Below are 44,941 nucleotides of genomic sequence, written 5' to 3'. Positions count from 1 at the left end.
TATCTTCAATTGAATAATCCTCGATAGCTCAATGGTAGAGCATTCGGCTGTTAACCGAAGGGTTGTTGGTTCGAGCCCAACTCGGGGAGTGAATGCGACCTGTAAGAAACTCTTACAGGTCAGTTCTTTCAAAAAGTAAATATGGCTCCGTGGTCAAGCGGTTAAGACATCGCCCTTTCACGGCGGTAACACGGGTTCGATTCCCGTCGGAGTCACTGAATATAAAATATTTGTTATGTATGCCGATGTGGCTCAATTGGCAGAGCAGCTGATTTGTAATCAGCAGGTTATCGGTTCGAGTCCGATCATCGGCTCTTTGGACCTTTAGCTCAGTTGGTTAGAGCAACCGGCTCATAACCGGTCGGTCCCGGGTTCGAGTCCCTGAAGGTCCACTTTAGTTCCATATTTTATATTCTGTATATGTCTGGCCCGGTGGCTCAGCTGGTTAGAGCGCCGCCCTGTCACGGCGGAGGTCGTCGGTTCGATCCCGATCCGGGTCGCTTTAAAAAGTCTGCGGAAGCAGGCTTTTTTCGTGTATAAAATTTCTTCCAGCTATAAAAGATGCCGTATTCCAGACATAGAAAAAAGTCTGAAAGACGGCATCTTGCTTAACAGATAAATTAACGGATAAAGTTTGTGCCGATGCGCGGTTCCTTTTCCGGAAGACCAAAGGATTCTTTTCCGAGCTGGATGCTCTTCATCAGAAAACTCATATTCCGTGCAAGGGTACGCATGATCTGCAGGCCTTCGAGATCTTGCTGCGCCTCGTCCGCATTATTTCCATGGATACTGTTCCAATACTGGCCGGAAGCAACCGGCATGCCGGAGATGGTGAAGTATTTGTTCAGCTCATCAAAGGTAGCGGAAAGACCGCCGCGGCGTGCAGAGACAACCGAAGCGCCGACTTTCATGGTTTTGTCAAAGTGTGTGCTGTAGAACAGACGGTCAAGAAAAGCAATAAGTGTTGCATTTGCAGATGCATAATAAACCGGACTTCCGACAACAAGGCCGTCAGCCTCTTCAAATTTCGGAGCAACCTCATTTACCATATCGGAAAAAGCACATTTTCCGAGCTTGGAACAGGCACCGCAGGCAACACAGCCGCGGATATCTTTATTTCCGATATGTACGATTTCCGCCTCAATACCGTTTTCTGTAAAGACTTTTTCCATTTCGTGCAGGGCAGTATAAGTGCTGCCTTTTGCGTGAGGACTTCCGTTGATTAATAATACTTTCATTTGATGGTACCTCTCTTTCGTAATTTTCTTTATTATAACACCGGAAAAGATGCAAATAAAGACGCTTTTTTGGGCAAAAACTGATCTTAACAGAAATAGCTGCTGGACGGTATAATACAATCAGCAAAGAAGGCAAAACTTGCAATGGGAGGTTACCAAATGAAGATAGAGAGAATTCTGATTGAAGATCAGATGGCACCGATCGGGCTGGATGAGAAAAAACCGGCATTTTCCTGGCTGCTGACGGCAGAAGAAGGAGAACAGAATCTGATGCAGAGCGCATGCCGGATCGTTGTGCGCACCGGAGAAGATACTGTGTGGGACAGCGGAAAAATGGAAACCGGCGTATCAACAGGGATTGGTTATGAAGGAGAAGCACTGCAGCCCTGTACCAAATATGAGGTAAAAGCAGAGGTGTGGGATAACCACGGCGGAAAAGCAGAAGCAGAAAGTTCCTTCGAGACAGGCCTTATGGATTCTTTGTATGCAGCATGGGAGGGAGCTGAGTGGATCGGCGCACCGCATGCGACGGTATGCGCGGAAAACCGCGGTGTCTTTACGATCGAGAGTGAATTTCGGATGGAAGGCGGGAAGGGAGAAGCGGGTATCGTCTTTGGAGCCAATGACTTCCGTCTGAACGATCATACGAAAAATGAGCTTGGCATGGAAGGGGAGAACTATATCCGTTATGCTGTGTGCCTTGAGGAGGGAGATGCACGCCTCGAAATTTACCGCGTGGGCTATGCGCCGGAGGATACAGCGGAAAAACCGTTTGCCGTTACGAAACTGGTCAACTGGAAAGAGAAAACACAGGAAATCCTGACACCAGAGAATGCCAATGCCTTTCATAAGCTGACCGTAGAGGTTGACGGCAATGTGGCATACGCCTATGTCGACGGCATCCTCGTGGATGCCATTGAAGAGCATGGATTTTTTGGAACGAAAGTATCAGGCCGCCAGCTGAATCCGAGAGGAAATAACGATGTGCTGCCGTATCCGAGACTGAATGAGATCGGATTTTATGCAGGAAAAGGGACGACAGGATATTTTAAGAATCTGACCGTAAGAAACGTAAGAAAACCATCCGCGGAAATTGTTCGTGAGACGCCGGAAGGACGGCTGGATGGGGAAAAAAGTATCTTTGCGGATCAGATTCCGGTGGAAAACGGATACTTTAAAGTAGAAGACAGCCAGATTACGGCAGATCCGTCCCATCATTCAATTCCAATGCTGCGGTCGTGTATTTCCTGCCAGAAAGAGAAAAAACTGGCATCGGCACGCCTTTATATTACTGCGCGCGGTATCTACGACTGCCGGATCAACGGACAGGAGATCACGGAAGATCTGCTGCGTCCGGGTCTGACACAGTATGACCACAGAATGAACTATCAGACATACGATATCACAGGGCTGATGAAACCGGGCCGAAACGGAATCGGCGTGACGCTGGCATCGGGCTGGTGGAGCGAGGCACAGACCTTTGTGGTGAAGAACTTCAATTACTTTGGAGACAAGGAGAGTCTGCTTGCCAAGGTTGTCATGAAGTACGAGGACGGCAGCCGCGAGGTCTTTGGAACAAATACCGAGGATTGGAAGTATTTCGGAGAAGGTCCTTACCTGTTTTCCAGCTACTTTGCCGGAGAGCAGTACGATGCGCGCCGGGCAGAGGTTTACGGAACTTATTCTCTGCCGGAGTTTGATGACAGCACCTGGGAAAAGCCAGTTGTTGTGGATACCGTCATGATCGAAGAGTTCTGCACGATGCCGGGCTTTGGACGGTCCTGGCCAGCGGTTCATGAGCAGAAGCCGGAATATATCGGTGAGTACGATGCGCCGGTGCGGATTGTAGACCGGAGAACGGCAAAGACGAGAAAAGAGCTGTTCCCGGGTGTGTATCTCTACGATCTGGAACAGGAGATGGCCGGTGTACCGCGGATTACACTGCATGAGAAGGCGGGCACAAAGATCATCATCCGCTATGCGGAGGTGCTTTATCCGGATCTGCCGGAGTATGCCGGAAAAGAAGGCACGATGATGCTGGAAAATTACCGGGATGCGACGAGTACGGATGTTTATATCTGCCGCGGCGGGGAAGAGGTGTTCCAGCCGAAGTTTACCTTCCACGGCTACCGCTATATTGAGATCAGCGGTGTGGAGCATGCGCCGGAGCTGGAAGAAGTAGAGAGTCTTCAGTATTCTTCTGTGACGGAATTCCATGGAAGCCTTACGAGTAGCCATAAACTGCTGAATCGGTTTGCCGAGAATGTTTCCTGGTCACAGAAATGCAACTTTATCAACATTCCGACCGACTGCCCGCAGAGAAATGAGCGCATGGGCTGGGCGGGCGATACGCATATTTTCTGCCATACGGCGCTCAACAACAGCAGCCTGAAGAAATTCTATGAGCGGAACCTGCAGGCGATGCGTGATCTGCAGACACCGGAAGGCCAGTACCCGGAGATTGCACCGGTGGGCGGCGGATTCGGCGGCATTACGTATGAGTGTGCGAGTATTTTTATGGCGTGGGAACTGTATGAGCAGTATGGGGATATCCGCACACTGGAGAAATTTTATCCTGGCATGCAGAAATATATGGACTATATGAAGGATAAGGGTCTGCCGGGAACGAAGGTAAATCCGGCGATCGGACCGCTTGGCGACTGGCTGGCACCGGAAGAGACGGATCTGCTGCTTTTATGGAATGCATTCTATTATAAAGAAGCCGATCTGATGAGCCGGATTGCCGGTGCGCTCGGAAGAACAGAGGAGCAGCATCAGTATAAGGCGCTTGCTGCGAAGGTGAAGAAATTCTGGAATGAGACATTTGTACTTCCGGATTCCGGAAAGACCTGCAATGCGGACGGAACGCTGTGTGATACGCAGTGCTCGTATGCAATTGCACTGTCTTATGGTGTGGCAGAAGACAGAAAGAGAATAGGAGAGCATCTGATCCGAAAGACGAGAGCGATCGGCCATACGGTCGGAACGGGATTCTTTGGAACGGGTATTCTGAACCAGATGCTGACCGAGCAGGGCGCTGTGGAGGATGCCTGGAAGATGATGCTGCAGACGGCATTCCCGTCGTGGCTGTATCCGGTGACCCAGGGAGCGACGACGATCTGGGAGCACTGGGATTCCTACACGAAGGAAAAAGGCTTCGGCGGACAGAATGCGATGAACTCGTTCAATCATTATTCTCTCGGAAGCGTTCTTTCCTGGCTGTATCACACGGGACTTGGTATCCAGAGAGACGAGACAAAACCGGGTTATCAGCATATTCTGCTGAAACCGCAGCCGGGCCCGCTCGAGTTTATGAAAGGTTCCGTAGACAGCCCGTACGGCGTGATTTCTGCCGGATGGAAGCGGAAAGGTGACAAAATAGAGTATCAGGTTACGATTCCGGTCAATACAACGGCAACCCTGTTTAAAAACACGGAGGATCCGGCGGATACCGTGGAACTGGGAAGCGGAACGTATACTTTTATGCTGTAAAAAGAAAACCCGAAAGGCTCCGGCAAAGAAATGGGAGACTTTCGGGCGGAAAGTGAAACGCTGTCGGAGAGAAGAGAACTCCGGCAGCGTTTTTTTTGTCATGCTTATTTTTCGGCAGTCATGTGCAGATGACGTTTGATCGCTTCAAAGCTTTCCTGACTGATGACATGCTCGATGCGGCAGGCATCTTCCGTGGCGGTCTGCTCATCAACACCAAGGCTCATCAGGCCGCGGGAGAGGAGCTGGTGGCGCTCATAGATCATCTCTGCGATCGCGCGTCCGCTGTCGGTCAGGTAGATGTAGCCTTCCGGCGTTACGCGGATCTGCTCTTTTTCTCTTAAGTTTTTCATGGCAACGCTGACACTTGATTTTTTAAAGCCAAGTTCTTCTGCAATATCAACACCGCGTACAACGGGTTTTTTCTGACTTAAGACTAAAATAGTTTCCAAATAATTTTCTGCGGATTCGTTCGTTTTCAGCAAGATGTTCACCTCGTTTTTCTAAATAGCTGAAGATTCATAAATATATATACATATAGAATAGCATATTTTTCGGAATAGGGCAATGATGGTTTTTGATGGTTTTTCTTAATTTCAGAAAAGTTGTAAGATTTCAGAAAAAAAGACAATGAGGATAGAAGAAGAAAAGCAAGATAAAAGATGACAGGGGGCAAAAAGAGAGGTAAAATAGGAAAAAACAATGAAATTTAGATGGAGGTTAGAGCATACCATGGAACAGGTGATAAAGAAAAGACTGCAGCAGGTGATGGATGCATCCGTTGCAAAAGGAGAGACACCGGGCTGTCTTCTGATGGTGATCAAAGACGGAGAAGAGCAGGTTTATCTGGAGAGCGGATATGCGGATATCGAAGCGAAAAAGCCGGTTTCCCGCGATAATATTTTCCGTCTCTACTCCATGAGCAAGCCGATTACCGCGACGGCCATGATGATTCTGGTAGAGCGCGGAATCGTCGATCTGGCGGATCCGGTCAGCAAGTATCTGCCGGGCTTCCGGAACCCGGTTGTATGTACAGCGGATGGGAAGATAGAAAAAGCGGAGAGGGAGATCCTTCTGGAGGATATTATGAATATGACATCCGGGCTGACGTACGGCGGAACGGATGAGACGGGACGGCAGACCGATGCACTTTTTCAGGAGGTGATCCACGGACTTAAGGAAGAAAACGGCGGAACGATCAGTACAGTAGAATTTGCAAACCGTCTTGGAAAAGTCCCGCTTCTGTATCAGCCGGGCCAGTCCTGGAGTTATGGAACGTCGGCGGATGTCGTAGGTGCGGTGATTGAGGTGGCAAGCGGCATGCGCTTTGGGGATTTTCTGAAAAAAGAAATTTTCGAGCCGCTCGGCATGAACGATACCGATTTCTGGGTTCCGGCAGAAAAGCAGGATCGTCTGGCGAAGGTGTATGACTGCAGGGAGGGACAGCCGTCCGTCCGTTATCTGGACAATAACCTTGGCATTCAGAACGATATGGCGTACCGCCCGGCATATGAGGCAGGCGGAGCAGGCCTTGCATCTACCATCGACGATTATGCGAAATTTACGCAGATGCTGCTGAACGGCGGCACCTACAACGGTGTACAGATTCTCCGTCCGGCGACGGTAAAATTTCTGGGAGGCCACACATTAAGCGCAGTACAGCAGGCAGGCTTTGATAACTGGATCGGCCTGGAAGGATTTTCCTACGGAAATCTGATGCGTGTTCTGGTAGATCCGACGCGTGCGGTAACGCTGGGAAGCAAGGGCGAGTTCGGCTGGGACGGCTGGCTTGGATGCTACATGGAAGTCGTGCCGGAGCAGAATATGACATTTCTGATGATGACCCAGAAAAAAGATGCCGGAACGTACACCCTGTCCCGGAAGATCCGAAATATTATTTTCAGCGAATAACTTTTCATGAGAGTGATTCTCAAGTAAGGCCTTCCGGCCCGTCAGATCAGACGAAAAAAGTGCCGGAAAAGAAACAACTTAACGAATCAGACGGAACATATGAGCAAATTGCTGTAAAACTACGTCGAATTTTGTCTAAAACGGATATTTGCAGTGAGACAGATGTATGCTATTTTAGTGTCAGTCGAAAATGAAGGCGATTTCATTACTACTTTCAGAAAAAACAGCAAAAAAGGAATATCGTGTAAGCTTTTGACCGATTTTGAAGGAAATAAAAGAAAGAATTCAAAATCATGAAAAAAAGACCAAAAAGCAGAAAGGATGCAGAAAATATGATTTCGTTACCGTTAAAGTTTGATGAAGTAGAGAGTGTAGAAGAATTTGTAAATATGGTGAAACGCCTGGATTACGACGTTGACGTAAAAATAGGACGATGCGTCTTTGATGCGAAATCCCTGATGAGTGTCCTGATGATCGCCGGAAACCCGGATGCGGTTGTGGAAGCCCATACGAACGATATCGAAGCATTTAAAAAGAAATTTAAGGATTACCTTCAGTAAGAAAAAAAGTCGGAAAGGCACTGTGTGTAAGATGCATGGTGTCTTTTTTGATGCACGAAAAAGCGGGTGAAGTATCTTGCCGGGGAGACGTGTGCATGGTAAAATAAAGTCTATTGGGATGGAAATAAGAGAATCAAAAGAACGGGCTGATGTAGAAGAAGTTTTTCGTAAAAAAGGAGGTACAAAGTGGAAGAAGAGAAACTGGAAAGAAGCATCAGAAAATCAGAGATTCCCGGACTTACGAGGGAAGAGGAGGAAGCACAGCTTGCGAAGGTGATCGGGATTGCCGAGCAGAATCTGGAACAGGCGAAGGCGGATATCCGGCTGGCGAATGAGGATCTGGCGGATCTGATGGAGACGTACGACGCAAAAGAGGCGGAAGGCCTGGCGCTCTGGAACAACGCGACGGCGAAGCTGAATGCGTACCAGCACGGCATGGCGCGGCTGGAAAAAGCGAGAAAGAAGCCGTATTTCGGGCGGATTGATTTTCAGGATCCGCGGCTTTCGTTTTTAGAGTCCTATTACATCGGGCGCGTCGGCATTTCCGATGAGAAGGCGGAACCGGTTGTGCTGGACTGGCGGGCGCCGATTTCCTCCGTCTATTATGAGAACAGCACCGGGCCGTGCAGCTATACGGTGAGTTCAGAGGGTACTTTTTCGATTGATCTGAAAAGAAAGCGGACGTATGAGATTGAAAATGACCATCTGAAAGACTTTTTTGATTCCGATGTGGTAGCGAACGATGAGCTGCTGACAAAGTATCTGGCGAAGAACAAAAAAGCGGTGCTCGGTGAGATCATTGCGACGATCCAGCAGGAGCAGAACCTCATTATCCGCAGATCCCCGAAGACGAATCTGATCGTACAGGGCGTGGCTGGCTCCGGAAAGACGACGGTGGCGATGCACAGGATTTCGTACATCCTCTATAATTACGAGGAGGACTTCCGGCCGGAGGATTTCTATATCATTGGAAGCAACCGCATTCTGCTGAACTACATTACCAGCGTTCTGCCGGAACTCGATGTGTACGGCATCCGTCAGATGACGATGGAGCAGCTTTTCATCCGGCTTCTGTATGAGGAGTGGGACGAAGAAAAGTACATGGTACACACCATCGACCGCGCGGATGAGAAAAACAGCATAAAGGGCGGAAGCGGCTGGTTTTTCGATCTGGAAAATTTCTGCCGTACGTACGAGGCAGAGCAGATTCCGCGGGAGCCGGTGCGGCTGGAAAAAACGGGAACATTGCTTCTGGACGCCGAGTATATTGATAACTATTGCAGGGAGCAGTCCACACTTTCCATGGAAGGAAAGATGTGCATGCTGAACGAGATCCTGCTGGCAAAATTTGAGAATGAGGTTTCGGGAAAAGAAGTGACGTTTCCGGCGCGCGAAAAAAAGGCGCTGAAGCGGAAATACGAGAAATATTTTGGAGATGGAAAATGGCGGGGATCCATTTTTGATCTCTATTTACAGTTTCTGGAGCAGCAGGCGGAGAAAGGAAAAGCGGTGGAAGTGCCGGAAAACTCCTTTGATGTCTATGATCTGGCGGCGCTGGCATACCTCTATAAGCGGATCAAGGAAAACGATCCCGTGCGCGAGGCGAGCCATGTGGTCATCGACGAGGCGCAGGATTTCGGGATGATGGCGTACCAGGTGCTTCATTACTGTCTGCGTGACTGTACGTATACCATTATGGGAGATACGTCGCAGAATATCCATTTTTCCTACGGCCTGAACGACTGGGAGGAGCTGAAAAAGCTGATTCTGACCGGCACGTACGATGCGTTCGGCGTTCTGCGGAAGAGTTACCGGAATACGGTGGAGATCTCCGATTTTGCAAACGAGATTCTGCGGCATGGGGACTTTGCGATCTATCCGGTGGAGCCGGTGCTGCGGCACGGAACGGCGGTGCGGAAAGAAGCATTTGACGATGAAGCGGCGCTGCTCGCCGCGGGTGTTCAGACAATCAAGACATGGCAGGCGCAGGGATATGAGACGATTGCCGTTGTATGCCGGGATGAGGCAGAAGCGGCGGATACGGCGCGGAAGCTGAAACAATACGTGCCGGTTGTGGAGGAGGATCTCGAGACGGCAGAGTTCGGCGAGGGCGTGATGGTGCTCCCGGTGGCATATACGAAAGGTCTTGAGTTCGATGCGGTGCTGCTTCTTGATCCGACGGAAGAAAAATATCCTGAAAATGACGGACAGGTAAAGCTGCTTTACGTGGCGGCGACGCGTGCATTGCATGAGCTGGCCGTACTGTATACCGGAGAACTGACGGGAATTCTTGCAAAGGAAGCGCCGAAGGGCCGACACAATCAGGAATTTGCCATGGAGACGCTGACGAAGGCGAAAGAGTATGAGAAGGTTTCGCTGACGCAGAAGGAGGCGCGTGAGGAGAACCGCGCGATCGGCATTCAGGAGATGGACGAGCGGAACAGCCATGGACCGAAACGGATTGTGATCAAGCCGGAGCAGAGGCCGGGAATGGCGCCTGGAAATACAAGCACGACCGGAACAGCGGTGATGGCAAAAGGCAGTACGGCAACGCGGAGGGGTGCGGCAGAAACGGGAGAAGAAATTGCCGCAAAGACAATGCAGCAGCGTGCACCGGAAGGGGTGTCATCTATTTTTGCTGGTGCGGCTTATCATGGAAAGGCAGGCGGCAAAGCGCCGGGAAGCAGACGGAGTGCAGGAACACAGACAGAAATGCAATATGGAACGGGCACGGCCGGAGTGCAGAGTGCAAAAAGACCGGGCGGAGCAGGTATGGTACCAGGAGAAGCCGAGAAGACGGAGCGCCTGAATACCTCACCTTACGCTTTCGGTGCAATCCCGGAAAACGAGCTGCTGCGCATCAAGGGCCATTCGAAGATCAAGTGTGCGGTGAAATGGGCGAAGAAAGGAAAATCGGCGGTTGAGATTGCCAGCATGTACGGCATCTTACGCATCACCCCGATCACGCCGGAGGTGATCCGCATCAGTTTCGTAAAGGGTGTGACCGCAAAAGTGCAGGACACGTACTGGAAGCCGAAGGCAGATACCGCGTTTCCGTGGAGTGCGAAAGAATCGAAGACGGCGGTGCTGGTCGAGACGGAAAAGCTGCGCGTCATGGTAGAAAAAAAGGACGGCGCGGTGCAGTTCCTGACGCCGGACAACAAACCAATCCTTTCCGAGAAGCGTGACGAGCCGCGCATGATCGACGGCGGCATGACATGGATGTTCTTCGACTGGAGCGGTTCCGAAAAGCTGAAAGCAAAAGGCATTCTTTCGACCGAGTGGCTGGATCTGACCGCGAAGGCGCGCTACGTCTCTTTTGGCGGAAAGCAGGCGCGGATGCCGCTGCTTGTTTCGAACCGCGGCTACGGCATTGCGGCCGCCGCGTCCCGGACGGCACTGCTGTGCAATGTACGGACGTTTGGAACGTATCTTCACACCGCAGGGGACGGACAGATTGATTATTACTTCATTCTCGGAAAAGACCGGGAGGAAATTGTAAAACAGTATAAAGAGCTATAAAAGGAGCAGACATTTTATGAAAACTCTGGTAATTGCAGAAAAACCATCCGTGGCACGCGACATTGCGCGCGTACTGGGGTGCAGCAAAAAAGAAAACGGAGCGCTGGCGGGAAACAAGTATATCGTTACCTGGGCGCTCGGCCATCTGGTGACGTTAAAAGATCCGGAAGACTATGACAAAAAGTATAAGGAATGGAATATGGCAGTTCTGCCGATGATGCCGGAAAAACTGCAGATCAAGGTCATTCCGCAGACGGGAAAACAGTACCATGCGGTGGCGACACAGCTTGCGCGGAAGGACGTGAATGAGATTGTCATTGCAACCGATGCCGGACGCGAGGGTGAGCTGGTGGCGCGGTGGATTCTCGACAAGGCACATAACCAGAAGCCGTGTAAGCGTCTCTGGATTTCCTCTGTGACGGACAAGGCGATCCGTGAGGGTTTTGCCAATCTGAAGGATGCGAAAGAGTACGACAATCTCTACCGCGCTGCCGTTTCCCGTGCCGAGGCGGACTGGCTCGTCGGCATCAATGCGACGCGGGCGCTGACCTGTAAATACAATGCACAGCTTTCCTGCGGCCGTGTGCAGACGCCGACACTTGCCATGATCGCACAGCGCGAGCAGGAAATCCGTGAATTTGTCCCGAAACCGTATTACACGGTGACGGCCGCGGCGGGCGGTGTGGTCTACACCTGGAAAGATGAAAAATCGGGCGGTACAAGAATCTCTGATCCGGAAAAGGCAAAGCAGATCGCAGAGAAGGCAAAACGGTATCCGCTTGTCTTACAGAACGTAGAAAAGAAGAAAAAGCAGAAAGAAGCGCCATTGCTCTACGATCTGACGGAGCTGCAGCGCGATGCGAGCGCACGGTTCGGCTATTCGGCAAAACAGACGCTGAATCTGATGCAGAGCCTCTATGAGACCCATAAAGTCCTTACGTATCCGCGGACAGATTCACGGTATCTGACGAAAGATATCGTGCCGACGTTAAAAGAGCGGCTGGATGCGGTCAGCATCGGCCCGTACAAAGCACTGGCCCAGCAGGCGAAGCGCAGTCCGCTGAACGGAAAGCTCTCCTTTGTCAATGATGCGAAGGTTTCCGATCACCATGCCATTATCCCGACGGAGCAGTACGTGCAGTTATCCGCACTCTCGAACGAGGAGCGCCGCATTTATGATCTTGTTGTGCGCCGTTTTCTTGCGGTACTGCTGCCGCCGTGTGTATATGAAGAGACGGTGATCCAGGCTTCCATCGAAAAGGAATGCTTTACTGCGCGCGGAAAGCGCATGGTCGAGAAAGGCTGGCAGGAGGCGTACGAGGATAACCGGTACGACGAAGAGGATGAGGCGAAAGAAGAGGTGCGGGAGCAGAATCTGCCGCTTCTGGAGGCAGGCATGAAGATCGGGCAGCCGAAGATCAGTCTCCGCGAAGGAAAGACAAAACCTCCGGCACGCTTCACGGAAGGCACGCTGCTCTCCGCGATGGAAAATCCGGTCCGCTACATGGAAAACCGCGACAGCAGCCTGGTAAAAACGATCGGTGAGGCGGGCGGCCTTGGAACGGTTGCGACCCGTGCGGATATCATCGAGAAGCTGTTCCGCAGCTTTCTGCTGGAGAAAAAAGGCAATGAGATCTATCTGACCTCGAAAGCACGCCAGCTTCTGAAGCTGGTTCCGGCGGATTTGAAAAAGCCGGAGCTGACGGCAAGCTGGGAGATGCAGTTAAACGACATTGCAAAGGGAAAGAAGCGGCGCGATGTGTTTATGAAGGAGATCCGTAGCTACACGGTGGAACTGATCGATGAGATCAAGACGGAAGAGGGAACGTTCCGCCACGACAACCTGACGAACAAGAAGTGCCCGAACTGCGGAAAACGGCTGCTTGCGGTGAATGGAAAGAACGCAAAACTGCTCGTCTGCCAGGACAGAGAGTGAGGCTACCGCGAGACGGTTTCCCGCACGACGAATGCGAGATGCCCGGTCTGCCATAAGCGCATGGAGATGATCGGAAAGGGCGAGGATGCGACGTTTGTCTGCGCCTGCGGCCACAAAGAGCGCATGACAAAATTCCAAGAGCGCCGCAAAAAAGAGGGCGGCGGCGTGACGAAGCGCGATGTGGCAGCTTATATGAAGAAACAGAAAAAAGAGGCAGAAGAGCCGGTGAACAATGCGTTTGCCGCGGCATTAAAAGGAATTAAATTATAAAAAAGGGAGCGAGTTCTGCCGAAAATCAAAAAACGGCGGAACCCGCTTTTTTTGTTAAAATCGTTGAGGAAAAGGTCAAAAAAAGTGATTGTTTTATGCAGAGTTATGCCGTAAAATAGAAACAAATGATATAAGAAACAGGAAAATTCTGAAAATAACAACAGGGAGGTTTTTCAATGAAACAGACAGATCTGGAAAAACTGCTGGCGGATATGTCGCTGAAAGAGAAAGTAGATCAGATGCTTCAGTTAAGCGGAGCATTTTACCTCGGGGATGAAAACAGCGTCCTGACCGGCCCGGCAAATGACATGGGAATCGGAAAAGAGGACCTGGAGATGGCCGGTTCCATTCTCGGTGCAGCCGGTGCCGATACGATGAAAAAACTGCAGGATGACTACATGGCAAAACAGCCGCATCACATCCCGATGCTGTTCATGATGGATGTCATTCACGGCATGAAGACCATTTTCCCGGCGCCGCTGGCGCAGGGAGCCACTTTTGATCCGGAGCTCTCCGGCGAGTGCGCGTCTGCAGCCGCAAAAGAAGCATCCGCGGCCGGACTTCACGTTACCTTTTCTCCGATGGTTGACCTTGTGCGCGATGCGAGATGGGGCCGCGTTGTGGAATCCACAGGCGAAGATCCGTACCTGAACAGCCGCTTTTCCGAGGCGATCGTAAAAGGCTTCCAGGGCGATGATTTAAAAACACCGGGAAAAGTTGCCTCCTGCATCAAACACTTTGCAGGCTACGGCGGAGCAGTCGCAGGAAGAGATTACAACACCGTAGAGCTCTCAGAGCATACCTTCCGTGAATTCTATCTTCCGGCATACAAAGCAGGCATTGATGCGGGCGCAGCGATGGTGATGACATCATTTAACACGATCAACGGCGTTCCGGCGAGCACCAACAAATGGCTGATGCGCGATATCCTGCGCGGCGAGATGGGATTTGACGGCGTGCTGATTTCTGACTTTGCAGCCATTCTGGAAACCGTTGCCCACAGAAGCTCGAAAGATGCCGCCGATGCAGCGAAAAAAGCGCTGGAGGCAGGCGTGGATATTGATATGATGACATCCGTTTACGCCGCAAACCTCTGCCGTCTCGTAGAAGAAGGTGAAGTGGACGAGCATCTGATTGATGAGTGCTGCCTGCGGATTCTGGAGCTGAAAAACAAACTGGGACTGTTTGAAAATCCATATAAAGATGCGGATGCCGAGAAAGAGAAAGCATACAACCTCTGCCCGGAGCATCGTGCACTGGCGAAAAAAGCAGCGGAGGAATCCTTCGTCCTGCTGAAAAACGACGGTGTACTGCCGCTCGACACTGCGAAAAAGATCGCATTTATCGGCCCGTATACCAACAATCATGAAATCAAGAGCAGCTGGTCCTTCACCGGCGACAGCAAGGACTGCGTGACGATTCAGGAAGCAGCCGAGAAAGTATTCGACGCATCACGCACCACGTATGCAGAAGGATGCCCGGTTATCGGAAACGATGTGGAGCTGATCGGATTTACCGAGACGACACCGAAAAAATACAGCGGGGAGGAGCTTGCTGTCATGGAGCAGAGCGCACTTAAGGCTGCAAAAGAGGCAGATCTCGTGGTCATGCCGCTTGGCGAGCATTATCTGCAGAGCGGTGAAGCGACAAGCCGTGCCATGATCGATGTGCCGGAGATCCAGATGGAGCTGTTCCGAAAAGTGCTGGCCGTTAACCCGAATGTTGTCGTTGTTCTGTTCAATGGCCGTCCGCTCGATCTGCGTGAGATCAGTGCAAAAGCAAAAGCCATTCTCGAGGTATGGTTCCCGGGAACCGAGGGCGGAAGCGCTGTTGTGGATGTCCTGACCGGAAAGAAAAATCCATCCGGCCATCTGCCGATGAGCTTCCCGTACTGCGTGGGCCAGGCGCCGGTCAGCTACAACGAGTATTCCACCGGACGACCGAATCTGCCGGGCATGAAAGAGCGGTTCCGCTCCAAATATCTCGATATTCCGAACGCACCGCTGTATCCGTTTGGTTACGGACTTTCCTATACCACGTTTGATATTTCCGCGGTAACACTGGATCAGAACGAGATGGATAAAAACGGCAGAATTGCAGCGCATGTGACCGTGAAAAATACAGGTGATACGGCTGGCTGTGATGTTGTACAGCTGTACATCCGTGATGATTATTCCGATGTGGTTCGTCCGGTGCGAGAGCTGAAAGGCTTCCGAAGAGTAGAGCTTGCTCCGGGCAAAGAGCAGGAAGTGACCTTCTATATTACCGAAGAAGATCTGCGCTGCTACCGTCTCGACGGAACCTTTGGAAGCGAGCCTGGAACGTTTACCGTATTTGTCGGTGACAGCAGCACGACGGAAAACAGTGCGGTATTTACACTGAAATAAATGCAGCAGGAAAAAGGAGAAAACTTATGGAGAAAACAACGAAAAACGGAATCCACCGCATCACACAGGCAGGCGGAAAAACGATTGCCTGGGCGGAGGAGTCCGGTGTAAAGGTATTGGAAAAAGATGGATATTACTTTAAAGATCTTGCAAAAACCGGCGAACTGCTGCCGTACGAGGACTGGCGTCTTTCCGATGAGGAGAGAGCGGCAGACCTTGCGGGTCGTCTTTCGATTGAAGAGATTGCAGGCCTTATGCTGTACTCGCCGCACCAGGCGGTACCGCCGATGCCGGGCGGACCATTCCAGGGAACGTTTGACGGAAAAACGTATCTCGAATCCGGCAAAGAACCGTATGCGATTTCCGATCAGCAGAAAGAATTTCTGGAGGACGAGCACATCCGCCATATCCTGCTGACGAACGTGGAAAGCCCGGAGATTTCCGCAAAATGGAGCAATGAGCTGCAGAAACGGGCAGAGACATTGCCGTATGGTATTCCGATCAACCTCTCCTCTGATCCGCGGAACGGAGCAAAGGATTCCGGCGCAGAGTTCAAGAGCGGCGGAAGCGAGATCAGCAAATGGCCGGAGGGTGTCGGCTTTGCAGCATGCTTTGACCCGGAAGTAGCCGGACAGTTTGCAAAGGATGCCTCCCGTGAATACCGGGCACTCGGCATCACAACGGCACTCGGACCGCAGATCGACCTCTGCACCGAGCCGAGATGGATGCGCTTTGTCGATACGTTAGGCGAAGAAGTGGAGATGTCCAAAAAGCTTACCAAAGCGTACTGTGACGGTATGCAGACAACGGAAGGGGAAGCAGACGGCTGGGGAAAAGACAGCGTCAACACGATGGTCAAACACTGGCCGGGCGGCGGCACCGGAGAGGCCGGACGCGATGCACACTATGCATTCGGACAGTTTGCCGTTTATCCGACCGGAAATTTTGAGGAGCATTTAAAACCGTTTACCGAGGCAGCCTTCCACCTGGACGGACCGACCGACTGCGCATCCGCGGTTATGCCGTACTACACCGTATCCTACGGCGTGGACAAGAAAAACGGCAAGAACGTCGGAAACTCCTACAGCGAGTACCTGATCAAGGATCTGCTGCGCGGAAAATATGAATTTAAAGGCATTGTCTGCACCGACTGGGGCATCACCCAGGATCCGGAGAAGACGATTGAGGGATTTGGAAGCCGCTGCTACGGCGTGCAGGATATGACCGAGGCAGAACGGTGTCTGCTGGCGATCACAAACGGCGTTGACCAGTTCGGCGGAAACAGCGAGTCCGGTCCGATTGTCGAGGCATATAAGATCGGCTGTGAGAAATACGGCGAGAAAGCGATGCGTGAGCGCATGGAGCTGTCCGCCAAACGTCTTCTGATCAACATTTTCCACTGCGGCTTGTTTGAGGACCCGTATCTTGATCCGGAAGAATCCGCAAAGATTGTAGGATGCGAAGAGTTCTGCCGCCATGGCTATGAGGCACAGCAGAAATCCATCGTCCTGCTGAAAAACAGTGCGAAACGTGCACCGGAAGGACAGAAGGGTGTGCTGCCGCTGAAGAAAGGTTTGAAGGTTTATATTCCGGAGAGAAAGATCGGACCGTCCAAAGCGTTCTTCCGCATCGATCTGCCGGCAAAAACCGAAGATCCGCTGCCGGATGGACTGCCGTCCAAGTACGGTACACGCGTGGCATCACCGGAGGAGGCCGATGTGGCGCTGGTATTTATCGAAAGCCCGGCATGCAACCCGTATTCCACCGAAGATCTTGCGAACGGCGGCAACGGATATCTGCCGATTACACTGCAGTACCGCCCGTATACGGCGAAAAAAGCGCGTGAGGTGAGCATTGCCGGCGGTGATTTCCGCGAGAATTTCACGAACCGCAGCTATCTTGGAAAGACAAACACTGCCTACAACGAGGCTGATCTCGACAATATTCTCGAATGCCGCCGCGCGATGGGTGACAAGCCGGTGATCGTCTGCGCAACCGTCAACAACCCGATGGTGATGCATGAATTTGAAGCCGAAGCCGATGCGATCGTCGCAGAGTTCGGTGTTTCGAGAGCCGCTGTGCTCGACGTTGTCTTCGGCGGTTACAACCCGACCGGCCGTCTGCCGATCCAGATGCCGAAGGATATGGATGCGGTTGAGGAGCAGAGTGAGGACCGTGCGTTGGATATGGAAACCTATATTGACAGCGAAGGACATAACTATGACTACGGTTATGGCATGAATTACGAAGGCGTTCTTCCTGCATGGAAAAAGTAAAAGAATAACAGAAAACCTGATCGGCACCGGGACCGCGTGTGTTTCGGTGCCGATATTGGAAACAAAAGACAGAATAAGGAGGACTTAAAAAGAGATGATTGTTCCAAAATATTTCGAAGATTTCGATCACCTGCATGTGAATACCATGCCGAACCGTGCCTACTACATTCCGGCATCCCGCCGCATGGAGGATCTGGTGGAGAACCGGGAGGCGTCGGACCGCTTTTTCCTGCTTTCCGGCGACTGGAAATTCCGCTATTTTACCAGTGTTTACGATGTAAAAGAGGAGTTTTTCGCAGAAGGATACGACACTTCTGCATTCGAGACGATTCCGGTGCCGTCCGTCTGGCAGAATTATGGCCATGACCACCATCAGTATACGAATGTCCGCTACCCGTTCCCGGTGGATCCGCCGTATGTGCCGTATGAGAACCCGTGCGGTGCGTACGTGAGAACGTTCGAGTGGAAAAAACAGGAGGAAGCACCGAGGGAATTCCTGAATTTTGAGGGCGTGGATTCCTGTTTCTACGTGTGGATGAACGGCAGCTTCGTCGGCTACAGCCAGGTGTCTCATTCTACGAGTGAATTTGATGTAACAGACTTCTTAAAAGATGGCACCAACATCATCGCCGTACTGGTGCTGAAATGGTGCGATGGAAGCTATCTCGAGGATCAGGACAAATTCCGCATGAGCGGCATTTTCCGCGATGTTTATCTGCTTGCAAGACCAGAAAAAGGCATCCGCGATTACTTTGTAAAGGCAGCGCCGGACGCATCGTACCAGAATGGAGAAGTTTCGATTGCGATTACCTGGAATGACGGGGAACCGCAGGAAGGAACGGCAAAGCTGTTTGATGCAGAAAATCATCTTGTGGCAGAGGCAGCGTTTGGCGGCGATACGGTTCAGATGCATGTAAAAGATGCACATCTGTGGAATGCCGAGGAGCCGTATCTGTATACGCTGGTGCTGGAGACGGCGGGTGAGGTGATCACTGATCATGTCGGCATCCGTGAGATCCACGCGAAGGACGGTGTGCTGTACCTGAACGGCGTGAAGATCAAATTCCACGGAACAAACCGCCACGACAGCGATCCGGTGACGGGATTTGCAATCAGCCTTGCACAGATCAAAAAAGATCTGAAGGTAATGAAAGAGCACAACATCAATGCGATCCGGACCAGCCATTACCCGAATGCGCCGTACTGTTATCAGCTTTATGACCGTCTCGGTTTTTATGTCATCGATGAGGCGGACAATGAGAGCCACGGCACAGAGGCAATTTATGCGGATTACACGAGCTGGGAAGAGTATGCGAAGAACTGGAATAAACTAATTGCGAACAATCCGGTATTTACCGAGGCAACCGTAGACCGCACACAGCGTTGCGTGGAGCGCGATAAAAACCGCCCGAGCGTTGTCATCTGGTCGATGGGAAATGAGTGCGCATACGGCTGTACCTTCGAGGCGGCCTTAAAGTGGACGAAGGAATTTGATCCGACGCGTCTGACGCACTATGAGTCGGCACGGTATGTGGATGATCCGAAGAAATACGATTACAGCAACCTCGACCTCTACAGCCGCATGTATCCATCACTCGAGGAGATCAAAAAAGAGCTGGTGGAGTACGGGGATAAGCCGTATATCATGTGCGAATACTGCCATGCGATGGGCAACGGCCCGGGAGATCTTGAAGACTACTTTGAACTGATCCACAGCGAGGAGAAGATGTGCGGCGGCTTTATCTGGGAGTGGTGCGACCACGCGATTGATATGGGAAAAACGATCGAGGGAAAGAAGATGTACGCGTACGGCGGCGACCACAACGAGTATCCGCACGACGGCAACTTCTGCATGGACGGACTTGTTTATCCGGACCGCACACCGCATACGGGACTGATGGAATTTAAAAACGTGTATCGTCCGGTGCGCGTGACGGGATATGATGCCGAAAAGGGTACACTGACCATCAAAAACTATATGAATTTTGTGAATCTGAAAGATTACGCTGTGCTCGGCTATGAGGTGCTTGTGGACGGCGAAGTGACGGAGAGCGGCAAGATTACAGATGAAGCACTGCTGGAGCTTGCGGCAGGCTGTGAGAAGACGATTCCGCTTGCCATTTCCGTGCCGGAGCAGGGAAAATGTGCGCTGAAGGTTACCTGGTATCAGAAACAGGCCACTGAGGTGCTGCCGGAGCAGTTCGAACTGGGATTTGAAGAAGTTCCGGTGAAAACGAAAGACAATCAGAACCAGAAGGCAAAAGAGATGATGAAGCGCCCGGAGGGAACGGCTTCGTTTGGATGGAAAGAGGACGATCATTATCTGACGGTATCGACGGAACAGTTCAGCTATACCTATAATAAATTCACCGGCCTGTTCGAGGAAATGTGCTATGCCAACCAGAATCTGCTCGACCGCCCGATGGAGCTGAACATCTGGCGTGCGCCGACAGACAATGACCGCAATATCAAGAATACCTGGATGCGTGCTCAGTATGACCGCACCGTGACGCGGGCGTATGAGACAACGGCAAAAGAAGAAAACGGCTGCGTGGAGATCGAGACAAGCTATTCGATTTCGTCTCCGGCTCTGCAGCGGATCCTTGCAGGTGTGATCAAATGGACAATTTACAGCGACGGAACGACCGATGTCCATGTAGAAGCAAAGAAAGACCCGGTATTCCCGGTTCTGCCGCGTTTTGGCCTGCGCCTGTTCCTGCCGGAATCGTTTGCAAAACTGACCTACTGCGGCCTCGGCCCGGTGGAGAGCTACGTGGATAAGCACCAGGCAAGCTATCACGGCGTTTTCCACTGCACACCGGCAGAACAGCAGGAGGATTATATCCGCCCGCAGGAGAACGGCAGCCACTACGACTGCGATTATGCAAGTCTTGCCAGTGATCGTGCGGTATTGACGGCAGTGGGCGAGAAAACCTTCTCATTCCAGGCATCTATTTACACGCAGGAGGAGCTGACCGCGAAAGCCCACAACTATGAGCTTCGGCCGTGCGGAAGCACTGTTTTCTGCATCGACTACCGCCAGGCCGGGATCGGATCGGCAAGCTGCGGACCGATGCTGCTGGAAAAATATCAGCTGAAAGAAACCGAAATCAGCTTCGATGTGCGGCTGAAACCGGAACTTCTGTAAAGTGTAGAATTTGAAAAATAAGAAAAGCGCTGTGCCCTCTCTCTGAAAGGTGAGGGAACGGCGCCTTTTTAAATACAGGATTATAATGGACGAAATTATAATTCAAATCCAATCCAGGTGATTCTGGAAAGAGAAAAGGGAAGGAGAAAATTAAGCATGAGTGAAATTACAAGAGATGAGGCATTTACTTTATTAAAAAAATACAACAAAGATCCCTTCCATATTCAGCATGCGCTTACCGTAGAGGCCGTGATGAAATGGTATGCAAGAGAGCTTGGATATGGGGCAGAAGAGGAGCACTGGGGTATTGTCGGACTGCTGCATGACATTGATTTTGAGCTGTATCCGGCAGAGCACTGCCTGAAAGCACCGGAGCTTCTGCGGGAAGGCGGCGTGTCGGAAGATATCATTCATGGTGTCGTTTCCCATGGCTGCGGCATTACCATTGAGTGCGGCGTCACACTGGATGTGGAGCCGGTGCATGAGATGGAAAAAGTTCTGTTTGCAGCAGATGAGCTGACGGGACTGATCTGGGCAGCTGCGCTGATGCGGCCTTCGAAGAGCACAAAAGACATGGAACTGAAATCCTTAAAGAAGAAATATAAGAGCAAAGGCTTTGCAGCAGGATGTTCGAGAGAGGTCATTGAGAGGGGTGCCGATCAGCTTGGCTGGCCGCTGGAAAAATTACTGACTATGACCCTGCAGGCAATGGCCGACAGCGAGGATGAGATCAACCGGGAAGTGGAAGCGGAACAGAACGCATAAAAACAGTCTGAGTTTCGGTGTAAAAACGGGAACTCAGGCTGTTTTTTTGCATGGCGCATCTTTTCCCAGGCATTACCATTTCTTTTTTTGTTAGATCGCAAGAAGAAAATACGGAATCCGCACAGGGCAGGAAGAGGCGTTTTTTCAGCATTGGAGGAAGTGACGGACAGGGAATTTTGTGATATAGTAAAACAAAATCTGAGTGAAAAGGTGAAATACAAAATGATCAGTGAAAAAATTTTTGAATTAATTCTTCGAAACGGGGTGACCCAGAAAGAATTCTCTGAAGAAACCGGAATTTCACAGAGCACCATCAGCGACTGGAAAAGAAAGGGGACGAATCCGTCGGCGGATAAGATACTGAAAATCTGCGAAGTGCTGAAGGTTACGCCGTATGAGCTTTTAGGAGAAAATGAGATCGAACGGAAAGCAGTGGATCTCGAAATGTGCGCGGCAAACACAGAGGAGAAAATGATTCTGGAAGGCTTTCGTAATTTGCCCGACAGAAAAAAGGAACGAATTCTGGGATATCTGGCGGCATTGCAGGAGGAATAAAAGGATGCAGAAACCATCTGTGCATATCCTGGCCTCTCAGATGAGGAAAATATTTCAAAAATCTGAGATTTTCTATCGCGAATCTCTCTTAGGAGTGATAAAATAAACCATAATACGTTCGGCAGAAAGAGGGAATCGAGTATGAAATATGCCTACAAAAACGGAAAAATTTTAAACGGAACGAAAGAGATGCAGGTCCAGACCGGTCTTACGATCCTGACGGAGGGAGAAAACATCACGGCGATTGTCCCGGAAGAATCGACCATCCGCAGGTAAAACGTAATCCGGTCGTGACGGCGGAGCTGGATAAATTTCTGGTGGATTAAAAACAGGATGGAGAAGACAAACAAGATGGAAGAAACGAAAGAAACACAGGAAAGCTTACAGCGAAAAAGAGAACAGGCCCTGCAGCGGCTCCGCAAGGAGCGGACAGAAGAAGCCCTGTGGGACTGTGTTACTGCGTATCAGGATTTTGAGTTCCATACGTATTCCGGTCTGCCGTATTCCTACCATATGAAATACGGCAGAAGCGGCACCTATACAAAAGAGCTCTGGATCAACCGCAGAGAAAAAAGCAAAAGTCTTGTCTGGAGCTCCGTCCGGAGTGCATATCAGAAAGTGCTGGAATTACAGCAGGAGAGCGAAAGACCGGTTGTCGAGCGCCCGAAAGCGCTGGGCGATATCCGTGGAATCACGTATATTTACGGCATCTTTTACGAGTTTGCCCTGCTGGAAATGCCGGAAAAAGCAAAAGAAAAAATTGCTCTGCAGACAGCAGGACAAAAATCGCCGGAAAAATAAATTTTCTGCCCATGCAGGTCTTGACAACCACGCATTGGGTGATATAATCTAAAACTATCGGGAGCCAAAAAGCACCGAACACAAAAAACAAAGCGTAGAAGAGACGAGTAAATCACAGCGAATGTGACAGAGAGAAACCCCGTTTTGTGGTGCAAGGGTTTTAACAGGAACGTGATCGAAGACCAGCTCTGAGCGGCCCCAATCCGGCCCGGTGATTCCGTTATCGTCAAATGAAGTGGTTTGAAAAAACAAAATGGGTGGAACCGCGGTGAATGAAAATACATCGTCCCTTTTGACAGCATAAGCGTGTCAGAAGGGACTTTTTTGTTGCTGTAAAAAGTATAAAAATTCTGAAACACGCTTACGAAAAATATACAAAGAAAGAGGTAAAGCAAATGATCATCACACTGAAAGATGGAAGTACCAAAGAGTACTCCGAACCGAAATCCATCATTGAGATCGCAGCAGACATCAGCGAAGGCCTTGCAAGAATGGCCTGTGCAGGTGAAGTAAACGGAGAAGTAGAAGACCTTCGTACCGTGATCGACAAAGATTGCAATCTTTCCATTCTGACCTTCAACGATGAAGGTGGAAAAGCAGCATTCCGTCACACAACATCCCATATCATGGCACAGGCCATCAAGAGACTGTACCCGGATACCAAACTGGCCATCGGACCGTCCATCGCAGACGGATTCTACTATGATGTAGACAGAGAGACTCCGCTCACCAGCGAAGACCTTGAAAAAATCGAAGCAGAGATGAAGAAAATCGTAAAAGAGGATCTGAAACTGGAGCGCTTCGAACTGCCGAGAGCAGAAGCCATCGCCTTTATGAAAGAAAAAGAAGAGCCATATAAAGTAGAACTGATCGAAGATCTGCCGGAAGACGCAGTCATCAGCTTCTATCGCCAGGGCGAATTCACGGACCTGTGCGCAGGTCCTCATCTGATGAGCACAAAGCCGGTCAAAGCCTTCAAACTGACCAGCCTTGCAGGCGCATACTGGAGAGGCAGCGAGAAAAACAAGATGCTGCAGAGAATCTACGGAACTGCATTCACAAAGAAAGCAGAGCTTGAAGAGTACCTCCACATGATCGAGGAAGCAAAGAAGCGTGACCACAGAAAACTCGGAAAAGAGCTCGGCCTGTTTATGATGAGTGAGGACGGCCCGGGATTCCCGTTCTTCCTTCCAAAAGGAATGGATCTGAAAAATGCGCTGATGGATTACTGGCGTGAAATCCACAGAAAAGCAGGATACGTAGAAATCTCCACTCCGATCATCCTGAACCGTCGCCTGTGGGAGACCTCCGGTCATTGGGATCACTACAAAGAAAACATGTATACCACTGTCATCGACGAGGAAGATTATGCAATCAAACCTATGAACTGCCCAGGCGGCGTTCTCGTTTACAAGTCCGAACCTCGTTCCTACCGCGATCTGCCGTTGCGTCTGGCAGAGGTTGGTCTGGTACATCGTCATGAGAAATCCGGCCAGCTGCACGGCCTGATGCGTGTACGCTGCTTCAACCAGGACGATGCCCATATCTTCATGACACCGGAGCAGATCAAAGATGAAATCAAAGGCGTTGCAAACCTGATTGACCAGGTTTACAAACTGTTCGGATTCAAATATCACGTAGAGCTGTCCACCCGTCCGGAAAACAGCATGGGAAGCGATGAGGACTGGGAGGTAGCAACCGAAGGTCTCCGTGGCGCACTCGATGATCTTGGCCTTGACTATGTAGTCAACGAAGGCGACGGCGCATTCTATGGCCCGAAGATCGACTTCCATCTGGAAGACTCCATCGGAAGAACGTGGCAGTGCGGTACCATCCAGCTTGACTTCCAGCTGCCGCAGAGATTCGAACTGGAATACACAGGAGCAGACGGCGAGAAACATCGTCCGATTATGATCCACCGTGTTGTTTACGGTTCTGTTGAGCGTTTCATCGGTATCCTGATCGAGCACTTTGCAGGTGCATTCCCAACCTGGCTTGCACCGGTACAGGTAAAGGTTCTGCCAATCTCCGACAAATACGCAGATTACGGCAAGAAGGTTCTGGACGCCCTTCACGAGGCAGGCATCCGCGCAGAGATGGATACCCGTTCCGAAAAGATTGGATATAAGATCCGTGAGGCACAGGGACAGAAGATTCCATACATGCTGATCGCCGGAGCAAAAGAGGAAGAGGCAGGTCTTGTATCTGTCAGAAGCCGTTTTGCAGGTGATGAAGGCCAGAGAAGCCTGGAGCAGTTTATCGCAGATATCAAAGAAGAAATCGCAGGCCGCGTTAACCGCCCGGTTACTGTTGAAACAAAAGAAAATAAATAAGGTAGGTGTCAAAAAAATTGACACCTATGATACCAGATTGCTCCGTACTTCGTACTCCCGCAATCTTCAAAACATTCGTACTCCGCTCATTTTTCTTCGAAAAATGGCTACTTACTCATGTTTTGGCGTGTCCAAAATTTAAAAATCCTCGTGCAAGCTTTGCTTGCGTCGGATTTCCAAACTTTGGACACTGGTATTATCAAATAAATAAAGCATAAAAAATTACCTCCTGGAAATAATGGTTTCTATGCGGGCGAAACCGCAGAAAACTAAATTTCAGGAGGTAATTTATTATGCCAGCATTAAGTTGTTCCGCTATGACCTGTGTTTACAACCAGAACGAGCTCTGTTCCAAAGGAGATATCCGCGTAGGCGGAAGCGAAGCCAAAAGCTCCATGGAAACGTGCTGCGAGAGCTTCAAGGAGCGCGGTGAGGGCACGATGTTCAACTCTACCGGCTGCGGCTGTACGAAAATCGGTGTCGACTGCAAGGCGCAGAACTGTACCTTTAACGACAACTGTAAATGCGAAGCCGGAGACATCCATATCGCCGGAGACAGCGCATGCAGCTGCCAGGAAACCGAGTGCAGCTCCTTCCGCTGTGGCTGCGGGAGATAAATACGAAAAAATGCGAAAATCAGTATTGACAACAGGATGGGAGAGTGCTATACTGCAATAGTCTGAGAAAAAGAAAGTAGAGTATCCACTCTCACCCTAGCGCAAACACGCGACTACGGTCCAATATTGATCTTAAGTTCTCTTTGTGTAGAGATTTATGTACAATGTTAAGTGGATAGTCTGTCTATCCACTTTTCTTGCGTTATCAGTCAAATCCGGTCCGGTGAGCCGAGTTTGATTTCGTTACACCGCAAAAGCGGGAACACAGTCTTTTATAATGATGGAGGTGCACTACAATTAGCGAATTAATGATTAATGAGCAGATCAGAGACAGAGAAATTCGTCTGATCGGTCAGAACGGAGAACAGCTTGGAATTATGTCTGCCAGAGATGCGTACCTGAAAGCACAGGAAGCAGGTCTGGATCTTGTGAAAATTGCTCCGACAGCGAAACCGCCGGTTTGCAAAATTATCGACTACGGAAAGTACAGATATGAACTGGCCCGCAAGGAAAAAGAAGCAAAGAAAAAACAGAAAACAATTGAAATCAAGGAAGTTCGCCTTTCTCCAAACATTGACACCAATGATCTTAATACCAAAGTAGGTGCAGCCCGCAAGTTCATTACAAAGGGAGACAAAGTAAAAGTAACACTTCGTTTCCGCGGCCGTGAGATGGCACATATGAACAGTAGCAAATACATCCTCGATGAATTTGCAGAGAGTCTGTCCGATATTGCAACGGTTGACAAAGCGCCGAAGGTGGAAGGCAGAAGCATGACCATGTTTTTGACGGCTAAACGTTAAAATACATTTGAATCAATATCAAGGAGGAAATTAAAATGCCAAAGGTAAAAACAAGCAGAGCAGCTGCAAAGCGTTTTAAAACAACAGGAACAGGAAAATTAGTAAGAAATAAAGCTTACAAGAGCCATATCTTAACCAAGAAATCTCAGAAGAGAAAAAGAAACCTGAGAAAACAGACTACTGTTGATGCAACAAACGTAAAGAACATGAAGAAAATCTTACCTTACATGTAATTTTTGCAAGGTAGAGTTACGCCCAACAGATCAAGGAGGAAAATAAGAAATGGCAAGAATTAAAGGCGGCATGAACGCTAAGAAAAAACATAACAGAGTATTAAAACTGGCTAAAGGTTACAGAGGAGCCAGAAGCAAACAGTATAGAGTAGCAAAACAGTCCGTAATGCGCGCACTGACCAGCTCCTACGCAGGAAGAAAACAGAAAAAACGTCAGTTCCGTCAGCTGTGGATCGCTCGTATCAACGCAGCAGCAAGAATGAACGGTCTGTCCTACAGCAAATTTATGTATGGTCTGAAACTGGCAGGCGTTGAGCTGAACCGTAAAGTTCTGGCTGACATGGCAGTTAACGATGCAGAAGGATTTGCAACACTGGCTGAGCTTGCAAAAAGCAAAGTAGCATAAGTAAAAACATATTCTGTGTGAATATACGAAGAAGCTGTGAGAACCGGTAAGGGGATCGCAGCTTCTTTTGAAATATAGAAAAACATGAGGTGAATATGAAAAAAAGCAAAGTGGCAGTGGTTGCCTGTCCCGACTATGAGCCGGCGCACGTAAAGGAAAGCCTGCAAAAGGGATTGGAAGCAATTGGCGGCCTGGAATCTCTGATCGGAAAAGAAGAGAATATCTTATTAAAACCAAACCTCGTCCGCTCCGCAAAACGAGAACGCGCCGTCGTGACCGACCCGGAAGTTATGGATGCCCTGATCACGATTTTGCAGGAAAATGGCTATGAGAATATTTCCTGCGGCGATTCCTGCGGCCTTGGCACCCCGGAGGGCATTGCAAAGGAAGCCGGGCTGAAAGAGGTGCTGGAAAAACACAACGTTCCGCTGAAAGATTTCCTTACGAGCGAGCGCGTAGAAACCGCCGATGGTAAATTTCTGATGATTGCGAAAGATGCACTCGACTGCGACGCCCTCATCAGTGTCAGCAAAATGAAAACCCACGCGCTGGAACGCATCACCGGAGCTGTCAAGAACCAGTACGGCTGCATCAGCGGCGTCTACAAAAAACTCGGCCACACGCAGTATCCGAACGCTGAGAGCTTCGCGCACATGCTGATCGAGCTGAACCAGAAAGTCGCCCCGCGCCTCTATATCTGCGACGGCATCGTAGCAATGGAAGGCAATGGTCCGACTTCCGGCGACCCGGTTTCGATGGGAGTTCTTCTTATGTCCACCGATCCGATTGCACTGGATACCGTGTTCTGCCATCTGGTGAACCTCGATCCGTCGTATGTGCCGACAAATCTCTACGGGGAAACGCTCGGCCTTGGAACGTGGCACGACGACCGCATCGAAATCGTGACAGCGGATGGCACCATATCCGAGAAAGAACTGAAAAGAAAGTACGGAAATCCAAACTTCAACGTCGACCGCCGCAAAGCCCGCAAAAAAGGAGCCCTCGACCTGCTCGAGATCCTCGGGGTCTTCCAGAGCCGCCCCTATATCATAGAAGAAAAATGTAAAAAATGCGGCGTCTGCGTCGAGAGCTGCCCGGTGGAAGGGAAAGCCGTCCGCTTTGATAACGGCCGCAGAAATCCGCCGGTCTACGATTATAAAAAGTGCATCCGCTGTTTCTGCTGTCAGGAAATGTGCCCGCATCAGGCAATCCAGGTAAAGAAACACCGTCTGCCGTGGGAAAAATAAGGGAGCTATCCTACAAAGTGACTGGAAAAGCAAAAAGAGAAGTGTTATACTTGAAACCGGACAAAATTTAGTACAGGAGGAACAACACCATGGAATTAGAAACTTTAAGAAGTGATATGATAGCAGCAATGAAAGCCAAAGACAAAGCGAGAAAAGAGGCCATCTCTTCCCTGATCTCCGCAGCAAAGAAAGTAGCCATCGACGAGGGCTGCCGCGATGACATCAAACCGGAGCTGGTAGACCGCGTCATCTTAAAAGAGCTGAAGACCGTAAAAGAGCAGATCGATACCTGCCCGGCATCCCGTGAGGACTTAAAAGCAGAGTATCAGTTCCGCTATGACGTCATCAGCGAGTATGCACCGAAACAGATGAGTGCAGACGAAGTCAAAGCCTACATCAAGGAGAAATTCGCAGACGTTCTGGCAACCAAGAGCAAAGGTGCCATCATGAAGGCCGTTATGGCAGATATGAAAGGTAAAGCAGACGGAAAAGTCATCAACCAGACCGTTGCAGAACTGTGCAAATGAATATCATCAACATCGAACACATCAGCAAACTGTTCGGCGATAAACTGATTTTTGACGATGCTTCCTTCGGCCTGCAGGAGGGCGACAAGGTCGGCATCGTCGGAATCAACGGAACCGGAAAATCCACGCTGCTGCGCATAGTAGCAGGAGATGAGACCCCGGATTCCGGCCAGATTATCCGCCAGAACAACCTCAAAATGGCCTATCTTCCGCAGACACCGGAATTTCCAAAGGATGCCACCGTGCTGTCCTACGCCCTTTCCGGCGATGAGGAGGACTGGCAGGTGCAGAGCAACCTTGTACAGCTCGGTATCACCGAATACGACGCAAAAATCGACACCCTCTCGGGCGGCCAGCGCCGCAAGGTTGCCCTGGCAAAAGTGCTTGCGTCCGATTTTGACGTCCTGATCCTCGACGAGCCGACAAACCATCTCGACAATGCGATGCTCTCCTGGCTCGAGGATTACCTGAAAAATTACCGCGGAACCGTCTTTATGGTCACCCATGACCGTTATTTCCTGGATAAAGTGTCGAACCGCATCCTCGAAATCAGCCACGGAAAAATGTACAGCTACGATTCCAACTATTCCCGTTTTCTGGAACTGAAAGCTGAGCGCGAGGAGATGGAACTCGCCTCTGAACGGAAACGCCAGAGCATCCTGCGCATGGAACTCGAATGGGCGAAACGCGGCTGCCGCGCAAGAAGCACAAAACAGCGCGCAAGACTCGAACGTCTCGAAGTACTCAAAAATGGCACGGCACCGACCGCAGACGCTGTCGTGGAGATGGATGCTGTCGAGACCCGCATGGGAAAGAAAACGATTGAATTCCATAACGTCAGCAAAGCCTTCGGCGATAAAACGCTGATGAAAGATTTCGAATACATCTTCCTGCGGAACCAGAGTGTCGGCATCATTGGCCCGAACGGCTGCGGAAAATCCACAATGCTGCGGATGATCACCGGAGAAGTCCTGCCGGATGCGGGAACCATCGAAATCGGCGACACGATCCGCATCGGCTATCTGGCACAGGAAGAGCCGGACATGGATACGAATCAGCGCGTGATCGACTACGTGAAAGATATCGCTGAGTATGTCCAGACTCGTGACGGCCGCATCAGCGCATCGCAGATGCTCGAACGCTTCCTGTTCACACCGGATATGCAGTACACCCCGATTTCCAAACTCTCCGGAGGCGAAAAACGGAGACTGTATCTCTTATCTGTTCTGGTGAGCGGCGCCAATGTTCTGATCCTCGACGAGCCGTCCAACAACGTTGATATCCCGACCCTGACTGTGCTTGAGGATTTCCTGAACACGTTCGTCGGCATCGTCATCACCGTTTCCCACGACCGCTATTTCTTGGATAACGTCGTGGACCGCATCTTCGAATTTGACGGAAACGGAAATCTTCTGCAGTACGAGGGCGGCTACACCGATTACCTCGAAGCAAAAGAACGCCGTTTTGGCGGAAGTGCGGAAGAAACGGCAAAAGCAGCGCCGTCCAAAACGTCCGCGGACGAACCTGCAAAGCCAAAGAACAATGACTGGAAGCAGAACCGTCCGACCCGCCTGAAATTTACGTTCAAAGAACAGCGCGAGTACGAGACCATCGATGACGATATCGCCGCACTCGAGGAAAAGATTGCATCGCTTGACGATCAGATGCTCAAAAACGCCACCAACTCTGCAAAGCTCGCCGAACTGATGGCGGAAAAAGAGAAGACCGAAGCTGCTCTGGAAGAAAAAACCGAGAGATGGGTTTATCTCACCGACCTCGCAGAACAGATTGAGGCGCAGAATCAGAAATAAAAGAAGTAAAGGAACTGTCCGCAGAAGAGAAAAAATATGCGGGCCGTTCCTTCTTTTTTTTATCGAGAAATTCGACGCGGAATTACCAGAAGTTGTAAAAAACTTGTATTTTTCCCTGAACACCCACAGAAAATCTGGACAGAATGCCCAATCGGTGTTATAATTCAAATACTGGACATAGTGGCATTGCCATGCCCTTATCCGGGTTTTTCGAAGCGCGGAGGCAACCGAAACCCGGCAGAACACCAACCTGAGAAAAGCCAAAGTAATTTTTGGTCATCATTTTTTAAGGAGGATAAAATCAAATGGCTAGAAAGATGAAAACCATGGATGGTAACCAGGCTGCAGCACATGCGTCTTATGCGTATACCGACGTAGCAGCTATTTACCCAATTACCCCTTCATCCGTTATGGCGGAGCATACCGATGAGTGGGCAACCCAGGGAAGAAAGAACATTTTCGGACAGGAAGTTCAGGTAACTGAGATGCAGTCTGAGGCAGGAGCAGCAGGTGCAGTACACGGATCACTGGCAGCCGGAGCTCTTACCACAACCTACACCGCATCCCAGGGACTTCTTCTGATGATCCCGAACCTTTATAAAATTGCCGGCGAGCAGCTCCCGGGCGTATTCAACGTATCCGCTCGTGCCCTTGCAAGCCACGCACTTTCCATCTTCGGAGATCATTCAGACGTTTACGCCTGTCGTCAGACCGGAGTCGCAATGCTCTGCGAATCCAGCGTACAGGAGGTTATGGACCTGACACCGGTTGCACACTGTGCAGCACTGAAAGGCAAAGTTCCATTCATCAACTTCTTCGACGGATTCCGTACATCCCACGAGATCCAGAAAATCGAAACATGGGATTACGAAGATCTGAAAGATATGGTAGATATGGACGCTGTTGACGAATTCCGTAAACATGCCCTGAACCCGAACCATCCGTGCCAGAGAGGATCCGCACAGAACCCGGATATCTTCTTCCAGGCAAGAGAAGCATGTAACCCGTACTACGATGCTCTTCCGGCAATCGTACAGGAGTACATGGACAAAGTAAACGAGAAAATCGGAACCGATTACAAATTGTTCAACTACTATGGAGCAGCAGACGCTGAGCACGTAATCATCGCTATGGGTTCTGTCTGCGATACCATCGAGGAAACCATCGATTACCTCGTAGCAGCAGGCAAGAAAGTCGGCGTTGTAAAGGTACGTCTGTACCGTCCGTTCTCCGCAGAAGCACTCATCAATGCAATTCCGGAGACTGTAAAACAGATTTCCGTTCTGGACAGAACAAAAGAGCCGGGATCTCTTGGCGAGCCTCTGTACCTGGACGTAGTAGCAGCATTAAAAGGCAGCAGATTCGAGAGCACACCGGTATTCACAGGCCGTTACGGACTTGGTTCCAAGGACACCACACCGGCTCAGATCGTTGCTGTATATGAAAATACAGAGAAACAGAGATTTACCATTGGTATCGTAGACGATGTTACCAATCTGTCTCTGCCGGTTGGCGCTCCTCTGGTAACAACTCCGGAAGGAACCATCAACTGCAAATTCTGGGGACTTGGCGCAGACGGTACCGTAGGTGCAAACAAGAACTCCATCAAGATCATCGGTGACAACACAGACATGTACGCTCAGGCTTACTTCGATTATGACTCCAAGAAGTCCGGCGGTGTAACGATGTCTCACCTGCGTTTCGGAAAGAAACCGATCAAATCCACCTACCTGATCCACAAAGCAAACTTTGTTGCATGTCATAATCCTTCCTATGTGAACAAATATCACATGGTAGAGGAGCTGGTAGACGGAGGAACCTTCCTTCTGAACTGTCCATGGGATGAAGCAGGACTGGAAGAGCATCTGCCAGGTCAGGTAAAAGCATTCATCGCAAACCATAACATCAAATTCTATGTGATCGACGGCGTTAAGATCGGTATCGAGACCGGCATGGGACCGACCCGTATCAACACCATTCTTCAGTCTGCATTCTTCAAGCTTGCGAAGATCATTCCGGAAGAAAAAGCCATCGAACTCATGAAAGCAGCAGCAAAAGCTACCTATGGCCGTAAAGGTGATGATGTCGTAGCAAAGAACTGGGCAGCAATCGATGAGGGTGCAAAACAGATCAAAGAAGTTGCAGTTCCGGAAAGCTGGAAAAATGCAGCAGACGAAGGTCTGACCACAACTCATGCAGAGAGCGGCCGCGCTGACGCTGTTAAATTCGTAAATACCATCCAGGCAAAAGTAACTTCCCAGGAAGGAAACAACCTGCCTGTATCCGCATTTGCAGACTACGTAGACGGAACAACTCCGTCCGGCACATCCGCATACGAGAAACGTGGTATCGCCGTAAACGTACCTGTATGGAATCCGGAAAACTGTATCCAGTGTAACAGATGTTCCTTCGTCTGCCCGCACGCTGTTATCCGTCCGGTTGCCATGACCGCAGAAGAAGCAGCAGCAGCTCCGGAAGGCATCCAGACCATGCCGATGACCGGTATGCCGGACTACACCTTCACAATGGCTATTTCCCAGCTTGACTGTACCGGATGTGGTTCCTGTGCAAACGTATGCCCGGGCAAGAAGGGTGTGAAAGCACTGGCTATGGAAAGCCTTGCAGCACACGAAGCAGAGCAGAAATACTTCGATTATGCAGCAGCTCTTCCAGAGAAGACAGACGTTGTAGCAAAATTCAAAGAGAATACCGTAAAGGGCAGCCAGTTCAAGAAACCGCTGCTTGAGTTCTCCGGCGCATGCGCAGGCTGCGGCGAGACTCCTTACGCAAAACTGATCACCCAGCTGTTCGGTGACAGAATGTACATCGCAAACGCAACAGGATGCTCCTCTATCTGGGGTAACTCCTCACCGTCCACTCCTTACACTGTAAACGAGAAAGGACAGGGCCCGGCATGGTCCAACTCCCTGTTCGAGGACAACGCAGAGTTCGGTTATGGTATGCTTCTCGCTCAGAAAGCAATCCGCGGCGGCCTGAAAGCCAAAGTTGAGGATGTTATGAACTCCGAGAAAGCTCCGGAAGAAGTAAAAGCAGCATGCAAAGAGTATCTGGATACCTTTGACTGCGGCGCTACCAACGGAACTGCAACCGAGAAACTTGTAGAAGCAATCAAAGACGCTGACTGCGACGTTTGCAGAGACATCGTTAAGAACAAAGACTTCCTCGCTAAGAAATCCCAGTGGATCTTCGGTGGTGACGGATGGGCTTACGATATCGGATTCGGCGGCGTAGACCACGTACTTGCCAGCGGAAAAGATATCAACGTAATGGTATTCGATACCGAGGTTTACTCCAACACAGGCGGACAGTCCTCCAAAGCTACTCCGACCGGTGCAGTTGCACAGTTCGCAGCAGGCGGTAAAGAAACCAAGAAGAAAGATATGGCAAGCATCGCAATGAGCTATGGCTATGTATACGTAGCACAGATCGCTATGGGCGCTGATTACAATCAGGCAGTCAAAGCAATCGCAGAGGCAGAGGCATATCCGGGACCGTCCCTCATTATCGCTTACGCTCCATGTATCAACCATGGTATCAAGAAAGGTATGAGCAAAGCACAGACCGAGGAGCAGCTCGCTGTTCAGACCGGATACTGGCATTGCTTCCGCTTCAACCCGGCACTCGCTGCAGAAGGCAAGAGCGCATTCACACTGGATTCCAAGGCTCCGTCAGGAGATTATCAGGAATTCCTGAACGGCGAGGTACGTTACAACTCTCTGAAACGTGCAAACCCGGCGAAAGCAGAAAGACTGTTCGGCAAGAACGAGCAGGAAGCAAAAGACCGTTACACTTACCTGAACAAACTCGTAAAACTGTACGGCGCAGAAGAAGAGTAATTCTTTTTCCTTAAAAAGAATTTGAAAAAGGAGAGAAGTCATACTTGAGAGAGTATGGCTTCTTTCTTTTTGGGAGAAAAAATGAATTAGCGACATTTGGCAATAGTTTTGTATCGTTTGTCAACATTTTTATCCCGGAAAATGTTGACAAACGATACATTTTTGCGCAAGAAGGCTTTGAGATATGGTATAATGTGCGTATCACGATATAATGAGCGTTAGCGAGAGGAATTTTATTATGTTGAAAATATATCTTGGAGAAATGAAAGGTGCAATCTATCATCCGCCAACCTATTTTGATAATTGTTATGAAGATGAATGGCTGACCACGCCACTGGCAAAAGAAATGATCCGCGATGTGGATCGCTCGGAGGTAATCAGTGCGCATCTGATTGACAGCCCGGTGCTTGGTCCGATTCCACCGAAAGATTTATCCGGAGGAATCAAAACGTTGCTGCTGATGGCATACGATACAGACGGAAAGATCTTTAATGCCTCCGTATGTGGAGATAATTGTGCAAAATGGATTTTAAAATTAGGAGAGCAAAAGGATCTGACGATTAATCTGCGTCATGTGATGCGGTTTGGCAAAGATCCTTTTGAAATCCTGATTTTAAATACAGGGACTATTGTGCGGAATATGTCCGAATTTGTAGATGTTGCCGAGGCTTATGTATAGGTGGATGTATGAAGGGAAAGAAAAGAGTTATTATTCAAAATAACAGAGTTCATTATGAATTTGTGATAAAGCGTAATATTACAATCATCCAGGGGGATAGTGCATCAGGAAAAACAACACTGGTAAATATGATCCGGCAGGCAGAAAATTTAGGGGAGTCCAGCGGAATCAACGTTTCCTGTGAAGTACCGTGCAGAGTGCTGGAAGGTGTTAATTGGAAAATTATTTTGGAAAACAGCCGGGAAAGCATCTTTTTCATAGACGAGGAGAATTATTATTGCGGACGGTGCTGCAATTGGAGCAGAAATGAATCTTCTCAGCAATAAAATAGAGGAAAAACAGAACGTACATTTATATTTACCGGAGTCTTTTGAATGGCTGATTTTAAATTCAGATCTTTTACAGGACAAAGAGGTTCGTAAAATTCTGGAAAATCCAGAAGATTATATCGACAGCACAGAGTTTTTTAGCTGGGAACAATATTTTACAAAATTGCTGATTCAGAAAACAGAAGGAACATATTTGCAGTATAAAAAAGCAAAATTAAATCCATCTTATTTGCAGGATAAAAATAAAAACAAAATACTGGAGAGTATACAAGGGATTCAGTGGAAAATAAAATCCTTAAAATAGCAAAAATAATGAAAGAATAGAGAGAAGAACATGAACTATACAATTTATGACTATCTCGGCCTGTTTTTCTTTTACGCCTTCCTTGGATGGCTTCTGGAAACTTCTGTGGCCGCGATCCGGAAAAAACATATGGTAAACAGAGGATTCTTAAATGGTCCGCTCTGCGCCATCTATGGAATCACAGCTGTCTTTATGACACGTTATCTGTATGAACTGCAGTCAAGCCCCGTCTTTTTGTTCCTTGGCTGTATGATTATCGCTACCGCAGTCGAGTGGCTGGCCGGTCACGCACTGGAACGCATTGGCCATGGCAAATGGTGGGACTATTCCAATAAAAAATGGAACATGGACGGCTATATCTGCCTTCAGTATTCTGTACTATGGGGAATTTTAGGACTGCTTGCCATGAAAATCGGCAATCGCCTCTGCTTTACAGTTCTTCATTCAATTCCGGCCGGTTTCCTGCATATCACATCCTGGATTCTCTTTGGTATATTGATCGTAGATGCCGTCGGTTCCTATGCTGTTCTGCACCACATCACGAAAAAAATGCCGCGGATCAGCGCTATGAACGATCAGATCGACGCCTTCACCAGACGCCTTTCTGTCCGTGTTTACCGCTATCTGGAGCGTCGTGTGGAACGTGCCTATCCGGCCGTACAGCCAGTTCCGGAGAAAAAAGAGAAAACAGAAACCGGCGTATTTGCCGAAGGATGCAGCTTTTACAAAATCGTTCTTCTCTTCATCATCGGCGCATTTTTGGGCGATATTACAGAAACCATATTCTGCCGCATCACCGCCGGTGTCTGGATGAGCCGCAGCAGCCTTGTCTGGGGCCCGTTCAGCATCGTCTGGGGCCTGGCCATCGCCCTCGCTACCTGGTTCCTCTACAACTACCGCGACCGCTCCGATGGATTCCTGTTTGCCTTTGGTACCTTCCTCGGCGGAGCCTACGAATACATCTGCAGTGTGTTCACCGAAATCGTATTCGGAAAAGTCTTCTGGGACTACAGCGACATTCCCTTCAACCTCGGAGGCCGTATCAACCTCCTGTACTGTTTCTTCTGGGGAATAGCCGCCGTCGTCTGGCTCAAAAAATTCTATCCTGTCATTTCGCGCTGGATTGAAAAAATCCCGATGAAATTCGGAGAAATCATCACTTGGATCCTGATCGTGTTCATGGTGGCCAACATGCTCGTATCTACCCTTGCTCTCGCCCGATACGACGAACGCGCCCACCAAAAGCCCGCAGCTAATGCCATCGAGCAGACCATAGATGCCCATTTCCCGGACGCCCGAATGGAAAAAATCTACCCCAATGCCAAAGCGATTAACTAGAATGTGTTAAAAAACATTTCCGTAGTCTGCACGCCCCAATTACAGACTACAAAAAGCCCTCTCCCGCCGTCATGCAAAGTCAGGCCCCGTTTCGACAGCTTTGGTCTGCGCGGTCCGTCACCCCAAAAGAAAACCTTTGGCAACCCACCAAAAGTATGATATAATGTCACATAGATATTTTAGGGATACCATATCCTCTAAGAGCGAAGAAAGGACTCAACCACAAATGACAGTAGACAACAGCTTCACAATGAAGAAATTTCAAAGCATGGAAATCATCTATGTCACATTTTCCCAGATCACGAAACTCCCATACGTAGAGTGCGATCCGGAAACCTTTGACGATCAGGTATATATGTTTACCGAAGAAGAAGCAGCTAAAGAATTTGCAAAATCCTATGTAGAGAAGAATACCCCGCTGCTTACCGTAAAAGTACTGCGCAAGCAGATGCCGAACTTCTATATGGGCCTCTACGCAGAAGGTGTCAACATGGTCATCTTCCACGAAGGCGATCAGACCCGCCGCATCGAGCTGGAGCAGATCTTCCCGAAACCGGACATGGAAAAAATGAACAAACAGCATCTTCCAGTCCTCAACCCTGGCGTACAGCTCACTGTAGTCTATTTCCTGCAGGAGCTCCGCAAACCAAACCAGAGAAGAGACGATGCCGAGCGCATGCAGCACCTGCGTGAACTCGAAGAAGAAATGCTTGTCAACCTGATGCGAAGCAAATTCATCCTTGCCATCGACATCTCCCAGGTACAGGGCGAATTCGATCCGGCCAACCCGGGACCGGATGTGCGCATCCCGTACATCAAAAACCAGAACGAAGAAATCTTCCAGCCATTGTTCTCCGATATCGGTGAATTCCAGAAATTCCGTCCGGATCCGCAGGCAAAACTCCGGCTGGCAGCCATCCCGTTCCAGCACCTTCTGCCGTACCTGATGAAACAGGCCAAAGGCTTCGTCATCAACCCGTCCGGCTTCAACCTTCTGTTGACCAGAGAACAGCTCCAGAGAATCATGGGAGCCCAGGCGCAGAGCGTCCGCCCGAATCTCGAGGCGATGATGGCACAGGCTGCCGCAGCTCAGGCGCAGAGAAATGCGCAGAACAATGCTGCAAATGACGAAGTAAAAGATCATGTGGATGAGGCGGAAACTACCGACGCAGAAACAGACCACGAAGAATAAAAACCGACAGGGCCGCAGAAAATCCCAGTAAACGGGCACTGCGGTCCGTTTTTGACTGCATAAAACCGGAAATAACCGAGAAAAACAACAAGAAAGGACACTTTTAACATGAACGCAGAACATTGCAAAGCCTACACCCTGCTGCAGGAACAGCAGATTGATGATATCCACGCACATGGCTACCTCCTTCGCCACAACAAAAGCGGAGCCCGCGTGCTGCTTCTCGAGACGGAGGATGACAACAAAGTATTCAACATTGCCTTCCGTACCCCGCCGGCCGACAGCACCGGCGTAGCCCACATCCTCGAGCACAGCGTCCTCTGCGGCTCCCGCGAATTCCCGTTAAAGGATCCCTTCGTAGAACTCGTCAAAGGATCCCTGAACACCTTCTTAAATGCTATGACCTACCCGGATAAAACCATGTACCCGGTAGCCAGCACCAACGATGCCGACTTCCAGAACCTGATGCATGTCTACATGGACGCCGTATTCTACCCGAACATTTACAAACACGACGAAATCTTCCGGCAGGAAGGCTGGAGCTATCATCTGGAAAGCGAAGACGGCCCGCTGACCTACAACGGTGTTGTATACAACGAGATGAAAGGAGCCTTCTCCTCCGCAGACGATGTCCTGGAGCGTGAAACCTTCAACACCCTGTTCCCGGACACTCCGTACGGCGTAGAATCCGGCGGAGATCCGTCCTGCATCCCGAACCTGACCTACGAAAACTTCCTGAATTTCCATCAGACCTATTACCATCCGTCCAACAGCTATATCTACCTGTACGGAAACATGGATATGGAAGAAAAACTGGCATGGATGGATGAAAAATACCTGTCCCATTTTAATGCAAAAGAAGTAAAATCCGAAATTCCGTATCAGAAACCATTTGCAGAGACCCTCGACATTGTACACGAGTACCCGGTACTCGACGGCGATCCGCTTGAAAACAATGCGTACCTGTCCTACAACATGGTCATCGGCAGCGGTCTGGATGTAAAATTAAACGTGGCATTTTCTGTTCTGGAGTATGCACTCCTTGACGCACCGGGAGCCCCGGTCAAACAGGCACTCCTTGACGCACACATCGGAAAAGATGTTTACGGCTCCTACGAGGACGGCATCCTGCAGCCATTCTTCTCCATCGTAGCCAAGAACGCCGATGAAAATGAGAAAGAAAAATTCCTGTCCATCATCCGCGGCACCCTCGAGGATATCGTGAAAAACGGCATGGATCAGAAAGCCATCGAGGCAGGCATCAACTATTTCGAATTCCGTTTCCGTGAGGCGGACTTCTCCAGCTTCCCGAAGGGCCTGATGTACGGCATTGACGTCTTCGACAGCTGGCTGTACGACGAGAACAAACCGTTCGCCTACCTGCAGCAGCTTGCAATCTACGATGAGCTGAAAAAACTGGCAAAAGAAGGCTATTTCGAAAACCTGATCCAGACGTATCTGCTGGACAACACCCATGCCTCCATCGTGACCCTCATTCCAAAGACCGGTCTTGCCGCAGAAAATGATGCAAAGACCGCAGAAAAACTGCAGAAATACAAAGAGAGCCTGTCAAAAGAAGAGATCGAGAAAATCATTGCTGACACCAAAGAGCTGGCAGCATATCAGGAAGAAGAGGAGAGCGAGGAAGCACTCGAGACGATTCCGCTCCTGAAACGAAGCGATATCAAACGTGAGTCTATCAAACTTTACAATGACGAGCATGAAGTCGATGGAACGACAGTGCTTCATCACAACGTATTCACGAACGGCATCGGTTACTTAAGCTTGTTGTTTGATACGAAAAATGTGCCGAACGATCTGATCCCGTACATGGGCGTATTAAAATCCGTTCTCGGCTATGTGGACACCGAACACTACACCTACGGCGAACTGTTCAACGAGATCAATGCACAGACCGGCGGCATCAACTGCGGAATGCAGGTATTCCGCATTCCGGAAAATGATGACGACTGCCGCAGAATGTTCGGCATCCGCGCGAAATTCCTGTACGACAAACTGGATTTCGTCATGAAAATGATCGAGGAAATCCTGAACACCTCCCGCCTGGATGACGAGAAACGTCTTCACGAGATCATCTCCAGCATGAAATCCGGCCTGCAGAACCGCCTGTCTTCCGCCGGAAATGCAACGGCTGTGATGCGTGCAGCTTCCTATTACTCCCCGATGAGCAATTTCCAGGACCGCATCGCAGGCATCGGCTTCTACCAACTCTTAAAAGATCTGGACGAGAACTTCGATGAGAAAAAAGCAGAACTGATTAAAAATCTGCAGACCCTGATGAAATACATCTTCCGCAAAGAGAATCTGACCGTCTCCTATACAGCAGACGAGACAGGCTACGCACCGCTGGAAGAAAAAATCGCAGCATTCAAAGAGAATCTGTACACCGACGAAGTGGAGCCGGGCAGCATTGTGTATGACTTTGAACAGAAAAACGAAGCCTTCCAGACCTCCGGCCAGGTACAGTACGTGGCACTCTGTGGAAACTTCGAGCGCGAAGGCTACGACTACACAGGAGCCCTGCGCATCCTGCGTGTCATGCTGAGCTATGACTATCTGTGGATCAACATCCGTGTCAAAGGCGGCGCTTACGGCTGCGGCGGAGCTTTCGGAAGAGGCGGAAACGCGTGCATTTCTTCCTACCGTGACCCGAACGTCGGAAGAACCCTTGAAGTATACCGCGGTATCGGCGATTACGTGCGCAATTTCGAAGCAGACGAGCGCCAGATGACCAAATACATCATCGGAACGATCAGCGAACTCGACGTCCCGATGAACCCGTCCGCAAAAGGCCAGACCTCCGAGAGCGCATGGTTCAACGGCATCACCGAAGCAGACTTCCAGCAGGAGAGAGATCAGATCCTCGATGCAACCCTGGATGACATTCATGCACTGGCAGACCTTGTAGATGCAGCCTTAAAACAGAACAACATCTGCGTTGTCGGAAGCGAAGCAGCCATTCAGAAAGAGAAAGAACTGTTTAAGAACGTAGAGAACTTATAAATGAGGAGAAGAGACAGCAATGGAAAACAATGCAAATTATAAATCCGGCTTTGTAGCCCTGATCGGCCGTCCGAACGTGGGAAAATCCACGCTGATGAACCACCTGATCGGACAGAAGATTGCGATTACATCCAAGAAACCGCAGACCACCCGCAACCGCATCCAGACCGTTTATACGTGTGACGAGGGACAGATCGTGTTCCTCGACACACCGGGTATCCACAAGGCGAAAAATAAGCTCGGCGAGTACATGGTCGATGTAGCCGAGAAAACGTTAAAAGAAGTCGATGTGATTCTCTGGCTGGTAGAGCCGAGCAACTTCATCGGAGCAGGAGAGCGCCATATCGCAGAGATCCTGGAGAAAGTCAATGCGCCGGTCCTCCTCATTATCAACAAGACCGATACCGTGGAGAAAGACAAAATCCTGGAATTCATCGATACGTACCGCAAGCTGTTCCAGTTTGCCGAGATCATTCCGTGCTCGGCACTCCGCCATCAGAACACCGATGACATCATTCCGAGCATCTTCAAATATCTGCCGTACGGCCCGCAGTTCTACGATGAGGACACCATCACCGATCAGCCGATGCGCCAGATCGTGGCTGAGATCATCCGCGAGAAAGCACTGTACGCCTTAAACGAAGAGATCCCGCACGGCATCGCCGTTGTGATCGACCAGATGAAAGACCGCCCGAACGGAAAAATCGTTGATATTGATGCGACCATCATCTGCGAGCGCGATTCCCACAAGGGCATCATCATCGGAAAACAGGGCGCGATGCTCAAGAAGATCGGAAGCAACGCGCGGTATGAGCTGGAGCAGATGCTGGAGCAGAAAGTCAACCTGAAGCTCTGGGTCAAAGTCAAAAAAGACTGGCGCGACAGCGATTTCCTCGTGAAGAACTTCGGATATGATAAAAAGAAACTCGATTTATAATATTGCATTATAATAAGGAAGAAACATGCGAGAACCAATCAATGTAAGCGGAATGGTATTATCCGCCTCCCCGGTCGGAGAGTATGACAAGCGCGTCGTGATCCTGACCCGGGAGCTCGGCAAAATCACCGCCTTCGCGCGCGGCGCCCGCCGCATGAAAAGCCCGCTGATGGCCGTCTCCAATCCGTTCGTCTTCGGCGAGTTTCAGGTTTACGAGGGCCGTGACAGCTACACCCTCTCCGGCGCAAACATTAAAGAATACTTCCTCGACCTGGCGCAGATGCAGCCCGGCGTTTATTACGGCTTTTATTTTCTGGAACTGGCCGAATATTTCGGCCAGGAAGGAAACGATGAAACCCAGATGCTGAACCTTCTGTACGTGACGATGAACGCCATCCGCAGCGGAAAACAGGACCTCCGCCTGATCCGGTGCATCTTCGAACTGCGGACGATCACAATCAGCGGAGAAGCACCGCAGATGTTCTCCTGCATGGAGTGCGGCACGAAAGAGAATCTGACCGTTTTCTCCCTGCGCGACAGCGCCATCTACTGCCCAAACTGTGGAAAAACCATCAGAGATCCATGGCCGCTGCAGCCGGGCACCGTGCTGGCATGCCGCTATATCATTGCGGCACCGCTCGCGAAGCTGTATGGTTTTACCGTAAATGAAGAGATCCTGGACGAACTGGAACGATTGCTGCGTGCATATCTCCATCGCTATGTCGAAAAGAAGATGAAAACATTACAGATTCTGGATGTGATGAAATAATATAAAATGTAATAATTTGCAAAAATGTGAAATAATTATGTCCAAAAGTGTGTCCACACCTTTACAAATAAGTAGAAATGGGATAGAATATTTGGAATAAAGAAAAAAATGGTTCTGTATTCGTCACAGAAGATATTGCAAATGCATAGTACCAGAAAAAATGAGAAGGTTTTAGTGAAAATGGTAATATAAAAGCTAGAAAAACTATGCGAAACAAGAGAATGTTACGAGTACGGCGAAAAAAATACGACAGGGGAGAAAGGTATGTACAAAAAATCATCCACAGGATGGCTGAAGCATCTGGATTTTATGGTTCTTGATATTATCTGTCTTCAGCTGGCTTTCGTCATGGGTTATTTCTTAAGACATCACAGTTTTAAGCCATATGGAAGCCCAATTTACCGAAATGAGGCTATCGTATTCGCTCTGATCCAGCTGATGATCATGTTTTTTGACGATTCCTTCAAAAACGTCATGAAGCGCGGATACCTCGTGGAAATCGGAATGACTGTAAAAAATATGGTATACATCATCGTTCTTGGTGTATTCTACCTGTTCCTGATTCAGGAGGGAGATCAGTTCTCCAGAGCAACCATTATGCTGACCGGTGCTCTGTACGGAATGCTTTCCTATCTGATGCGCATCGGATGGAAGGCTGTGGTAAAGAAACGCAGCAGTGGGGAACACAGCGGCCGTTCGCTTCTGATCATCACGACCGAAAAACAGTCACAGTCCGTTGTAAAGAGCATGCTGGATTTCGATTACATCGGCGTTCGTCCGACTGGCGTTGTTCTCGTAGACCAGGACAGAACCGGACACAAAATCCACGGCGTACCGGTGGTATCGAACCTTGCAGATGCAGCTGAGTATGTCTGCCGTGAGTGGTTCGACGAAGTGCTGATCGTTCTGCCGGAAGGCAGAGAAATCCCGCAGAAAGTATTCGACGCATTCGCCGAGATGGGCATTACGATCCACGTAAAAATTGCGGACGTGAACGAAATGCAGGGAAAAAATCAGACTGTAGAGCGCATGGGCAACTATACCGTGGTCACCACCTGCATCAATATGGCAAGCGCAGGACAGCTTGTGCTGAAACGAATCATGGACATCTGCGGCGGTCTTGCCGGATGTATTCTGACCGGAATCATCTTCCTGTTCGTTGCCCCTGCGATTTATATCAAGTCTCCGGGCCCGATCTTCTTCTCACAGTACCGTGTCGGAAAGAACGGAAGAAAATTCAAAATTTACAAGTTCCGTAGCATGTACATGGATGCGGAAGAGCGGAAAAAAGAACTGATGAAACAGAACCGCGTCAGCGATGGTCTGATGTTCAAAATGGAGAATGACCCGCGTGTCATCGGAAGCGAAAAAGGACCAGGCAAAGGAATCGGAAACTTTATCCGCAAAACCTCGCTGGATGAATTCCCGCAGTTCTTCAATGTGTTAAAAGGCGACATGAGCCTTGTAGGAACCCGTCCGCCGACAGTAGACGAGTGGGAAAAATACGAACTGCACCACAGAGCCCGTCTGGCTATTAAACCAGGTCTTACCGGTATGTGGCAGGTAAGCGGACGAAGTGAGATTACGGACTTTGAAGAGGTTGTAAAACTGGATACGAAGTACATTTCAGAATGGTCCTTTATGCTGGATATTAAGATTTTGTTTAAAACTGTACTG

At 49.7% G+C, this 44,941-nt stretch carries 31 protein-coding genes, 5 tRNA genes and 1 pseudogene (1 of these 37 only partly in view); 35 read left to right on the top strand and 2 right to left on the bottom strand.

Annotation, left to right across the window (positions count from 1 at the left end; translation table 11 throughout):
* The first annotated feature begins 17 nt into the window (after positions 1-17).
* The 5 genes from DW642_RS04755 to DW642_RS04735 all read left to right on the top strand — a co-directional run bounded on the left by DW642_RS04755 (position 18) and on the right by DW642_RS04735 (position 500).
* Positions 18-89: transfer RNA gene (locus DW642_RS04755), tRNA-Asn, on the top strand.
* A gap of 54 nt (positions 90-143) precedes the next feature.
* A tRNA-Glu gene (locus DW642_RS04750) sits at positions 144-215 on the top strand.
* A 26-nt stretch (positions 216-241) separates the two neighbouring features.
* Positions 242-314, top strand: a tRNA-Thr gene (locus tag DW642_RS04745).
* A 4-nt stretch (positions 315-318) separates the two neighbouring features.
* Positions 319-392: transfer RNA gene (locus DW642_RS04740), tRNA-Ile, on the top strand.
* Between the two features lie 34 nt (positions 393-426).
* A tRNA-Asp gene (locus DW642_RS04735) sits at positions 427-500 on the top strand.
* 120 nt (positions 501-620) lie between these two features.
* On the opposite strand, the gene DW642_RS04730 is transcribed toward DW642_RS04735, so the two are convergent.
* On the bottom strand, positions 621-1,238 hold the full coding sequence (locus DW642_RS04730) for a flavodoxin family protein (RefSeq protein ID WP_117509416.1): 618 nt from the start codon (positions 1,236-1,238) through the stop codon (positions 621-623).
* 159 nt (positions 1,239-1,397) lie between these two features.
* Here DW642_RS04730 and DW642_RS04725 point away from each other — a divergent pair, with 159 nt between their 5' ends.
* Positions 1,398-4,730, top strand: a complete 3,333-nt coding sequence (locus DW642_RS04725) for an alpha-L-rhamnosidase (RefSeq protein WP_158554974.1) — start codon at positions 1,398-1,400, stop codon at positions 4,728-4,730.
* A 104-nt stretch (positions 4,731-4,834) separates the two neighbouring features.
* Here the strand turns inward: DW642_RS04725 and DW642_RS04720 are convergent, their stop codons facing one another.
* On the bottom strand, positions 4,835-5,209 hold the full coding sequence (locus DW642_RS04720) for a metal-dependent transcriptional regulator (protein ID WP_055221737.1): 375 nt from the start codon (positions 5,207-5,209) through the stop codon (positions 4,835-4,837).
* 220 nt (positions 5,210-5,429) lie between these two features.
* On the opposite strand from DW642_RS04720, the gene DW642_RS04715 reads away from it, so the two are divergent.
* The 29 genes and pseudogenes from DW642_RS04715 to DW642_RS04580 form a co-directional block, all read left to right on the top strand.
* The gene (locus tag DW642_RS04715; protein WP_242856668.1) at positions 5,430-6,638 is read left to right on the top strand and encodes a serine hydrolase domain-containing protein; all 1,209 of its coding nucleotides are present in this window, start codon (positions 5,430-5,432) and stop codon (positions 6,636-6,638) included.
* A gap of 332 nt (positions 6,639-6,970) precedes the next feature.
* Positions 6,971-7,198 carry an HPr family phosphocarrier protein gene (locus DW642_RS04710; protein ID WP_147326098.1) on the top strand — a complete coding sequence of 76 codons (228 nt, stop codon included), beginning with the start codon at positions 6,971-6,973 and terminating at the stop codon, positions 7,196-7,198.
* 186 nt (positions 7,199-7,384) lie between these two features.
* Positions 7,385-10,720 carry a 3'-5' exonuclease gene (locus tag DW642_RS04705; RefSeq protein ID WP_242991124.1) on the top strand — a complete coding sequence of 1,112 codons (3,336 nt, stop codon included), beginning with the start codon at positions 7,385-7,387 and terminating at the stop codon, positions 10,718-10,720.
* A 16-nt stretch (positions 10,721-10,736) separates the two neighbouring features.
* Positions 10,737-12,926, top strand: a pseudogene (locus tag DW642_RS04700) (DNA topoisomerase III).
* 176 nt (positions 12,927-13,102) lie between these two features.
* Positions 13,103-15,313, top strand: coding sequence for a beta-glucosidase BglX (gene bglX, locus DW642_RS04695; RefSeq protein ID WP_117509414.1), 2,211 nt, complete (start codon positions 13,103-13,105; stop codon positions 15,311-15,313).
* 26 nt (positions 15,314-15,339) lie between these two features.
* Positions 15,340-17,589: a glycoside hydrolase family 3 protein gene (locus tag DW642_RS04690; protein WP_117509413.1), complete on the top strand. Its 2,250-nt coding sequence runs from the start codon at positions 15,340-15,342 to the stop codon at positions 17,587-17,589.
* Positions 17,590-17,683: 94 nt separating this feature from the next.
* Complete coding sequence (locus DW642_RS04685; protein WP_117509412.1) at positions 17,684-20,737, top strand: glycoside hydrolase family 2 TIM barrel-domain containing protein; 3,054 nt, start codon at positions 17,684-17,686, stop codon at positions 20,735-20,737.
* Between the two features lie 156 nt (positions 20,738-20,893).
* Positions 20,894-21,502, top strand: a complete 609-nt coding sequence (locus DW642_RS04680) for a hydrolase (RefSeq protein ID WP_117509411.1) — start codon at positions 20,894-20,896, stop codon at positions 21,500-21,502.
* Positions 21,503-21,724: 222 nt separating this feature from the next.
* Positions 21,725-22,057, top strand: coding sequence for a helix-turn-helix domain-containing protein (locus DW642_RS04675; RefSeq protein WP_070103703.1), 333 nt, complete (start codon positions 21,725-21,727; stop codon positions 22,055-22,057).
* A gap of 141 nt (positions 22,058-22,198) precedes the next feature.
* A complete protein-coding gene (locus DW642_RS16420) occupies positions 22,199-22,333 on the top strand; it encodes a hypothetical protein (protein ID WP_256359690.1) in 135 nt (44 codons plus the stop codon).
* A 75-nt stretch (positions 22,334-22,408) separates the two neighbouring features.
* A complete protein-coding gene (locus DW642_RS04670; protein WP_172680781.1) occupies positions 22,409-22,858 on the top strand; it encodes a hypothetical protein in 450 nt (149 codons plus the stop codon).
* 395 nt (positions 22,859-23,253) lie between these two features.
* Positions 23,254-25,191, top strand: coding sequence for a threonine--tRNA ligase (thrS, locus tag DW642_RS04665; RefSeq protein ID WP_117509410.1), 1,938 nt, complete (start codon positions 23,254-23,256; stop codon positions 25,189-25,191).
* 293 nt (positions 25,192-25,484) lie between these two features.
* Positions 25,485-25,808 carry a DUF1540 domain-containing protein gene (locus tag DW642_RS04660; RefSeq protein WP_022461744.1) on the top strand — a complete coding sequence of 108 codons (324 nt, stop codon included), beginning with the start codon at positions 25,485-25,487 and terminating at the stop codon, positions 25,806-25,808.
* Positions 25,809-26,116: 308 nt separating this feature from the next.
* A complete protein-coding gene (gene infC, locus DW642_RS04655; protein WP_022461743.1) occupies positions 26,117-26,611 on the top strand; it encodes a translation initiation factor IF-3 in 495 nt (164 codons plus the stop codon).
* A 35-nt stretch (positions 26,612-26,646) separates the two neighbouring features.
* Positions 26,647-26,844 (top strand): 50S ribosomal protein L35, encoded by a 198-nt coding sequence (gene rpmI / locus DW642_RS04650; RefSeq protein WP_022461742.1) that lies wholly within the window; start codon positions 26,647-26,649, stop codon positions 26,842-26,844.
* A gap of 49 nt (positions 26,845-26,893) precedes the next feature.
* Positions 26,894-27,250, top strand: coding sequence for a 50S ribosomal protein L20 (gene rplT, locus DW642_RS04645; RefSeq protein ID WP_022461741.1), 357 nt, complete (start codon positions 26,894-26,896; stop codon positions 27,248-27,250).
* Positions 27,251-27,345: 95 nt separating this feature from the next.
* A complete protein-coding gene (locus DW642_RS04640) occupies positions 27,346-28,497 on the top strand; it encodes a DUF362 domain-containing protein (RefSeq protein ID WP_022461740.1) in 1,152 nt (383 codons plus the stop codon).
* An 89-nt stretch (positions 28,498-28,586) separates the two neighbouring features.
* The gene (locus tag DW642_RS04635; RefSeq protein ID WP_022461739.1) at positions 28,587-29,024 is read left to right on the top strand and encodes a GatB/YqeY domain-containing protein; all 438 of its coding nucleotides are present in this window, start codon (positions 28,587-28,589) and stop codon (positions 29,022-29,024) included.
* Complete coding sequence (locus DW642_RS04630; RefSeq protein WP_117509409.1) at positions 29,021-30,835, top strand: ABC-F family ATP-binding cassette domain-containing protein; 1,815 nt, start codon at positions 29,021-29,023, stop codon at positions 30,833-30,835. The genes DW642_RS04635 and DW642_RS04630 overlap by 4 nt, the downstream gene beginning before the upstream one ends.
* A gap of 305 nt (positions 30,836-31,140) precedes the next feature.
* Positions 31,141-34,692 (top strand): pyruvate:ferredoxin (flavodoxin) oxidoreductase, encoded by a 3,552-nt coding sequence (gene nifJ / locus DW642_RS04620; protein ID WP_117509407.1) that lies wholly within the window; start codon positions 31,141-31,143, stop codon positions 34,690-34,692.
* 238 nt (positions 34,693-34,930) lie between these two features.
* The gene (locus DW642_RS04615) at positions 34,931-35,371 is read left to right on the top strand and encodes a DUF4869 domain-containing protein (RefSeq protein ID WP_055227895.1); all 441 of its coding nucleotides are present in this window, start codon (positions 34,931-34,933) and stop codon (positions 35,369-35,371) included.
* An 8-nt stretch (positions 35,372-35,379) separates the two neighbouring features.
* Positions 35,380-35,697, top strand: a complete 318-nt coding sequence (locus tag DW642_RS16510) for a hypothetical protein (RefSeq protein ID WP_330410103.1) — start codon at positions 35,380-35,382, stop codon at positions 35,695-35,697.
* Positions 35,678-36,004, top strand: coding sequence for a hypothetical protein (locus DW642_RS16505; RefSeq protein WP_330410102.1), 327 nt, complete (start codon positions 35,678-35,680; stop codon positions 36,002-36,004). Before DW642_RS16510 ends, DW642_RS16505 begins: the two co-directional genes overlap by 20 nt.
* A 30-nt stretch (positions 36,005-36,034) precedes the next feature.
* Entirely contained in the window at positions 36,035-37,342 is a 1,308-nt protein-coding gene (locus DW642_RS04605; protein WP_117509406.1) for a putative ABC transporter permease, read from the top strand.
* A 226-nt stretch (positions 37,343-37,568) separates the two neighbouring features.
* Positions 37,569-38,534, top strand: a complete 966-nt coding sequence (locus DW642_RS04600; protein ID WP_158554973.1) for an SseB family protein — start codon at positions 37,569-37,571, stop codon at positions 38,532-38,534.
* A 108-nt stretch (positions 38,535-38,642) separates the two neighbouring features.
* Positions 38,643-41,558 carry an insulinase family protein gene (locus tag DW642_RS04595; RefSeq protein WP_117509405.1) on the top strand — a complete coding sequence of 972 codons (2,916 nt, stop codon included), beginning with the start codon at positions 38,643-38,645 and terminating at the stop codon, positions 41,556-41,558.
* 19 nt (positions 41,559-41,577) lie between these two features.
* A complete protein-coding gene (gene era, locus DW642_RS04590; protein ID WP_117509404.1) occupies positions 41,578-42,495 on the top strand; it encodes a GTPase Era in 918 nt (305 codons plus the stop codon).
* Positions 42,496-42,520: 25 nt separating this feature from the next.
* On the top strand, positions 42,521-43,264 hold the full coding sequence (recO, locus tag DW642_RS04585; RefSeq protein WP_117509403.1) for a DNA repair protein RecO: 744 nt from the start codon (positions 42,521-42,523) through the stop codon (positions 43,262-43,264).
* A 264-nt stretch (positions 43,265-43,528) separates the two neighbouring features.
* Positions 43,529-44,941, top strand: partial view of a sugar transferase gene (locus DW642_RS04580; protein ID WP_117509402.1) — the 5' portion only. Its footprint extends 30 nt past the window's final position; only the first 1,413 of its 1,443 coding nucleotides appear in the window; it begins with the start codon at positions 43,529-43,531; the stop codon falls past the right edge of the window.

Origin of the sequence: Blautia sp. AM23-13AC, from assembly GCF_003435675.1 — a bacterium.
GTDB lineage: Bacteria > Bacillota > Clostridia > Lachnospirales > Lachnospiraceae > Fusicatenibacter > Fusicatenibacter saccharivorans.
This window is presented reverse-complemented; position numbering and strand designations above follow the sequence as displayed.

Coding starts and splice junctions, on each gene's coding strand:
- DW642_RS04730 (WP_117509416.1), bottom strand. CDS start 1,238: ATGAAAGTATTATTAATCAACGGAAGTCCTCACGCAAAAGGCAGCACT.
- DW642_RS04690 (WP_117509413.1), top strand. CDS start 15,340: ATGGAGAAAACAACGAAAAACGGAATCCACCGCATCACACAGGCAGGC.
- DW642_RS04675 (WP_070103703.1), top strand. CDS start 21,725: ATGATCAGTGAAAAAATTTTTGAATTAATTCTTCGAAACGGGGTGACC.
- DW642_RS04660 (WP_022461744.1), top strand. CDS start 25,485: ATGCCAGCATTAAGTTGTTCCGCTATGACCTGTGTTTACAACCAGAAC.
- DW642_RS16420 (WP_256359690.1), top strand. CDS start 22,199: ATGAAATATGCCTACAAAAACGGAAAAATTTTAAACGGAACGAAAGAG.
- rplT (WP_022461741.1), top strand. CDS start 26,894: ATGGCAAGAATTAAAGGCGGCATGAACGCTAAGAAAAAACATAACAGA.
- DW642_RS04640 (WP_022461740.1), top strand. CDS start 27,346: ATGAAAAAAAGCAAAGTGGCAGTGGTTGCCTGTCCCGACTATGAGCCG.
- DW642_RS04685 (WP_117509412.1), top strand. CDS start 17,684: ATGATTGTTCCAAAATATTTCGAAGATTTCGATCACCTGCATGTGAAT.
- thrS (WP_117509410.1), top strand. CDS start 23,254: ATGATCATCACACTGAAAGATGGAAGTACCAAAGAGTACTCCGAACCG.
- DW642_RS04605 (WP_117509406.1), top strand. CDS start 36,035: ATGAACTATACAATTTATGACTATCTCGGCCTGTTTTTCTTTTACGCC.
- DW642_RS04670 (WP_172680781.1), top strand. CDS start 22,409: ATGGAAGAAACGAAAGAAACACAGGAAAGCTTACAGCGAAAAAGAGAA.
- DW642_RS04615 (WP_055227895.1), top strand. CDS start 34,931: ATGTTGAAAATATATCTTGGAGAAATGAAAGGTGCAATCTATCATCCG.
- DW642_RS04635 (WP_022461739.1), top strand. CDS start 28,587: ATGGAATTAGAAACTTTAAGAAGTGATATGATAGCAGCAATGAAAGCC.
- DW642_RS04680 (WP_117509411.1), top strand. CDS start 20,894: ATGAGTGAAATTACAAGAGATGAGGCATTTACTTTATTAAAAAAATAC.
- DW642_RS16505 (WP_330410102.1), top strand. CDS start 35,678: ATGAATCTTCTCAGCAATAAAATAGAGGAAAAACAGAACGTACATTTA.
- DW642_RS04630 (WP_117509409.1), top strand. CDS start 29,021: ATGAATATCATCAACATCGAACACATCAGCAAACTGTTCGGCGATAAA.
- bglX (WP_117509414.1), top strand. CDS start 13,103: ATGAAACAGACAGATCTGGAAAAACTGCTGGCGGATATGTCGCTGAAA.
- DW642_RS04595 (WP_117509405.1), top strand. CDS start 38,643: ATGAACGCAGAACATTGCAAAGCCTACACCCTGCTGCAGGAACAGCAG.
- nifJ (WP_117509407.1), top strand. CDS start 31,141: ATGGCTAGAAAGATGAAAACCATGGATGGTAACCAGGCTGCAGCACAT.
- DW642_RS04725 (WP_158554974.1), top strand. CDS start 1,398: ATGAAGATAGAGAGAATTCTGATTGAAGATCAGATGGCACCGATCGGG.
- DW642_RS04715 (WP_242856668.1), top strand. CDS start 5,430: ATGAAATTTAGATGGAGGTTAGAGCATACCATGGAACAGGTGATAAAG.
- infC (WP_022461743.1), top strand. CDS start 26,117: ATGATTAATGAGCAGATCAGAGACAGAGAAATTCGTCTGATCGGTCAG.
- DW642_RS04600 (WP_158554973.1), top strand. CDS start 37,569: ATGACAGTAGACAACAGCTTCACAATGAAGAAATTTCAAAGCATGGAA.
- DW642_RS04710 (WP_147326098.1), top strand. CDS start 6,971: ATGATTTCGTTACCGTTAAAGTTTGATGAAGTAGAGAGTGTAGAAGAA.
- rpmI (WP_022461742.1), top strand. CDS start 26,647: ATGCCAAAGGTAAAAACAAGCAGAGCAGCTGCAAAGCGTTTTAAAACA.
- DW642_RS16510 (WP_330410103.1), top strand. CDS start 35,380: ATGAAGGGAAAGAAAAGAGTTATTATTCAAAATAACAGAGTTCATTAT.
- recO (WP_117509403.1), top strand. CDS start 42,521: ATGCGAGAACCAATCAATGTAAGCGGAATGGTATTATCCGCCTCCCCG.
- era (WP_117509404.1), top strand. CDS start 41,578: ATGGAAAACAATGCAAATTATAAATCCGGCTTTGTAGCCCTGATCGGC.